Origin of the sequence: Paenibacillus sp. FSL H8-0537 (assembly GCF_038051995.1) — a bacterium.
Taxonomy (GTDB): domain Bacteria; phylum Bacillota; class Bacilli; order Paenibacillales; family Paenibacillaceae; genus Pristimantibacillus.
The window spans coordinates 1508596-1566266 of sequence record NZ_CP150290.1 but is presented as its reverse complement, the minus strand read 5'-3'; the positions used below and the strand labels follow the sequence as shown (position 1 = coordinate 1566266).

General features: G+C 48.2%; 53 protein-coding genes and 1 CRISPR repeat array (2 of these 54 only partly in view). Of the genes, 24 read left to right on the top strand and 29 right to left on the bottom strand.

Features of this window, described 5'->3' with window-relative positions; all coding sequences use genetic code 11:
• The 6 genes from nadE to MHB80_RS06345 all read right to left on the bottom strand — a co-directional run.
• Positions 1-582, bottom strand: partial view of an ammonia-dependent NAD(+) synthetase gene (gene nadE, locus MHB80_RS06370; protein ID WP_341281383.1) — the 5' portion only. 228 nt of this gene lie to the left of the window's left edge; only the first 582 of its 810 coding nucleotides appear in the window; its start codon is at positions 580-582; the stop codon falls past the left edge of the window.
• A gap of 14 nt (positions 583-596) precedes the next feature.
• Positions 597-1031 (bottom strand): BrxA/BrxB family bacilliredoxin, encoded by a 435-nt coding sequence (locus MHB80_RS06365; RefSeq protein WP_046228930.1) that lies wholly within the window; start codon positions 1029-1031, stop codon positions 597-599.
• A 156-nt stretch (positions 1032-1187) separates the two neighbouring features.
• Positions 1188-1331 (bottom strand): hypothetical protein, encoded by a 144-nt coding sequence (locus MHB80_RS06360; protein ID WP_341281382.1) that lies wholly within the window; start codon positions 1329-1331, stop codon positions 1188-1190.
• Between the two features lie 96 nt (positions 1332-1427).
• Positions 1428-3098 (bottom strand): ATP-binding protein, encoded by a 1671-nt coding sequence (locus MHB80_RS06355; RefSeq protein WP_341281381.1) that lies wholly within the window; start codon positions 3096-3098, stop codon positions 1428-1430.
• 44 nt (positions 3099-3142) lie between these two features.
• Positions 3143-4203, bottom strand: a protein-coding gene (locus tag MHB80_RS06350) for an IS630 family transposase (RefSeq protein WP_341282878.1) whose coding sequence is annotated in 2 segments (ribosomal slippage) — positions 3143-3703 and positions 3706-4203 — 1059 coding nt in all. Because the reading frame shifts where the segments join, the coding sequence is not laid out codon by codon here.
• A gap of 85 nt (positions 4204-4288) precedes the next feature.
• Positions 4289-5149: a lysophospholipase gene (locus MHB80_RS06345; protein ID WP_341281380.1), complete on the bottom strand. Its 861-nt coding sequence runs from the start codon at positions 5147-5149 to the stop codon at positions 4289-4291.
• 100 nt (positions 5150-5249) lie between these two features.
• On the opposite strand from MHB80_RS06345, the gene MHB80_RS06340 reads away from it, so the two are divergent.
• Entirely contained in the window at positions 5250-6632 is a 1383-nt protein-coding gene (locus MHB80_RS06340) for an NAD(P)/FAD-dependent oxidoreductase (protein WP_341282877.1), read from the top strand.
• A gap of 31 nt (positions 6633-6663) precedes the next feature.
• Here MHB80_RS06340 and MHB80_RS06335 read toward each other — a convergent pair whose 3' ends face one another.
• The gene (locus MHB80_RS06335) at positions 6664-6954 is read right to left on the bottom strand and encodes a hypothetical protein (protein WP_341281379.1); all 291 of its coding nucleotides are present in this window, start codon (positions 6952-6954) and stop codon (positions 6664-6666) included.
• Between the two features lie 195 nt (positions 6955-7149).
• Here MHB80_RS06335 and MHB80_RS06330 point away from each other — a divergent pair, with 195 nt between their 5' ends.
• Entirely contained in the window at positions 7150-8040 is an 891-nt protein-coding gene (locus MHB80_RS06330; RefSeq protein WP_341281378.1) for a helix-turn-helix domain-containing protein, read from the top strand.
• Between the two features lie 76 nt (positions 8041-8116).
• On the opposite strand, the gene MHB80_RS06325 is transcribed toward MHB80_RS06330, so the two are convergent.
• The 4 genes from MHB80_RS06325 to xylA form a co-directional block, all read right to left on the bottom strand.
• Positions 8117-9292 carry an MFS transporter gene (locus MHB80_RS06325; RefSeq protein ID WP_341281377.1) on the bottom strand — a complete coding sequence of 392 codons (1176 nt, stop codon included), beginning with the start codon at positions 9290-9292 and terminating at the stop codon, positions 8117-8119.
• A gap of 21 nt (positions 9293-9313) precedes the next feature.
• Complete coding sequence (locus MHB80_RS06320; RefSeq protein WP_341281376.1) at positions 9314-10132, bottom strand: helix-turn-helix domain-containing protein; 819 nt, start codon at positions 10130-10132, stop codon at positions 9314-9316.
• Between the two features lie 234 nt (positions 10133-10366).
• Positions 10367-11866 (bottom strand): xylulokinase, encoded by a 1500-nt coding sequence (gene xylB / locus MHB80_RS06315; protein WP_341281375.1) that lies wholly within the window; start codon positions 11864-11866, stop codon positions 10367-10369.
• 18 nt (positions 11867-11884) lie between these two features.
• Positions 11885-13198: a xylose isomerase gene (gene xylA, locus MHB80_RS06310; protein ID WP_341281374.1), complete on the bottom strand. Its 1314-nt coding sequence runs from the start codon at positions 13196-13198 to the stop codon at positions 11885-11887.
• A 196-nt stretch (positions 13199-13394) separates the two neighbouring features.
• Here xylA and MHB80_RS06305 point away from each other — a divergent pair, with 196 nt between their 5' ends.
• The 13 genes from MHB80_RS06305 to MHB80_RS06245 all read left to right on the top strand — a co-directional run bounded on the left by MHB80_RS06305 (position 13395) and on the right by MHB80_RS06245 (position 27565).
• Positions 13395-14567: an ROK family transcriptional regulator gene (locus MHB80_RS06305; protein ID WP_341281373.1), complete on the top strand. Its 1173-nt coding sequence runs from the start codon at positions 13395-13397 to the stop codon at positions 14565-14567.
• Between the two features lie 267 nt (positions 14568-14834).
• Positions 14835-15287, top strand: a complete 453-nt coding sequence (locus MHB80_RS06300; RefSeq protein ID WP_341281372.1) for a hypothetical protein — start codon at positions 14835-14837, stop codon at positions 15285-15287.
• Between the two features lie 452 nt (positions 15288-15739).
• Positions 15740-17329, top strand: coding sequence for an AraC family transcriptional regulator (locus MHB80_RS06295; protein WP_341281371.1), 1590 nt, complete (start codon positions 15740-15742; stop codon positions 17327-17329).
• 119 nt (positions 17330-17448) lie between these two features.
• The gene (locus tag MHB80_RS06290; protein ID WP_341281370.1) at positions 17449-18480 is read left to right on the top strand and encodes an ABC transporter substrate-binding protein; all 1032 of its coding nucleotides are present in this window, start codon (positions 17449-17451) and stop codon (positions 18478-18480) included.
• Positions 18481-18499: 19 nt separating this feature from the next.
• Positions 18500-19063, top strand: coding sequence for a nitroreductase (locus tag MHB80_RS06285; RefSeq protein ID WP_341281369.1), 564 nt, complete (start codon positions 18500-18502; stop codon positions 19061-19063).
• A 210-nt stretch (positions 19064-19273) separates the two neighbouring features.
• Positions 19274-19717 carry an SDR family oxidoreductase gene (locus tag MHB80_RS06280; protein WP_341282876.1) on the top strand — a complete coding sequence of 148 codons (444 nt, stop codon included), beginning with the start codon at positions 19274-19276 and terminating at the stop codon, positions 19715-19717.
• A 189-nt stretch (positions 19718-19906) separates the two neighbouring features.
• On the top strand, positions 19907-20200 hold the full coding sequence (locus MHB80_RS06275) for an AbrB/MazE/SpoVT family DNA-binding domain-containing protein (protein WP_341281368.1): 294 nt from the start codon (positions 19907-19909) through the stop codon (positions 20198-20200).
• Between the two features lies 1 nt (position 20201).
• Complete coding sequence (locus MHB80_RS06270) at positions 20202-20594, top strand: type II toxin-antitoxin system death-on-curing family toxin (RefSeq protein ID WP_341281367.1); 393 nt, start codon at positions 20202-20204, stop codon at positions 20592-20594.
• Positions 20595-20843: 249 nt separating this feature from the next.
• On the top strand, positions 20844-21179 hold the full coding sequence (locus tag MHB80_RS06265) for a helix-turn-helix transcriptional regulator (protein ID WP_341281366.1): 336 nt from the start codon (positions 20844-20846) through the stop codon (positions 21177-21179).
• Positions 21179-21910 (top strand): ImmA/IrrE family metallo-endopeptidase, encoded by a 732-nt coding sequence (locus MHB80_RS06260; protein ID WP_341281365.1) that lies wholly within the window; start codon positions 21179-21181, stop codon positions 21908-21910. Before MHB80_RS06265 ends, MHB80_RS06260 begins: the two co-directional genes overlap by 1 nt.
• On the top strand, positions 21903-22523 hold the full coding sequence (locus MHB80_RS06255; protein WP_341281364.1) for a hypothetical protein: 621 nt from the start codon (positions 21903-21905) through the stop codon (positions 22521-22523). The genes MHB80_RS06260 and MHB80_RS06255 overlap by 8 nt, the downstream gene beginning before the upstream one ends.
• Before the next feature lie 408 nt (positions 22524-22931).
• Positions 22932-26657 carry an S-layer homology domain-containing protein gene (locus MHB80_RS06250; protein ID WP_341281363.1) on the top strand — a complete coding sequence of 1242 codons (3726 nt, stop codon included), beginning with the start codon at positions 22932-22934 and terminating at the stop codon, positions 26655-26657.
• A 272-nt stretch (positions 26658-26929) separates the two neighbouring features.
• A complete protein-coding gene (locus MHB80_RS06245; RefSeq protein WP_341281362.1) occupies positions 26930-27565 on the top strand; it encodes an FMN-dependent NADH-azoreductase in 636 nt (211 codons plus the stop codon).
• A 208-nt stretch (positions 27566-27773) separates the two neighbouring features.
• Here MHB80_RS06245 and MHB80_RS06240 read toward each other — a convergent pair whose 3' ends face one another.
• The 5 genes from MHB80_RS06240 to MHB80_RS06220 all read right to left on the bottom strand — a co-directional run bounded on the left by MHB80_RS06240 (position 27774) and on the right by MHB80_RS06220 (position 33134).
• Entirely contained in the window at positions 27774-28967 is a 1194-nt protein-coding gene (locus MHB80_RS06240; RefSeq protein ID WP_341281361.1) for an MFS transporter, read from the bottom strand.
• Positions 28968-29301: 334 nt separating this feature from the next.
• Entirely contained in the window at positions 29302-29718 is a 417-nt protein-coding gene (locus MHB80_RS06235) for a GIY-YIG nuclease family protein (RefSeq protein ID WP_341281360.1), read from the bottom strand.
• A gap of 58 nt (positions 29719-29776) precedes the next feature.
• Positions 29777-30550, bottom strand: coding sequence for a DUF2087 domain-containing protein (locus MHB80_RS06230; RefSeq protein ID WP_341281359.1), 774 nt, complete (start codon positions 30548-30550; stop codon positions 29777-29779).
• A 232-nt stretch (positions 30551-30782) separates the two neighbouring features.
• Entirely contained in the window at positions 30783-32018 is a 1236-nt protein-coding gene (locus tag MHB80_RS06225; protein WP_341281358.1) for an MFS transporter, read from the bottom strand.
• A gap of 33 nt (positions 32019-32051) precedes the next feature.
• A complete protein-coding gene (locus MHB80_RS06220) occupies positions 32052-33134 on the bottom strand; it encodes a lactonase family protein (RefSeq protein WP_341281357.1) in 1083 nt (360 codons plus the stop codon).
• Positions 33135-33321: 187 nt separating this feature from the next.
• Here MHB80_RS06220 and MHB80_RS06215 point away from each other — a divergent pair, with 187 nt between their 5' ends.
• Entirely contained in the window at positions 33322-33660 is a 339-nt protein-coding gene (locus tag MHB80_RS06215) for a LytTR family transcriptional regulator DNA-binding domain-containing protein (RefSeq protein WP_341281356.1), read from the top strand.
• 187 nt (positions 33661-33847) lie between these two features.
• Positions 33848-34855, top strand: a complete 1008-nt coding sequence (locus MHB80_RS06210) for an aldose 1-epimerase (protein WP_341281355.1) — start codon at positions 33848-33850, stop codon at positions 34853-34855.
• 193 nt (positions 34856-35048) lie between these two features.
• Here the strand turns inward: MHB80_RS06210 and MHB80_RS06205 are convergent, their stop codons facing one another.
• The 5 genes from MHB80_RS06205 to MHB80_RS06185 form a co-directional block, all read right to left on the bottom strand.
• A complete protein-coding gene (locus MHB80_RS06205) occupies positions 35049-35507 on the bottom strand; it encodes a RidA family protein (RefSeq protein WP_341281354.1) in 459 nt (152 codons plus the stop codon).
• A 32-nt stretch (positions 35508-35539) separates the two neighbouring features.
• Complete coding sequence (locus MHB80_RS06200) at positions 35540-36301, bottom strand: SDR family oxidoreductase (protein WP_341282875.1); 762 nt, start codon at positions 36299-36301, stop codon at positions 35540-35542.
• Between the two features lie 170 nt (positions 36302-36471).
• Complete coding sequence (locus MHB80_RS06195; RefSeq protein WP_341282874.1) at positions 36472-37206, bottom strand: ABC transporter permease; 735 nt, start codon at positions 37204-37206, stop codon at positions 36472-36474.
• Positions 37207-37215: 9 nt separating this feature from the next.
• Positions 37216-37974 (bottom strand): ABC transporter permease, encoded by a 759-nt coding sequence (locus tag MHB80_RS06190; RefSeq protein ID WP_341281353.1) that lies wholly within the window; start codon positions 37972-37974, stop codon positions 37216-37218.
• Positions 37971-38888, bottom strand: coding sequence for an ABC transporter ATP-binding protein (locus MHB80_RS06185; protein ID WP_341281352.1), 918 nt, complete (start codon positions 38886-38888; stop codon positions 37971-37973). Before MHB80_RS06185 ends, MHB80_RS06190 begins: the two co-directional genes overlap by 4 nt.
• Positions 38889-39043: 155 nt before the next feature.
• On the opposite strand from MHB80_RS06185, the gene MHB80_RS06180 reads away from it, so the two are divergent.
• The 4 genes from MHB80_RS06180 to MHB80_RS06165 all read left to right on the top strand — a co-directional run bounded on the left by MHB80_RS06180 (position 39044) and on the right by MHB80_RS06165 (position 42993).
• Positions 39044-39757, top strand: coding sequence for a response regulator transcription factor (locus MHB80_RS06180; protein WP_341281351.1), 714 nt, complete (start codon positions 39044-39046; stop codon positions 39755-39757).
• Positions 39757-41145, top strand: coding sequence for a HAMP domain-containing sensor histidine kinase (locus MHB80_RS06175; RefSeq protein ID WP_341281350.1), 1389 nt, complete (start codon positions 39757-39759; stop codon positions 41143-41145). The genes MHB80_RS06180 and MHB80_RS06175 overlap by 1 nt, the downstream gene beginning before the upstream one ends.
• Before the next feature lie 681 nt (positions 41146-41826).
• The gene (locus MHB80_RS06170; protein ID WP_341281349.1) at positions 41827-42300 is read left to right on the top strand and encodes a hypothetical protein; all 474 of its coding nucleotides are present in this window, start codon (positions 41827-41829) and stop codon (positions 42298-42300) included.
• 3 nt (positions 42301-42303) lie between these two features.
• Positions 42304-42993, top strand: a complete 690-nt coding sequence (locus tag MHB80_RS06165; protein WP_338554803.1) for an AIM24 family protein — start codon at positions 42304-42306, stop codon at positions 42991-42993.
• A 171-nt stretch (positions 42994-43164) separates the two neighbouring features.
• Positions 43165-44211: a CRISPR direct-repeat array (repeat unit 33 nt; unit sequence GTTTCAATCCACGCACTCCATACGGAGTGCGAC).
• 196 nt (positions 44212-44407) lie between these two features.
• On the opposite strand, the gene MHB80_RS06160 is transcribed toward MHB80_RS06165, so the two are convergent.
• From MHB80_RS06160 to MHB80_RS06125, 8 genes are all read right to left on the bottom strand, one after another.
• Positions 44408-45997 carry a methyl-accepting chemotaxis protein gene (locus MHB80_RS06160; RefSeq protein ID WP_341281348.1) on the bottom strand — a complete coding sequence of 530 codons (1590 nt, stop codon included), beginning with the start codon at positions 45995-45997 and terminating at the stop codon, positions 44408-44410.
• Positions 45998-46400: 403 nt separating this feature from the next.
• Positions 46401-47696: an IS110 family transposase gene (locus MHB80_RS06155; RefSeq protein WP_341279604.1), complete on the bottom strand. Its 1296-nt coding sequence runs from the start codon at positions 47694-47696 to the stop codon at positions 46401-46403.
• 172 nt (positions 47697-47868) lie between these two features.
• The gene (locus tag MHB80_RS06150; RefSeq protein ID WP_341281347.1) at positions 47869-49920 is read right to left on the bottom strand and encodes a chemotaxis protein CheA; all 2052 of its coding nucleotides are present in this window, start codon (positions 49918-49920) and stop codon (positions 47869-47871) included.
• 72 nt (positions 49921-49992) lie between these two features.
• Positions 49993-50421, bottom strand: a complete 429-nt coding sequence (locus MHB80_RS06145) for a chemotaxis protein CheW (RefSeq protein ID WP_338554800.1) — start codon at positions 50419-50421, stop codon at positions 49993-49995.
• 14 nt (positions 50422-50435) lie between these two features.
• A complete protein-coding gene (locus MHB80_RS06140) occupies positions 50436-51506 on the bottom strand; it encodes a chemotaxis response regulator protein-glutamate methylesterase (protein ID WP_341281346.1) in 1071 nt (356 codons plus the stop codon).
• A gap of 212 nt (positions 51507-51718) precedes the next feature.
• Complete coding sequence (locus MHB80_RS06135; RefSeq protein WP_341281345.1) at positions 51719-52843, bottom strand: response regulator; 1125 nt, start codon at positions 52841-52843, stop codon at positions 51719-51721.
• 1 nt (position 52844) lies between these two features.
• Positions 52845-53870 carry a histidine kinase gene (locus MHB80_RS06130; protein WP_341281344.1) on the bottom strand — a complete coding sequence of 342 codons (1026 nt, stop codon included), beginning with the start codon at positions 53868-53870 and terminating at the stop codon, positions 52845-52847.
• A gap of 180 nt (positions 53871-54050) precedes the next feature.
• Entirely contained in the window at positions 54051-54608 is a 558-nt protein-coding gene (locus MHB80_RS06125; RefSeq protein ID WP_341281343.1) for a GbsR/MarR family transcriptional regulator, read from the bottom strand.
• Between the two features lie 298 nt (positions 54609-54906).
• On the opposite strand from MHB80_RS06125, the gene MHB80_RS06120 reads away from it, so the two are divergent.
• The 3 genes from MHB80_RS06120 to MHB80_RS06110 all read left to right on the top strand — a co-directional run.
• Positions 54907-56106: a glycine betaine/L-proline ABC transporter ATP-binding protein gene (locus MHB80_RS06120; RefSeq protein WP_341281342.1), complete on the top strand. Its 1200-nt coding sequence runs from the start codon at positions 54907-54909 to the stop codon at positions 56104-56106.
• On the top strand, positions 56103-56939 hold the full coding sequence (locus MHB80_RS06115) for a proline/glycine betaine ABC transporter permease (RefSeq protein WP_341281341.1): 837 nt from the start codon (positions 56103-56105) through the stop codon (positions 56937-56939). Before MHB80_RS06120 ends, MHB80_RS06115 begins: the two co-directional genes overlap by 4 nt.
• An 87-nt stretch (positions 56940-57026) precedes the next feature.
• Positions 57027-57671: the 5' portion of a glycine betaine ABC transporter substrate-binding protein gene (locus MHB80_RS06110; RefSeq protein ID WP_341282873.1), read on the top strand. It continues 201 nt past the right edge of the window; the window shows 645 of its 846 coding nt (coding positions 1-645); its start codon is at positions 57027-57029; its stop codon lies beyond the right edge, outside the window.

The window sequence follows — 57671 nt, the reverse complement described above, 5'->3', positions numbered from 1 at the left end:
ACGTTTGTTCAGTGAGCTGAGCGGCGTAATATCAACGGCCCCGTCGCCCCATTTTGTATAAAAGCCTGTTATGGCTTCGGATGCATGATCCGTACCAACAACGAGCAAATTGAGGTCAAAGGCAAGCGCATATTGGACAACCATACGCGTTCTTGCCTTCACATTGCCTTTGCCGCCGCGGCTAATATGACGATGGATACCGATACTCTTCAAGCCGTGCTCCGTCTCTATGGCGATTTCGTCTACCGCTTCGCCAATGTTCGTTTCTACGGTTTTCGTAATACCGAATGCCTCAGATACCGCGTAGCTGTCGGAAATATCCGACTGCTCGCTGTAAGGCTGGTAAACGCCAAGCGTCATATAGTCGCGACCGGTTTCAGCTGTCAGCTCATCGGTCGCTTTTTTGCAAAGGCCCGCTGCTACTGCGCTGTCGATGCCGCCGCTAATGGCGATCAACAGGCCTGTCGTATGAGAGTCCAATACATATTTTTTGAGGAAATCAACGCGGGTGCGGATTTCCTGTTCTACATCAATGACTGGCTTAACGCCAAGTCTTTTTATAATATCTGCTTGTAAGCTCATAGTTCCTCCTGCCCTTAGCGGCAGAACCGATCGAACGCATCAGCCAGATCGGCTGCAATATCCGACGCGGAACGGTTCTCGATTTGATGACGCTCAATGAAATGAACAAGCTCTCCGTCCTTCATTAGCGCAATGGATGGAGAAGAAGGCGGGTACGGCGCAAAGTATTCGCGAGCTTTAGCCGTTGCTTCTTTATCCTGTCCAGCAAATACTGTAAACAAATGATCTGGTGTAATATCATGCTGCAGCGCTTCCGCTACACCTGGGCGGCACTGGCCTGCTGCACAGCCGCAAACGGAGTTTACGACTACAAGCGCTGTACCTTTGGATTCAGGAAGATTTTGCTCCACATCCTCGGGTGTGCGAAGCTCTTGAATGCCAAGACGCGTCAAATCATCACGCATCGGTTGAACCATATCGAGCATGTATCTCTCAAATGACATGGACACTGAAATACACTCCTTTTTGATAACATAAATTTAGTTACTATTATAACGCTGGTTAGGAAAATAAAGCAACAGCCGTCCATGTCACAGCTGCTGCTCTAAGATTCCGCACTCCTTCTGCTCCCAGCTGCCGGCGAGCAGCCTTCGCCGCTTGCCTCGTTAGACAGACGGGCGATTCGGGCCGTCCAGCTTCTTGTCGAAACCGGCTTCGGCCTGAGAAGTCCCTTTGCGCTTTTTGGCATTTTCAGCATCTTGCTGCTCCTGCTGCAGGGATTGTTCAGACTTCGCATGATTGCGCTCCATGTATTCTCCTCCTTCATCCGTCTTTTATGACTGACAGGCAAAGGTAGTATGTGCAGGTTTAGTTTCCATTATGTTATTAGAGCATTAGAACGCTAACTAAATATCCGTTTCTCCCAGCATAAAGGTTAAAAGGAACGTCGTTCCTTCCCCTTCCTCGGACTCCACCTCCAGCTTGCCATTATGCCTTTCAGCAATGCTGAGGCAAAGCGGCAGCCCAAGTCCCGTTCCTTTGGACTTCGTCGTATAAAAAGGCTTAAACAGCTGGCTCATCTGATCTGCTGGAATACCTACGCCATTATCACGAATCCGAAGCACCACTTTATTTTCCAGAGGGAGATAGCAAGTAAATATGTGCAGAACGCCCTTTTCCTCCATCGCCTCCATGCCGTTGCGCACTAGATTTATAAGCAGCTGCTTCATTTCCTTGTCAGACATAAGAAAGGCGGGCAAATCATCGGCAAGCTCCGTTTGCACAACCTGTCCTCTAAGATTGGCGTCCGCCTCAAGCAGCGGCAATATTTCCATGATTATCGTCTGCAAGGAATGCTTCTGCATCGGGACGGAACGATTTTGCGCCAATGATAAGAAGTCGCTAATGATCGTATTCGCCCGGTCCAGCTCCTCCATAACGATCTGGTAATACTGCTGCTCATTCAGCCGGCTCCGCTCCCGCATCAGCTGCATAAATCCCCGTATTACCGCCATCGGATTGCGGATCTCATGGGTAATGCTTGCAGCCATTTGTCCAATCAGACTAAGGCGCTCCATTCGTCCCAGCTCATCGCGCAGCAGCGTAAGCTCCGTTACATCTTGGACAATAAGGGCAGCTCCCACAATGGAATGATCCTCCTGCCTCCGGATGGCGAATGCTGTCTTGAGCAGCGTTTTGCCCTCTTCCGTGTGTGGTCCTTTACTGCTCTTGGCTCCAGCGAGCGCATCCTCAAGCAGCTTGATATAGGAACCGTCCTCTTTTGCAGCAAAAAAGGTGTCCATACGTACGTTTCCTGAAAATAAATCTCCGCTTGCCTCAAGCTGCCGCTGGAACAGCTCCTTGCCCTTCGCATTCAAATGCGTGATGACGCCACGCTCATCTGTGAATAAAATCGCCAGCAGCATTTCATCGATGAACTGCTGCTGTTTTTCTACTTCCAGCCGATAGCTGGACGAAACATTTTTGAGCTCCAGCTGCAGCTGTGAGTTTTCAACAAATTTCTCCACAATAAAAATAGACAACCAAATGGCAACGATTGAGCCAATTAACAATAAACCGAATACCGCAACAAGCTCAGTTGACCAGTAAAAGCCCTCATTCATCATAAACATGACAAATATTAAGGATATGTAGACGGAGATTGGCGCTATCGATTTAACGCCTATGAGCCGCTTTCGATGCAAGGGCTTCTTGCTGAATCGCTTGGCAAAGAACAATATAATAGGTACGTGAACAAACATGAAAAAGACAAAAACCATTTTTTCCGCATCGGTGTCAAGCGCTGGCACTCTAAGGATAATATAAAGCAGATCAAGAATAAGGGCACCATATACCCCTCCGTATAAAGAGCCCAAAATAAACGGAACGAAGCGGAAATTCAGCTCATATCCATTAAAATCCGTCGAAACCGCCATGCACGCAACCATTGCGATTGCACTTGCAGCCGTTATAAACACTCGAATATGGTTTTCCTTGCGCTGCTTATAATGCCAGAGCTGAAAGGAAAATACGGGAATAAGTGAGATTACGAATTGTAACAGCAATTCTTTCAACACGAACGACAGGTCTCCCCCCCTAATCGCTTACTATATAAGTTGAACTAGATATATTCAGTGAGTTGATCGTCTTCTAAACGAAGACAAAGACGATCAATAATCGTCTGAGTATCGAGAGCTATGTTTTGCATAAACGCAGCAACTTTTTTGCGGATCTCTGAGACGGTATGGAAAAACACGTTGTTAATAACATCCGATTTCAGCCATTTCCAAAGTCCCTCCACCAGGTTCAATTGCGGACTATACGGTGGTAAGAAAACCAATTCAAGACGCTCTTTGTGATCTTCCAGAAAGGGTTGAAGCAATTTCGCATGATGAATGCGAGCATTGTCCAGTACCATAACCATCTTTCCTTTGGGATACGCTTCGACCACCATTTGTAGAAACGATAGAAATGTCTCTGCGTTATACTGCTCATCTTCTTTCCAGAGAATTTGACCCGTCGTATAATCCAGTACAGCCAACAATTTGACGCCGCGATGTTTGCCTGTGGTCTGGATGTTGCGTTGCTTGCCTTTGAGAAACCATGTATGCTGAAGCGCTTGGTAATCCCGGATCATGGACTCGTCTTCGAAGAGTAAATGAGCAATGTCTTCGTTCATTAGTCTTTTTTCAAAGCAGGAAACGTCTCTTCTGTAAAGACCTGTTGCTTGGCTTCATCCGCAGCAGCTAACGTATACGTGGGTTTGGTGTAGCTGAGCCCAAGGCGGTGTGCCATTTTGGAAATGCCACGAAGCGAATAGGACGGACCGAACTCCCGCTTGATATATTGGCCAATAAGGTAGAGCGTCCAGCTGTATTTACTTTCAAAGCCTACTTCGTGTGGAACCGAGGAGACGATCGTCGCTTTCAGTTGCTCCTGTTGTTCTTTGGTCAGCCGCTCTGGCGCTCCTGTTGAATAGTGGATTTGCAGTCCAGTTACACCTGCTTCGCGGTACGCACGCATATATTTATAGACCGTTCGTTCCGTTCTGCCTATGATCTCTGCGATTTCTTTTGCATTCTTCCCTTTCAAATACAGAACAATAGCTTGATAACGCTCAAACATTCGTCGCTCTTTTTCTTTTTTCATTAAGGATTCAATTTCAGTTAACGCTTGTGTCATTTCCATGATTTCACCATCGCTTTTAAGTTATGTTTCTTATATTCGACAGTGTGGAAATGAATTCCTTTAGTTCAACTTATATAGATTAAATTGCGTGATCCTTATTTTCATCTGTATGCCTATCCAGCCAGTTCGTCACCACTTCAATAAAACGCTGTGCTTCCAAATCATTATGAAGTTCATGATAGCCGTCAGACCAAGAAACAAAAGTACATGCCTCGCCAAGCCGCTGCGCCACTTTCTCGCTTGCTTCATGTGAGGTGATCTTGTCAGCTGCGCCGTGTATGAGCAGCAGCGGCACTTGGAGCTGCCTGCAATTGGCTATTGCCCATTCACCTGAATCATGGAGATTCAGAAAGGTTTTAACCGTAATGCGGGAATGGCACAGCGGGTCTCCTTCCATATGCACGGCCTCCTCATAACCTCGGCGGTACAACTCCCCGCTCTTAAGTCCCGTCGATTGCGGCAGCCCTGGCCAAATGGCCGCGAGCCGCTTCCCCAGCCAAAGCTGGGCACGTGGTGGCGTAAAGGCCAGCCTTAGCCACGGACTGGACAGCACGAGCGCCTTCACTGCAGGCTGGAGCCGCAGTGCGCAATTCATCGCGATGTTGCCGCCCATGCTGTGCCCGTAAAGAAAGAGTGGCAGCCCTGGATGGCGCTCCGCAGCCTGCTCCACCAGCATGGCGGCGTAGGCTGCCGCATCATCTACAGAAGGCAAATGCCCCCTTGGCCCAGAAGAACGGCCATGGCCCTGCTGATCAAGAGCGATTACAGCATATTGAGCTGCTACGAGCCTCGCCGCATATGAACGATAACGTTCACCATGCTCTCCCATCCCATGTATGAGACATAAAACGCCCTTTGGACGCTCCTTTTCTGGCTTCCATTCTCTTACGTATAGTTCGGTATCCCCATAACCCTGAAACGTCCATTCCATACGAATCATCCAAGGCACCTCCAGCTGATGAATTATGTTCTATTATAACTCAATATTTCGTCCGAAGAATGGTACAATAAACAAGATTGCAGAAAGAAAGGCTGAGTGAATCATGTACGATATTATAATTGTTGGCGGAGGTCCCTCCGGTCTAATGGCAGCGGTAGCTGCAAGCGCGCACGGAGCCTCTGTTCTTCTCGTTGATAAAGGAGACAAGCTTGGGCGCAAGCTCGGCATTTCCGGAGGCGGACGCTGTAATGTGACGAATGCAAAAGAGATGGATCAGCTCATCCAACATATACCTGGAAACGGAAAGTTTTTATTCAGTGCGCTAAATGCGTTTGGCAATCGCGATATTATCGCTTTTTTCGAAGGGATGGGCATTGCCTTGAAGGAGGAAGACCGAGGCCGAATGTTTCCGGTTTCTGACAAAGCCAAAACGGTCGTCGATGCGCTCATCCGCAAAGTTCGGGAGCAAGGGGTGGACATTCGAACAAATACACCCGTGCGTGAGGTCCTTTACGCGGACGGTGCCGTACAAGGACTGTTGCTGCAAAATGGTGAAAAGCTCGCGGCGAAAGCCATCATCATCGCTACGGGCGGCAAATCCGTCCCCCATACCGGCTCCACTGGAGACGGCTATCCTTGGGCTATCAGCGGCGGGCATACCATTACTGAGCTGTATCCGACAGAAGTGCCTCTCACCTCCTCCGAGCCTTGGATACGCAGCAAAACGCTACAGGGCATTTCACTGCGCGAGGTAGAGCTAACGGTGTGGAATGCGAAAGGCAAAAAATTGATCACCCATGAGGGTGACATGATCTTCACCCACTTCGGCTTATCCGGCCCAACCGCCCTTAGATGCAGCCAATTCGTCGTCAAAGCGCTCAAACAGGCGGCAAGCAAAGAGCAGCGCGCTTCTGGCGCCGCTCAAGGCATCAGCGCAGCAAATGGCAGAATAGGGGGCACAGACGCTTTAGATGCGGCAGAGCACTTAGGAAGCGAAGCTAGGGAAGCTGCAACCGTACTTCTCACAATCGACCTGCTGCCGGGGCGCTCCGAAGCCGACGTTTATGAGGAAATGATGCAAATGGCGAAGCTGGAGTCTAAAAAAGCGATTAAAAATGTGCTTCGCGGCTATTTGCAGGAACGGCTGCTGGATTTTCTGCTTCAGCAAAATGGCATCAACGGCGATATTACGTACGACAATCTTCCCAAGGGGCCGTTTCTTGCGCTCGCCAAGCAAATCAAAGCTTTCCCCGTTAAGGTGAACGGGACGCTATCCATTGAGGAAGCTTTCGTCACCGGCGGCGGAGTCCATTTGAAGGAAATCGATCCGAAGACGATGGGCTCCAAGCAAAGCTCCGGCCTGTATTTTTGCGGCGAGGTGCTCGATATTCATGGCTACACAGGTGGCTACAACATTACTGCGGCCTTCTCAACAGGCTACAATGCAGGAAAAAACGCGGCAATGGCTGTCTCAGACAGCTAAAGCCGCGCTTTTCTTTTGCCAAAAATGCTGGCTACAGCTCCTCGTTCCAATCCTCATTAACAATATGCGCGGGAATGGTGATGCCGTCAAGCGAATAGGCAGTATCCGTGTAAGCGTTCGCATCAATGGCAGCTTCCTGAATAAGCCGGCCGCCATGCATCTGCATAATCTCAAGCGCAGAAATGAGATCGTTACCCTCCATATGAATATGCAGCCTTCCTCCTTCATGCAGAACTGGATCATAGCCAAGCTGCTCCAGCGTGTCAAAGGCCATCCCCGCGCTCGTCATATCTCCGAAATCAAACAATAATGCCGAATTCATCGGTTTTTTCTCCTTTCGGGCGTTGACTCTATCTTTAGTCTGCCCCAATTTGTTAACGAAGTATGACTAAAGGGTGTTGTCATTTCGAGTTTTTTTCTGCATAATTTAAAATACGAGATATGTCATATTTAATAACCCTTAATGTAATCTAACTTAACTCTAGATATACCACCGATTGAAGGAGGCATTATTAGCATGCATACGATCTTTTACCAGCTAGCCGACCCGATGATGATTGTGGAATATGATTTTAACCGCTGGTATATTCGCGATATTAACAAAGCCTTTACTGGGCTGTCCGGCTATCGAAAGCATGAGCTTCTAGAGGTCAACCCGGAGGATTTCGTAAAGGATTCGCAGCCTTTCGGGCAGCTGATGGCGAAGCTTATTGAGGATGATCAGCTGACGTTCGACTGTGAGCTGACGACGCGCTCTACGATGACGGCGACCGTTCGGCTGAGCTGCCGTAAATTTCAAATGGAGGAGCAAACGTATTATATGCTCGTCTGCAAGGATGTGTCTGCCGAGCGTTGGGGCGATGAATTCGCTGTCGATCATAAAATCATGATGGCCATCGGCATCTCGGAACAATTCCGCATTTTTTCGCTGAAGCGTTATTTCGCTCCGCTTGCCCAAGGCTCGGCCAGCTTTTTGAATCGCAGCATTTTTGATTTGGTTGCCGAGCAGCACCGCGCACCACTGCGCCGCATCATGGAAAGGGCCAAAAGCATCGGCAAAATTGAGCATTTGGAGCTGCATATGCAGATCGGAGATGGCAAGGATACCGCAAAAGCATTGATTAAGCCTTTTTATTCGGGCAACAAGGCGTTTCATAGCTATTTGATCATGCTCACAGAGCTAAACCAGCAAGCCCAAGAGGAGGACCCTTCCTACAAGCTGAGAATGCTGATGCTAAGCAAAAATATTTCCGCTACATCGCTTTCCCGCTCCACGCTCATTTCCTTGACGACCATTTCCAAAATTCGCAACGGCAAAATAAAAAAGCCCCAGCGACTCACAGCCGAGCTTATCGCCGGAGAGCTGGGAGTAAAGCCGGAGGCGATTTGGAGCAGCTTTAAGCAGTGATTGGGGCGATATGTTGGAGTTCAGAAATAAAATCGTATGAATGAAATCGATCGTACTATTTTGTTCATTTGCATATTTATTTAGTAATAATAGGAATTCCAGTCCTACTGCTAATTTTTTTAAATAGTAAGATGGCGAGAAGTAAAGCTATGCTGACAGCGGCAAAACCCAGCCAATTCAAATACAGGACAGATGTACGACTGATGACAAGCCCGCCTAATCCAGATCCCAGTGCAAAACCAAATTGGATGAAGGAAGTATTTACGCTTAAGGCAATGTCCGGATTTCGAGGTAACAGAGTAACCAGATACAGCTGCTGAGCAGGGGATATACTCCAAGTTGCTAACATAAAGATCATTAAAACCAAAATCAATACAAAGAGATTGACACCGGCTAGAGTGAATAAAAGAATAGTTGCTCCTTGTAACAGGAGTCCAAGACAAATTGTGAATTTCGATCCCTTTGCATCTGCCAATTGTCCGCCCACTTGTGATCCGACAAAGCTGCAAATTCCTGCTAGGAATAGAACACCGCTAATTTCGGTTATGGAAAGAGAGGATGTGGCTTGTAAGAAAGGCGTAATATAAGTGAATAAAGTAGAGTATCCGCCGATATAAAATAAAGTAATAACCAAGGCAGTTAGAATTTTTGTATCTTTTAAAATGGAGAGCTGCATCCTAAGGGTAACGGCTTCTTCTTCTTTAATTGAAGGAACCTTTTTATAGATGATAATCAATGGAAGAACGCTTAATAAGCCGATCGTAATGAATAAAACTCTCCATCCAAATATCTCACTAAAGAATGTGCCGATTGGAACACCAAGCACAAGTGAACTGCTGAGCCCCATCAAAATAGTACCGATGGCACTGCCCCTTTTTTCTTTTTCAACGAGTCGTGTCGCTACTGCCATGGCTACTACAGTAGCGATCCCTCCACTAGCACCTTGAATAATTCGTAACCATAGTACGGTTTCGTAAGATAGGTTTATAAACATTAGTCCATTGCTGGCAATAAACACACTGAGAGTAGCCATGAGCAGCTTCTTGCGCTCCATATTTATCGTTAAAGCAATCAGAATCGGAGCGATAATGGCCGCTGCGAGAGCAAATACAGTCACCAATAGCCCAGCTTCAGAAATAGATACTTTCAAGTCCACCGCCATCATTTCAATGACTCCAGTAATAATATATTCAATGGTTCCGATCAGAAAAACAGCAAGTGCCAGGACATAGATGATCCGTTTGTTTTTCAATTCTATCCGCTCCTCCTCCAGTTATCTATTTATAATTGGAATTTGTATTTCTATGAATTGTGCATCTTGTTTTGGAGATAAAGGTAAATATATTTCCCTGCCAGACTCGTTTTCCTTGATCTGATAGTTATTTTTCTCTATCCATCTAGCTAAATGAACACAGGCTGTACAAGCAAAGTTAGAATTCGAACGAAAAGCCATTGTGGCCATCATCGGCTCAGGAGGAAGAGTCCGTAGCTGGAAAGGGTCTGGAGATAATAGCAGCTCACAGGTTAAAAAATAACCGACTTCAAACTCAAACTCATCCTCTTTTCCGTCTATTTCTTTCCACAAAACAACCTGCGGACCTTGAGTCAATTGGCGAATCTCCTTTGATAATAACTGATTAAATTTACGAAACAACTCTGGAATGTCCTCTTCTCTCCCATATGCTGTCTGAAAAAGAAACTGCCTGGCACCTTCTGCTTTGATTCTGATTTCTTGCCCTGTTTCGACTTGCCCCTCTTTTTCTATAAGCTGCATACGCTCCTCAATCCTGACGAGTTTGGCTTGTTCCGTATCGAGGATTTGCTGGATTTCGCTTCTTTTCAGCTTAAACATCCCTTGAATATTCTCCAATGTAATATCCTCCTGAAGCAATTGTGTAATTTGTGGCAATGTGAAACCCAATTCCTTATAGAATAAGATTCGGTTGAGCTCAAGAAGCTGATCTGCGGAATAGTAACGGTAGCCAGTATCGCAATCCACCTTTCTCGGCTTTAGTATGCCAATCTGGTCATAATAGCGCAGTGTTTTTAGAGAGACCTTGCTGAGCCTGGAAAACGCACTGATTTTAAACAAAATATCGCCTCCAATCTATACATAATGGGATTATACAGTTTCCCCTGCAGGGGAAAGTCAAGGATGTGCATATTTCTCCTTTTTATAAATTTCTCTCATGCCGATTGTAGCACTAGCTATGGCTAAACTGTCCTTTGGATAACTAATTCATGTCTATTTCATTCCATAAAAAAAGCCGCTTCTCCTGAAAAACAGAAGAAGCGGCAGCCATATGTGTTCTTGCGGGTAACCTCGCTAACCGCGGTATGCGGCTAACGCTTCGTTCAAACTGCGCGTTTGCGTGTAAACCTGCTGATAGATACGGAACAGCCCTTTATACGCTTCAACAGCTTCAGGCTGCGGCAAATATTGCTCGGCATGCTTCACAAACTTCGCTGCACAAGCCTCCAGGCTTTCAAACCAGCCACTGCCGTATGCAGCAAGCATCGCTGCGCCGAGGCCAGGGCCCTGCTCGTTTTCGAGCGCTACTACCTTCGCGTCAAAAATGTCAGCCTGCATTTGCAGCCAAACCGGATTTTGCGCTCCCCCGCCAATCGATACAATCGTATCGACCGTTTTGCCAGCCGCACGGAACATATCGACCGATTCATGCAGTGAGAACGTAATGCCCTCCATCACGGCACGGGCAAAATGAACCCGCTCATGCGAGCCATCCACGCCGATAAAGCTGGCACGAATAAGGGAATCCGGATGCGGCGTACGCTCGCCTACGAGATAAGGCGTAAACAACAGACCGCCTGCTCCCGGCTTCACTTCCCCGATGCCTGCAAGCAGCTCATCAAAGGATTCACTCGGCGCGAACGTCTTCTTGAACCAGCTCAGGCTGTAGCCTGCCGCAAGCGTCACGCCCATTGCGTAGAAGGAATCTTCCTTGCCGTGATTGAAGAAATGTACTTTGCCGGCAAAATCCTTATTTTTGTCATTTTCATAGGACAAAATAACGCCGGATGTTCCTATGCTGCATAGCGTCAAGCCTTCGCTCAAAATGCCAGCGCCGATTGCGCCGCAAGCATTGTCGGCTCCGCCAGCGAACACCTTTACCGTAGCTGGCAGTCCTGTGCGCTGTGCCCATTCAGCAAGCAGCGTACCCGTCTGACCATGCGACTCAGCGAGTGGCGGGCAGAAGCTTGCCGGCAGCTCAAATGCAGCCAGCACCTCTTCGCTCCAGCGCTTCGCTGCTACATCCAGCAGCAGCGTGCCTGCTGCATCGGAGTAATCCATATGCTGCTCGCCTGTCAGGCGATAGCGTACATAATCCTTAGGCAGCAGGAACAGCTCTGCCTGTTCGAAAGCAGCAAGCTCATGCTCGCGCACCCATAGGATTTTCGGCAGCGTGAAACCTTCCAGCGCCGGATTGCGCGTAATGCCGAGCAGCTTGTCGCCAAGCGTACGCTCGATTTCGCGGCATTGCGCCGTTGTGCGAGTGTCATTCCAGAGAATGGCATTGCGCACCGGATTGCCTGCACCATTCAGCAGAACAAGACCGTGCATCTGGCCGGAGAAGCTGATGCCCTCGATTTGCGCGCTTGCTTCTGGCCCAATTGCAGCGGCAAGCTCGCCAAGCGCCTCGAGCGTTGCATCTACCCAATCATCAGGCTTCTGCTCGCTCCAGCCCGTGTGCTCATGATAAAGCGGGTAGCTGCGGGAAGCTTCGCCTGCAACCGTGCCTTCTTTATTAATGAGGAGCGCCTTGACGGCGCTCGTACCTAAATCTATTCCAATGACATAGCTCATAGCCGAAGTCCTCCCGACTTAAACGCTGAAAATAACTTCGCTCAGTTGCAGTCTAATGCGCTCTTGACGACCGGACTCTAGACGGATCGGATTGTTTTGCAGCGCGTATTGCTCAAGCGAAGCCAAAGTTGCTTTACCGGAAACGATGTCAGCGCCGATGCCTTCTTTGAACGTACGGTAACGGTTGTCTACGATGCCATCAAGAATTTTTTCTTCCGTCAGCTTCGCAGCAGCTTTCAGACCCCATGCAAAGCTGTCCATACCCGCAATGTGACCGAGGAACAGGTCATCCGCTTCGAATGATGCACGACGAACCTTCGCGTCAAAGTTAACGCCGCCACGGCCGATGCCGCCAGCTTTCAGCACTTCAAACATAGTCAATGTAGTGGAATAAAGGTCAGTCGGGAATTCATCTGTATCCCAGCCCAGCAGCAGATCGCCTTGGTTCGCATCAAGGGAACCGAGCATGCCGTTGATAGCTGCCGTGCGGATCTCGTGCTCGAACGTATGACCAGCAAGCGTTGCATGGTTCGCTTCAAGGTTCAGCTTGAAATCGTTGTGCAGGTTGTATTTGCGCAGGAACGAAATCGTTGTCGCTGCATCAAAGTCATATTGGTGCTTCGTTGGCTCTTTCGGTTTTGGCTCGATCAGGAATTGCGCGTCGAAGCCGATTTCTTTCGCATATGCAAGCGCCATTTCGTACAGGCGTGCCAGGTTATCCAGTTCGAGGCCCATATCGGTGTTAAGCAAGGTCTCGTAGCCTTCGCGGCCGCCCCAGAAAACATAGTTTTCAGCGCCAAGCTCTTTGCCGACTTCAAGGCCTTTTTTCAGCTGTGCACCAGCATAGGCATAAACGTCAGCGTTGCAAGTTGTGCCAGCGCCATGAACGAAGCGTGGGTGCGAGAACATGTTAACCGTGTTCCAAAGCAATTTTTTGCCGGAAGTTTTCATGTTTTCCTTCAATAGGCCTACGATTACATCAAGGTTTTTGTTCGTTTCTTGCAGCGTAGCGCCTTCTGGAGCGATGTCCACATCATGGAAGCAGTAGAACGGAATGTTCAGCTTATCCATGAATTCAAAGTTAGCTTCTACGCGTGCTTTCGCACGGTCAAGGCCGTCTAGCTTATCCCACTCGCGGAACATCGTTGCTGAACCGAAAGGATCTGTGCCGTTAGCGTTAAAAGTGTGCCAGTAAGCAACAGCGAAGCGCAGGTGCTCTTCCATCGTTTTGCCAAGAATGACTTGCTCCGGGTTATAGTGTTTGAATGCAAACGGATTGTCCGAACCTTTGCCCTCAAATTGAATTTTGCCAATGTTAGAAAAATAGCTCATTTTTATAAAACCTCCTGATAGGGTATGGGATAAATGCTTTGTTGCATATCTCATGATGTAAACGCTCCCCAACAGCATAACATGATCAAACTTAGTTTGTCTATTGACTAAACTAAGTTTTTTTGTGCTAAAATAGTCCTATTCATCTGTGATACAATACACTACATGGATTTTTAGATGGACGGAGGCAATCTAGTTGAAACTGAAGACGACCGGCGACTTGGCGCTTATCAAAAAAATGAATACCGCGATTGTGCTGGAGGCCGTTATTAAGCATGCCCCTCTCTCTCGCGCTCAAATATCTGAACGGACCGGACTTAATAAAGCGACCGTTTCCAGCCTTGTACAGGATCTGATCGACAATCATCTCGTTTTTGAAAATGGTCCCGGCGAATCGAGCGGCGGACGCAAGCCCGTCATGCTGCTGTTTAATGGACAAGCCGGACATGCCATCGGCATTGATCTTGGCGTCAACTATATGCGCGGCGTGTTAACCGACCTCCAAGGGACTGTCATTAGCGAGCGGCAGCTTACCTTCAAAAAGCGCGAGCAGGATTTTGCCCTGAACCAGCTCATCGCCTTTATTGAGGAGCTGGCGTCGCAAGCTCCGAGCAGCCATTATGGCCTAATCGGCATCGGCGTTGGAGCGCCAGGCATCGTCGATGACAAAGGCGCGATCCTGTTTGCGCCGAACCTTGAATGGCAGCAGGTTGAGCTTCAGCAAATGCTGGAGGAACGCTTCGGGCTGCCTGTGACCATCGACAATGAAGCCAACGCTGGAGCTCAGGGCGAGCAAAAATACGGCGCGGGCCGCGGTATCGCTAACCAGATATACGTCAGTGTCGGCATCGGCATCGGGACGGGCATTATTTTAAACAAGGAGCTGTACAAAGGGGCTTCCGGCTTTTCCGGCGAGCTGGGGCATTTGTCGATCGAATATGGCGGCAAGCCGTGCCGCTGCGGCAATCAGGGATGTTGGGAGCTTTACGCTTCGGAGAATGCGCTGCTGGAGCAAGCAGAGCCGCTTGGCTTTGAGACGCTGGAGGAGCTTATTGCTGCCGCAGAGGCAGGAAACAGCGAGGTACAGGCCTTATTTTATGCCATTGGCGAATATTTGGGCGTTGGCATTTCCAACATTGTTAATGTGTTTAATCCAAACGTCGTGATCATCGGAAACCGCATGAGCCGCGCACAAGCTTGGCTGGAGGATGCGATTCACGCCTCCATCGCCCGTCGCACACTCAGCTATCACCGCGAGAAGCTGCAAATTTTGTTTGCCGAATTGCAGGATCAGTCCGCCGTCCGCGGCGCCGCTTATTATGCGATTAGCGCTTTTTTCGCGAAGGTTAAGAGCGGGCAGCCGGTATAACGAAATAGGAAACAACTTACATCTATAGGCCATTACTCAGTTATAAACCTTATAGAAAGAAGCAACTATCCCCGAAAAAGGTCAACATAATCGATTCAAGCAGCATATTGCTTCTGTCGATTATGCTGACCTTTTTTTCAAACAGCCCCCTAAAAAGTTATGAGAGTTGTAACTTAGTCAATAAATAACTTTACTTTAGGCGAACTTATTGTTACAATCCTTTTAAAGAACCATGAACAAAATCAAAATAAAATCGTAAAGGGAGTGTTGTTTATAAATTCATCCGACTATGTCAAGTTCATTGCCAACCTAGAAACTTATGAACTAAATAAAGAACTAAATGAACTAAATAAAAGAATTGAATTAGTAAAATCTGTAATTTCTATCAAGCAAACTGAAGATGTAAAAATTGTTTCTGAACAATCGTTGACAAGTGAGGCTATTATTACAGAAAATGACTTGAAGTATGGCCTGTTGCGCTTTTCGAGCAATTCAAATATTGCTGAAGCTTTAATTAAAGGCAGTAAGTTAACGCTTGAGTACAAGGGATTGACTTTTGAATGTAGTGTGCCACAGCTCGAAAACTACCCAAACCAAAAAGGAAGAATTAACGGTCTAAAAAAAGTATATAGTCAATTCAATGATTTCGCAGAAAATAAAACAGTATTAGCTGATTTTAATCAATCTCTGAATAAAATTACGATTATTGAAGTCAAGTAAACATCAATTTTAAAACTCTACTTCGGCCCTTCTGTCTATAAAGATAATCAACTAAAAAATAAAACCCGACCACTAAGGTCGAGTTTTATTTTTCGTTACAACTATCATGCATTATTGCCATCAACTATAAAAATATAGCGATGCTTTACCATATCGAACTAAAGCTTCTCTCATCGTAATAATTAGGGTTTTCCCGAATTTATATATATTACACCCCGTCTTTATTAAATCGTTATACGGTTCACCTCTGTCTTACAATGAAGAACCGACACAAGCAGTCGGTTTTTGAAAGAACCTCGTTCTGCTACAACCAAACCATGACTCATGGAGGCGCTCCCTCCGTTAAATTCTTTACAACAACAATCCATGGTACTTCCTCTGCAAATGGGTGTAAAATATGAGTAATTATTGTTTGACATCGTACTCGCCGCGGAAGGAGCAAACTAACCCAAATGAAGGAACCCGACAGATTATATATGCTCATTGATGCTCAAAGCGTCAGTACAGTTCTGACTGAACCGGAACTTCACCAATCCGATCACCATACTCTTCTCATCATTACAAAAGGCAGCGGGGAAGGAAAATGGAACGGGCAATCGCTTATTCTTCCTCCTTCACATGCCCTTCTTCTCTCACCGGATATAAGCTGGACGTTAGGAGCTCGGGGCCACTCTCCACTTGAATATGAACGAATTTCGTTCGATGTCTATATAGAAGGATCAGATGGCGCACTTCACCGTCAGAAGGCTGAGCCAAACTTCCAGCAAGCTGTGTCATTATCAGAAGCGCCGCAGCTGGCTAGGGAAATAAGCACAGCATGGAAAGCAGGCAACAGATGGGATCGCATGGAAGCGAGCATTCGCTTTCAAGAGCTTCTGCTGGTAGTCCTTAGGCATGCTGAGACGGAGCCTGAGCTGCTTCATAACCATGTCCGTGAGCTGATGCAGCAGTCGAAAGTTTATATCGATACCTCTTTTCACCACAGCCTCACACGTGAAATGCTGGCAGCGATGGCAGGTATGAGCGTGGCGCATTACTCTAGGCTTTTCAAAAGGGAATTTGGCCGGGGGCCTATGGAATATTTAAATGAAGTCCGCATCGCACAAGCAGGCAACCTGCTGATTGGTTCTGAACATACCATTCGCGAGACGGCACATCGGGTCGGTTACCAGGATGAGTTTTATTTCAGCCGCAAATTTAAAGCGGCAACGGGTACTTCGCCAACCGTTTTCATCAAAAAATACCGCAACTCAGCGCGAGTCGCTTCTGTAGCGATCCCTTACACGGGCCATTTGCTGGCGCTTGGCATGCAGCCCTATGCCGCAATGGTCAACCCCTCGCAAGAACCCCTTGCCGAGCTGCGTGACACTCTGACAGTAGGAAATGCTCAGCCTGATCTAGACAAGCTTCTGCATGCCAGACCCGAGCTCATCATTGGATTTGAGCGCACAGATTATGAAGAACCAGACAAGGCCGATCTCTTTCGGCATATTGCCCCTACCTGCACGGTGCCCTTCCATGGGGAATGGCGCGACCATCTTCGCATAATTAGCCGGGCAGTGAATCGGACCGAGGCGGCTGATTTATGGCTGGAGCAGTATGAAACATCGGCTGAACGCTCGCGTAGCGCTATCCAACACCAAATCGAAGATCAGACTGTTGCCGTGGCCCAATTTGAAAATGGTCGTTTTCAACTGTTTGGAAGCCGTAATCTGGGTACGGTCCTGTATCGCGATTTAGGGTTTGCGATGCCGAGAGAACTGGCGAATGTCTCCCATTCTCAAATGCTTACGATTGAGGAGCTAGCAGCCTATAATATCGATCATTTGATTTTGTTCACCGGCGGGGATCATCGAAAAAGTGAGGCATTCAGACATTCGATCGAATCAAATGCAGCTTGGCGTGAACTTAAAGCGACGCGTAGCGGACATATTTATGATCTCGGAGCTTCCCGGAGCTATTCCTGCTACACCTCTCTATCCCATGCCTTGTTTCTACGCCGGACAACCGAATTATTCATGAGCCAAACGTCCATGCAGTGAGCAGGATCGTCCATGGCTTTAAAACATACGCCTGCCTATAATAAATAACGATAATGATTATCAAAATCATAAAGGAAGGCGTGTGGCAAGTTTTGTTTAAAATAAGTGTGTTCTCTCAAATGATGAAGCGAGGTACTCTTCTTCTCTCGCTCCTGCTTCTTATCGGCTTGTTAGCCGCCTGCGGCCAAAGCAGCAGCACCGGAAATGCAGCGGCAAGCGGATCACCCTCTGAGCAGGCGGAATCCTCAAGCACGGAGTCCCCTAGCGCCGAGTCTCCATCAGCTTCGCCAGCGGCATCCGAGGCTGAAACCCGGACTATTTCTACGGTTAAAGGCGATGTTGTCGTTCCTGCTCATCCGAAAAAGGTAGCTGGCATGCTGTATGTTTTTGCCGACCATCTGCTGGCACTCGGCATAGAGCCTCATGCAATGGTTACTTACAACGATCTTGGTTTTCCCGCGTACATGGCTGACCAAATGAAGGATACGATTGAGATCGGCTCAGGCGAAGCGCCAAATTACGAAGCACTGCTTGAAGCAGCGCCGGATCTTATTCTGGCGTCGAATACGCTCAGTGAAGCCAACTACGACCAGCTGTCCAAAATCGCTCCAACCATTCTTTTTGACAACGAGAATGAAGGAGACTGGGAAAGATTCCATGAAACCGCTGCTGTGTTCGGTTTGGAAGCTGAAGCAGAACGCATTCAGGCGGAATACGATAAGAAAGTGGCCGATGCGCATGACAAGCTGGCTGCCGAAGCACCGAATGAAACGGTTGCTTTTATGAGGGTTCAGGACAAGCAATTACAGCTGATTCAGCCTAACGATAACTTCATCATTTTTGGAGCATTAGGCTTAACACCAGCATCCGTAGAAGCTGTCGATTTTAAAGATTCATGGAATGTGCCGATTTCAGCAGAAGTTCTCCCTGAGCTGAACCCTGACCGCATGTTCATTATTCTTCGACCTGGTGACGTCAACAAGGTGGCGCTGGATACGATTATGAGTACCTCCATCTGGTCGAATTTAAACGCAGTTAAAAATAATCGCGTCTACATCGGAGATGCAAACTTGTGGTTTGCAGGCTACGGTCCAATCGGGCTTAGCAAAATTATCGACGAAATTACGAATGCTTTTGCATTGAATTCCTAATGGCTATTGAGGCATCAGAATGATGAATAATATTGCAGATATCATTCGAGAACGACGGACGATTCAGGATTTCAATGGTGTGCCAATTCCAAAAGAAGTGCTTCATACGATTCTGGAGGATGCTGTATGGGCGCCGTTCCATTCGAAGAAAGAGCCTTGGCGGTTCATTCTTTTCATCGGTGAGGGAAGGCGCAGATTTGCAGAGGCTGTGCTTCATACGAGGCCAGCGGAGTTTGTTGCGAAGTATGGTGAACAAATTTATGAGACCTATTGCAGCCAGACACCCGCTCATCTTATTGTCGTGATGAAGGCTGACTTGCCTCAGAAAGCTTGGGAAGAGGCTTTTGCAGCCACATCGGCGCTCATTCAAAACATTCAACTGCTGGCTTGGGAGAAGACAATCGGCTGCGTGTGGAAAACAAGTCCTTACAATGAGCATGCTGATTTTCTAGCAGCGGTTGGTGTCACGGCGGCGGAGAAAATCGTCGGTACTCTGCATCTGGGCTATTTTAACCCCGAGGCGCATCCTGCGCCGAAGCCTCGTACGCCTGTGGCGGAGCTTTTAACATGGATTGAGCATTAGATAGATAGCATTGGATAAGTGATATTCCCCTGCTCGCCCTATTCCATCAACATCATGAAAAACCCGACCAAATGCGGTCGGGTTTTTGCTATGTCGTTCAATGTTTTGCATGATGCTGCTTGACGTAAATTTGCGTCGTATTAAACTTCAAAATTTGGATAAGCTGCTCGCTCATGTAGTCTATAGAAAGCTCAAAGTCGCTGTCGATCCATTCCAAAATTAAGTGGCGTTAATCTGAACGGGCAGTTTTACGCTTGTCGTTCAGCAATTAAAGTATTTAATACACAAGCGAGCGGCGGCACGATCGTAAATGTAGCCTCCATCGCCGGTTATTTGGGCGCGCGCGGCGGCGCGGCATACACAATGTCTAAGCATGCGGTCATCGGCCTGACGAAAAACATCGCAGCTTTCTATGGCCGCGAAAACGGCAAAATCCGTGCGAACGTAATCGCACCAGGTTCCATCGCAACCGGCATGACGGCTAATCTGGGCACGCTTGATCCACTTGGCACTCTTACATTTGGCGACCTTGGCCCTTTCAATGGCGGCGAAGCAGACGATATCGCCAATACGGCTCTATTCCTCGCGTCAGACGAGTCGAAGTTCATCAACGGCGATGTCATTACAGTTGACGGCGCTTGGACGTCTCGATAAGATCGGCGAAGTGTGGTTTAGACAACCACACTTGCCTCAAACGTATTGAACACCATCCATCTGAGGATGGTGTTTTTGCTTTATATTTGAAGTAAATTTGCTATTATGTACATACGTTATAAAAGTTACTACAGTAATAAGGTATAACAAATTGTTCATAGATTATACTTATAGATGAGGAAAATTTTAATGAATGGTGTGGTCAAAGTGACAAATGAAAAATCAAATGTTACGCGTTATTCCCGCAAAATAGGGCGAATGGGCAATAGTCTTGGAGTAAGTCTGCCAAAAAGCTTGGCTGAAAAGTTAAATATCTCACAAGGCGATGAAATCGAATTTGTGGAAAATGATCGCGGTGAAGTTGTTTTGATAAAGGTTCGGCAAGCTCAACTCCCCGATAATGTAAGGCCAGAAGTTCTTGAAGCCTTCTTTGACGTATTTGAAGAAGATGAAGGTATTCTTGAAGACTTAAGGGACCGATGAAATGATAATATTCCTAACCAAAGAAGAGGTTATTTCAGCCCACTATTACATGATGCGAAAAATGAACGACGCAGACCAAGCAGGAGTGAAGAATCACGGCCTGCTGGAATCTGCGGTACATAGACCTGAGCAAAGTATCTTTGAAGAAGATGCTTATCCCCATTTATTTGACAAGGCCGCGGCCCTGCTAGAGTCTCTTGTGAAGAATCCTTGTTTCCACAATGGTAATAAACGGACAGCCTATTTGATTACCAAATCATTTCTTATGATTAATGGCAAACATTTAAGAATGGAACGTAAATACGCTGTGGAGTTTATTGTAGATATTGCAAAAGGCATTCATTCGTTGGAGTATACCGCACATATTTTAAAGGAACATTCTATAGATAAATAATTCAAAAACGTCTACTCAGGTGATATTAACTTTGCGACTATACCTATCAAGCAAACATAGCATGAACTTCGGACAGGGGTTCGACTCCCCTCGCCTCCACCATATAAATCCACTACAGCATGAGGCAGTGGATTTATATGGTGGAGGCGAGGTATCCTTTCTCAACATTTTGCGTAAGATAATAAAAAGTGTTTGTATACGTCTACAAATTTTTGTATATTATTTGTATACAACAAAGGTGGTGTATGTATGAATACCCAAGAGATTGTAGTTAAAAAGGTTAAAGCTTGGTTAGAAGCAGAAGGGAAAGCTTATCAATGGCTAGCTGATGAATTGGGATTAAGTAAAAGTATGGTAGGTCATTTATTATCAGGAACTCGCGTTTTGCAACCTCTTTATGTTGAGCGAATAGCGAAATTAATGGGTACCCAAGTAGTGGATCTCCTTAGGGAGGAATCGGGGGAAAAAGGATTGTTGACAGTTCGTTTGCGAGGAACGATTTCTAGCCGTCGGTCTAAAAGAGAACTTGATTCATTATTATATGCAATTGAAGATTATGTCGGTCTTAATGATCAGGTGAACTGATGAATCGCAGAGAAAAAGCTGAGAAAGTTGCTGAGGTATACGCAGCGAGTTTTTTGCAAGACGCAATAGGTCAGGATATATACATTGGTTCACATATTGAACGTTTACTTGCTGATAAAGTTAATTTGATTTATCAATATGTAGAAGACGAAAATTACTTTGGCGCAGCAATTCAACATCAGAATGGTAAACAGTTCGTTGTCTTGAATACTTTTCATTCCTTAAGAGCACGATATTTTACAGCTGCCCATGAGCTGTGGCATTTATCAGAAGGAAGTCTTATGCAGGATGAAGATTTTGACCACGAACGAGCAGCGGACCGATTTGCGGCAGCAATAATGTTACCTAAAGAACTCACTAAACAATTATGGAATAAGTTTAAAAAGCAAGATGACGAGATAGCTATTTTGAAAATTGCAGATCTTGCTGACGTTCCATATGTAGCGGTAGTACGGAGATTAAGGGAACTTGGTGAAAATGTACCATCTAAAAAAATTACCGAAATAGAATGGCTGAAAAAAAGATCTGTATTAGGTTTTCCAATCTCGGTTTCAGATGATTCAAGTAAGGAAACAAGATTTGTCGCGTATGAGCATGCAGTAAGAGAAAATGTAGAGAAAAACGGTTTAGATATTCTTACAGCAGCAAATAAACTGTCGAAGTTTGCCCCCAGGCTTGCAGAGCATTATCAATCGACTGCTCTTTCAAGGGGGCATGAAGTAGATGCGTAATGGAAAAGTGTTTGTTGATGCTAACATAATTATTCATGCCGCTACATTTAAATCTGCTGATGTCTTTTCATGGATTGATTCATTGTATGAGGATATCTATGTCCATCAAGTAGTATTAGATGAATTATTAATATCAGATGTTAGGAATAAAGTGCAGAGTTATATTGATCAAGGAAAGTGGAAGCTTTTTGATCCTGATGATGAACAGGCATTGACAGAAGATGATTACGCGATCTATGAAAGTTATTTAAAGGATATACGTCAAGCTTTTACAAAGTTAAATGAGAAGAAAATAAAAGAAGGGCGTCCCTTGAAAAATACTAATGATCTTGGAGAAATTCATAGTCTAGCAGCGGTACTTATACTAGGGGCGTCAATTATTTGTAGTAATGACTACGATATAAAGGAAGTAATTCAAGATACCCCAATTTATGCGACGAATGGCCAGGCTATTACGAACATGTTAATCGAACAAGATACACTGGTCGATCTTTGCTATCTTACGATTAGGGAAAGTATTGAGAAGCCAAAGGTTGTCCGCAGATTTTTGGGTGTGGTTGCTTCTGACAGATCAACGGAGTTAGAGGGACTTTTAACAGAAGTTGAAGTATAGCGTTCTTCTGGGTCGCCATAATACATATGTTATCGCTAAGATAAATTCAAAATAGTATACACATACTGTATTTCTAATTAATTGCTTTGCAGCGAATTGTGGTTTTACAAAGCCACCTCTCCTCCACCATATAAATCCACAACCATTTCGGTTGTGGTTTTTTTGCATTTCATGCAGCCACTGTCCCATCGCTGGGCTCAATTACAATTGTCATGTCAGTATCTGACGTCGTCACCTCCATCATGTAAAAGCTGATCCATACATATTCAGGTTCTACTTATCAAAAGAATTATTATTTTTTCAACTTTAATTAATATAATTTCTTAATAGTTAATGAGTTTTAAATTTACAATGCACTGTTATATTACTAGTTGGACAATCATCTTATTAAGGAGAGTAGGACAAGTAATGAAAATCAGAGTATTGCGCAAGGCAGTAGTAACCTTATCATTGATAACGTTGCTGGCAGGAGGATTAAATCCAGGCTTTGGGCAAAATAATCAAGTCTATGCAGCAGGTATGGTGGCCCCCTCCGTTATGGTTGAGGATTTTGAAGATGGCATCTCAGATGTGAAATTTAATCCTAAACGGATGTATGAGGCTACGCTGCACCTGGAGGATAACAAGAAGCACGTAAGGAATGGACAATATTCGGCTAGAATTGATTACGATATGATTGGGATAGTGGATAACCCTTCTCAAATCGAAGTAGGTTATAAAACAGGGAGCATCCCCGTAACAGGTTACCCTACTAAAGTAGGCATGTGGGTTTATGGGAACAATGAAGGACACTTGCTAACGACAAAATTTAGAGATCAAGGCGGCTCCTCTTTCCAAGCAGAGTTTTATGACGCAGGTCAAACGGGCATCAACTGGTCTGGTTGGAAATATATTGAGGCCGCTGTTCCACAGGGCAAATCAAGTCCGATAGTCCTTGAATTGTTTTTCCAATTGAAACAATCGAATATGAGCAAAAAAAATAAAGGCTCGATTTGGGTAGATGATATTACCTTTATCTATGAGGATTTGGATGAGGATAAAGACGTACCTAACATTAAACCTATAGCCCCTGTCGAGAATGACGTATTAAACGCTCCGCTTGATGAATTAAAGGTTGAGCTAACCGATAACGGAGCAGGTCTAGATTTAGATACGTTATCGGTTCTTTTGGATGGAACGGATATTACAGATAGAGCAAACTATTCTTCTGACACTGGTTTATTAACCTATCCAGGAGCATCTGTGGATGGCGGTTATCATGAGCTTGTTATTGACGTGTTGGATATGGTCGGCAACCCAGCAAGCAAAACATATGCTTTCACAATAAATGCAGGTGAACGTTTGTTCATGACTGCTGAAGAAGAAGCCGTCAGTAATGAAATCTACCCTGTTCAAGTTAGCCTCAAAGACTACTTGAATGCAGACTCGGTAAAATTCGCATTAAATTATGATGCAAACGCTCTTCAAGTTGAAAGCATTACTCAGGCGACTGGAGTTGCCCTAGACTCAAATATCGACAATGATCAAGGAATGGTTCAGGTAGCACTTGATAACGTAACAGCCGCAACCCATGATGTCGTTACGGTTAACTTTAGAGTAAGCCCTCATGCCGTGTTAAAGCGTGGTGAAAATTACAAAACCATAAGCATGAGTAATCCTAATCTTACAGCGGGCGGAGCTCAGACTAGTTCACCGCTAGCTTCCCCCATCCACTATACAATTGCATTTCCATATCAGCTGGAAATGACGGGAGTGAGTTTGGGCACATCGTCTACTTTTACCGTATTAGACCGTGAAGGTACACCGTATGAAGGTGCAGATATTGTTTTCACTGGTTTATTAAAGCAAAGCTCAGTCGTTACGGTTGAATCTGTAACGTCTAATGTTTATGGCGATGATGATATGTCTTCTGACGTGATAGTGGTTGCACAAGCTGGAGAACGCTTCTATGCTTCAGCTGAAGCTGATGATGGTTTATTCGAGGTTATTCTCCCAGATGGCCAAACAACAGGCTATATTTCTGAAGCTGATGTCAGCAGTAAGTTATTGAACAGCAGTCTTGGCCAAACAGATGCTAAAGGTCAATTAACGACAGATTTAACTACGTTGGCACTTGGAACCTATCAGGTTCAAGCTGTCATCGGTGATCAGAACAGTAAGGTTGTCCATTACGAAGTTGTGGAGCAGTACGGAACGGATGAACCGCAATATGTTCAGACCTATGTAACAGAGGATATGTCCTCACAAATGAGCGCTGCGTGGCAAACAAATCCGGAGCAAGCCTTTACTTCTATTCAATACCTCGAAGCTAGTGAATGGGGAACTGAAGAAAGCCCTGATTTCAACCATGTAAAGCAACAGCAAGCGGAAAGCGAGCTTCAGGTGCTGAGTATGAAGGAGAATGGATCGAAGGGTGAGATCCGCTTTCATAATGTCCTGATTGAAGGCTTGAAAGCAAATACTGCTTACAAATATCGTGTAGGCCATGAGGGCAATTGGTCGGAGTGGCATGAATATTCTACTATAGACCAGAACAAGTCGACACCAACCTCATTCCTGTTTATTACGGATTCGCATACGAATCAATTAAAAGGCATGCAAACTTATCAAGAACTAATGACTAGCGCTTTGACACAATATCCATCAACGCAGTTTATTATGCATGGCGGAGATATGGTTGACGTAGGAGGCGCATTTGAAGAATGGCAGAAGTTCTGGCAAGCTTCCTCGGTCTATGCAGCAACACTTCCAACAGCTCTAACCTTGGGTAATCATGATGTGAAGAGTGAAGGTAAGGAAGTATTTACTAAAGGGGCGAATTTTCCAAAGAATGGACCCGCATCCCAATTGCAATATGCTTATTCTTATGAGGTCGATGATACTCATTTCGTCGTATTGAACTCAGAAGGCACAGAGGAACAAATGATTGAACAAGCAGCATGGTTGAAAGAAGACTTGGATCAAAATGATAAAAAATGGACGGTCGCTATGTTCCATCGTCCTGCCTACCATACGGAAAATGGTCGCGAATCCCTTGTGGAGTATACCCAAACGTATTTTGCCCCTATTTTGGAAGAAAAGAAAGTTGATTTAGTTCTAGTGGGTCACGATCATGTGTATGCTCGCACCTATCCAATGCAGGAGGGCAAGCCGAATAAAGCCACAAATGAAGGTACTGTATACCTTGATGGCGGTGCTTCGGGCTGGAAATTCTATGATGGCACCCAGTATAATTATTTGAATTTTATCTTTGATGAAGACATTCCTGTTTATTCCGCTATTGAAATTACCGATGATAAGATTCATGTGGAAGCACGTACGAGTGCAGGTAATATCCTAGATGAGTTTTCCGTTGTGAAACCAACGAACAATGGGCCGTCGACACCTACACCTACACCTACACCAACGCCGACTCCAACACCAACACCAACACCGGCGCCGACGTCGCCATCTACATCGACACCAGTAACAACACCAGCGCCAACACCGACGTCGACACCTGTACCAACGCCAGCACAGACACCAACGCCTTCGACGCTGGTCTTTAACGACAAGGTAGATGTAGACGTAGTTAAGGCTATAGTAGAAAAAGGGCAAGCTGCTCCTACTGTAAGCTTTACGGACGTTCCAGCAGCTTTATGGAGTGCAACAGTAGTCGAGCGTGCCGCTAAGATGGGTATTGTAACAGGCTACAGTGATGGCTCTTATCATCCCAATGAAAAGGTAACTCGCGCGGAGTTCGCCACAATGCTTGCGAAAGCTTTTGGTCTTGGGAATGCTAGCGGCTCTTCCTTCACAGATACACAAGGGCATTGGGCCTCTGAAGCGATCGCAGCCTTACAAGGTAAAGGGATAATCACGGGTTACAGTGATGGCTCCTTCCATCCTAATCAAGAAATCTCGCGCGCTGAGATCGTTGCCATGCTTGCCCGGTTGACCAATTATGCTCCTAATACATCCAATCCATTCTCGGATGCAGCTGCCAATTGGGCCTCTGAACCAATCAGCGCTTTTGCAGCCGCGGGTATCGTAAGTGGCAAAGGCAACGGATTGTTCAAACCGAATGAATCTGCTTCCCGTGCGGAGTCCGTTGCAATGATCATTCGCTTGTTGGATAAATTGCTCGCAAAGTAAGTACAAAATGATTACTTTCAAGTAGCGGAATCCAAAACCATAGTCGTAACGAGGCTGTGGTTTTGGCGTTTCTGCTGTCCATCATAAGCTTGTCATCAAGCTGAATTTGCATAAATAAATAACTCCACACAGGGGAAGACTGACTTAAGTCCGTAAACGTTCCCAATCCAAAAAATACTCTAACATTAAAATTAACAAATTACTTATTGAAATTAACTAAAAAAAAGTTATAATGGATAAGTACCATTTAAACTCGAAGGGAAGTTATAATTATGTCAACTGTATTGTACATTACTGCACACCCGCATGATCACTCCACATCTTTCAGCCTTGCTGTAGGTGAAGAATTCGTTAACGCTTATCGTGAAGCTAATCCTTCTGATGAAATCGTTCATCTTGACCTGTTCAATCTTGATATCCCTGCTATCGATGCTGACGTATTCAGCGGTTGGGGCAAGCTTCAATCCGGCACTGCATTCGACCAGCTTTCTGCTGCTGAGCAAGCAAAAGTTGCACGCCTTGGCGAACTCGTAGATCAGTTCATTGCAGCTGATAAATATGTTTTCGTTTCCCCAATGTGGAACTTCTCGTTCCCTCCAGTTATGAAAGCATACATTGATGCGGTTTCCGTTGCTGGAAAAACGTTCAAATACACTGCTGAAGGTCCTGTAGGCCTTCTTACTGATAAAAAAGGCTTGCACATCCAAGCTAGCGGCGGCGTTTATTCCGAAGGCCCTGCAGCTGCAATGGAAAGCGGCTTTAGCTACCTGAAAAAAATCTCGCTGTTCTACGGAATTCCTTCCTTCGAGCCGCTGTTTGTTGAAGGTATGGCAGTATCGCAAGATCAAGGTCAAGCGATTAAAGCACAAGCGATCGTTAAAGCGAAAGAAATTGCAGCTAGCTTCTAATCTTTCACTGCGATTTTTTCACTGCTTTAACAACAAAAACGACCGAGATCCGATCTCGGCCGTTTTTTTGTCGTTGGTTGATGCTAGAATCAATGCTTTACCGCATACTTGTTCAATTTCCACGATTGTAAAACTCCAAGCTTACGCTAGCATTATTGGGCAATTCCGGATGGCGCCAAAAAGAAATGCTGTTGCCCACCCCATTTAATTAGCCCCTAGCTTCAATTGTCGTTTTGTCATGACTTGCCTCCCTTATTCCCCATGCTGCTCCCAGCAAAGTAATACCTGTTAATAAAAACACAAATGGGATACCGGCCCACCCGCCAATAAAACCGCCAAGCAGTGGGCCGACTACAATACCAAATTGACTGGCGGTTTGGCTCAGGCTAACTGCTCTCCCCCGAAAGTCCTTATCCGCATATTGGATAACGAGCGCATTCAGCGCTGGATACACTGCGGCGAAAAATAAACCATAGCCAAAGCGCAAAATCCCAAAGCCGACCAGATGCTGCATAGTCAACTGAAGCAAATTGCCAATGCCGCCACCAATCAGCCCAATAAGCAGCACCTTGCCATAACCAATTCGTCCGCCAAGCCTCCCCCAATAAGGGCCCATAATGACGGTTGCAACCCCTATCGCCGAAAATACAATACCCGAGCTAAGCTTAGCGTTGCTTATGCTGCCACCAATTTGCACAACATAGAGCGTAACCAGCGGCTCCAAAATCATGACCGAGGTGGACACCAGCAAAATCAGGCCATAGATGCGAATTAACTTGGAATTCCGGGCTGCCTGCTTCAAATCCTGAAGCACACTCGGCCGTGCCTCGGTGCGGCGCTCACGTACTTCTTTTACACCTAAAACGACGGCCGCAGAAATCAGCGTAATGATGCCTGACGCAATGAAGCATTCACGCAGTCCAATCCACTGGCTCAGCACGCCTCCGACAAGCGGACCTATAATGCCGCCAGCAGCGGTCGATGTGGAGATGACGCCGAGTGCGTATCCGACATGCTTTTCCGGTGTGTTCGTCCCGACCAAAGCGAGCGAGGCGGGCGTAAAACCTGCCATCAGCCCTTGAAAAATCCTCACAATGATAAACGTATATGGATCATGGACAAAATAGTTCGCCACATGCGCGGCCCCAAGGCCAACGCCTGAACGTACAAGCATCAGCTTGCTGCCATATTTATCAGCAAGCGAGCCCCAGAAGGGCGCACATAAACCGCTGATCAGAAAACTAATCGCAATGGAAACGCCAGACCAAGCCTCCAGCCCCTTGTCGACACCGAGATCATGCTGCAAAAACAATGGAAAAAAAGGCACCGAGAGCGTATATGCCATATGATTGAAAAACAGCCCAAACCATAAAATATAAAGATTACGCTTCCAGTGAAGCACTGTGCTGCTCCTCCATTCATTCCCGAACTTCACCTCTCGTTCAAATCCCGATAAAACTTATTAATTTAATTGGTTTTGTGATTAACACCACTCTATCACCTCCCTTCTCTTACCGTCAATTTACTTGCTAATAGAAATTGTCTATGGACCGATACAGTTTATCGATTGGGCGAGAACCCTGGCGGCGTGCAGCATGCTGCATAGGGGCAAGCTGAATAGCGGCAAGCGTACAAAAAAGGACCACCCGTCCCCTTCAGGCGGATAGTCCTGTTCTCTTGTTTTCATGCTGCTTTATGCCGCTTGAATTATGCTCGTTCTCTCAATCTGCCGCGACCTATTCCGGCTCGTTATAACAATCGGCGCCCTCGGCCAGCAGCTTCTCCAGCCACTTCTGTTCCAGCTCCTCGGCCGCTTTTTTATATTTGCGCATTTGCTCGGCCGATGTGCCTCCCTGCTCCGCCGGGTTTACATCCTTATAATCGAACTGCACCTTCTCTTCGAGCTTCATTTTTTCCAAAATATCAAATTCGAACTGCGCCGCTCCCTGCTCATTCCAGTCCATTTGCAGCTCATCATTTTTGTGCGTGCCAAAGTCCAGCTCAAACCGCACCCGGTTCAGCGCCCCATCCATATTCGAGGTCGAGCCAATAAACCTGCGTCCGCTTGCCGTATTCGTAATTTGATAGACGCCCATCACCCGTTCCTGCTCCATATACTGTGCCGTCAACTGCTTGCGCTCTTCTTTATTCATCGTTATTCCTCCTCAAATTCGTCTATTCACTTTCAGCCAGCAAGCTGCCCTTGCCGAGTCAGCCTTTAACCCAATATTCGCTGCAATCATCCGTACGGTCGAGAAAGCCATATTCGATCAAATAGCGGCGCAGCGTCACATAGTCGGCTTCCCAGTAACGTTTAAGCAGGTCATTTACTTCCTTCTCCGTATACTTACGCGAAGCTTCAAAGTCTGCTGAAATATGGCGCAAAATCGCCACCTTGCGCTTCTCCTTACGTGGGAACGAAGCAAGCGGACCATTCGGCCCATGCGGAAAATATTGCTGCATAATCGACTCGTATTCATCCTCCGTAATCGCATACCGTTCATCAACCTGCATCGCTGTGCGGTGAATCGGCATAAAACGCGGCGTATCTGCGGACACTCCGCTCTCCATCAGCTCAATGGCGGCCAGCAGGAGCTTCGCCTGCTTCGCTTTCTCCTTCAGCACAAACCGGTGGTTGCGAATGGTCGAGGCGCTGCCGCCTCCCGAGCTTTTGACGATTTCCACATCGGACATGCCCGAGGCAAACTGACGGATGAGCTGCTTTTGCAAATCGGTCAGACCGCTCGCCTTCTTATCCAGACCAAGCAAATAATCGAGCATCGAGCCATGGCTATGCTGAACATGATAGGCCGCATATTTGCGGGCATCATACCATTTATCGCGATCAGGAACACGGAATACTTCTCCATCCTCGAAGGCAGCCCCGCATACGAGACAGCTGTATCGCCCCTCGTCTTGAACGAACACAAAGCCTTTCTTCAAGTCGGTAAGCTCCGCTGACCAGAATAAATCATTTTGCGACAAAACAAACACCACCTATTCAAAACAATATATTTTATAGACATAATAACATTATGTTTGGTTATTCACAATATCCACTTTGAAAAATCAAATTATAAAAGGCAGGGAAAGCTCTCCCTGCCCTTACAATGATTTATGATAAATTCAGAATAAATCCCATTGAACTTCAGGTGACAGGAACACGCCTTTAAACTCTTGTTCCTGCCCATTAATCTTTTCCTGGGATGGAGGTTTTTTAATCCCGCCGATCCTTCGGCAGCAAGATGCCGAACAAGCCGAGCAGCGGCAGCACGCTAGAGGCATACATCACCTGCGCGATGCTGTAATGGTCAGCTGCTGTGCCGAGCACTATGGCTCCCAAGCCGCCCATACCGAAGGCGAGTCCGGTAATAAGCCCCGATGCCATGCCGACTTTACCTGGCATTAGCTCCTGCGCATAGACGACGCTGACCGAGAAGCTCGACTGAAGGATAAGGCCGAGCAATGTAATGACCGGATACACCCAGAAAATCGGCAAATGCGGCAAAATGACGGTCAGCGGCGCAGCCCCCGCAATCGAGAACAGCAGCATCCGCTTGCGCCCGAAGCGATCGGATAGCGTGCCGCCGAAGAAAGTTCCAGCAACACCTGCCGCCATGAACAGAAAGAGCGGCACCTGCGCCGCGCCAATCGACAGCCCATAATCCCGCTGCAAATAAAATTGATAAAAGCTTGTAATCCCAGCTGCATACCAAGAGCGGGCAAACACCATGACAAGCAGCAGTCCCAGCGCAATAGCTACCGCTTTCGTGCTAAGTGCATCCGCATTTGCTGCGGCTGTACCGCTCTGCTTCGCCTTGCGATCCGCAAGCCCTTTCGCGGCAAGCTCCGCTGCGTACCAAGGCACGATGCGCAGCAGCAGCATAATGCCTGCGAGCGCCAGCAGCGTCCCCCATACGGCACCGCGCTGCCCAAGCGGGACGAATATAAAAATCGTCATGAGCGGCGCTAGCGCTTGTCCAAAATTGCCGCCGACCTGATAGATCGACTGCGCGAGTCCGCGCCTGCCGCCCGCAGCAAAATAAACAACCCGTGAGCCTTCGGGATGGAATACCGCTGACCCAAAGCCGACGAACACAACCGCGAGCAGCAGCGTCCAGAAGTTCGGCGCAAAGCCAAGTCCCGCCATCCCTGCCATGCTGCAGCACATGCCGGCAATGAGCATCCATGGCGCAGGCTTTTTATCCGATAAAATGCCAATAACCGGCTGCAATACGGATGAGGTCATATACAAAGTGAACGTAATCCAGCCGATCTGGCCGAACGTTAGACCGAGCGATTGTTCAAAAATCGGGAAAAGGGCGGCGACGACCGACTGCATCGAATCATTCAGCAGATGGACGCCGCTTATAGCGAATAATATGCCAAATAACGCTTTATTTTTCGAATCAACTGTTTTAGTAGGCTTGCTTAATGGATGTGCCTTGGACATGCCGCGCGCCTTCTCTCACTGTTTCTGCTGTGCTTAACCGATCCAGACGAACACAGGGCTTGAAATTTGTAACAGCTCTCCTTCAGACGTCAGCAAGCCGCTGCCTGCATCGACCCGATAGCTCAAAAGATGATTGGTCTTCTGGTTCGCCACAAGCAGCCTGCTGCCATCCGGAGCAAGTGTAAAATTGCGCGGGCCTTCCCCGCCGCAGGAAATATGCTGCAAAAGCGTTAGGCTGCCGTCAGCCGCATTCACTGCGAATACCGCAAGGCTGTTATGGCCGCGATTGGAGCTGTACAAAAACTTGCCGGACGGTGCCAGCGCAATATGCGCCGCATCGTTGTACGCGTTAAACCCTTCAGGCAGCGCGCTAATGGTCTGCACCAGCTCCAAGGAGCCTGCATCCTCCGCATTCTTTTTCAGCACCGAAACCGTCGAATCCAGCTCATTCATCACATAGACGATGGGAAGCTGCTCATGCAGCGCCAAATGCCGCGGTCCTGCTCCTGCATGCAGCTGGTAGGAGGACACTTGCTGAAGCGGCTCCGCGCCCTCTGGATTCTGGCGATAAATAAGGATGGAATCCGTGCCGAGATCCGTTATGTAAACATAAGGCGACGGACCGCCGAGCGGCAAAATCGCATGGGCATGCGGCGCATCCTGACGGCTCGCATTTGGCCCAAGCTCTCCCTTGCTGCCGACAATTGCCGCCGCCGGCTTCAAGGACCCATCCTCTGCAAGCGGCAGTATCGCTGCATTCCCGCCTGTATAATTGGCTACGAATACCGACTTGCCATCCGAGCTGACATAGCATGGATGCTCGCCATGGGTAGACTGGCGGTTTAGCTCCCTCAGCTTGCCGGTAGCTGGGTCAATCGCATAAGCAGCAACCTCGCCGCCCCGCACACCATTTGCTTCCGCCGTTTCACTGACCGCATACAGCCGGTCCCTTGCTTCATTCACGTTCAGAAATGACGCGTTTTCGATACCCGTTACCTGCTGAATGACCGTTAGCGAACCGTTTTCGCTATCCTGCTTCGCCACGTAAATACACGGCTCCGCTGCGCTGCCGTAGCAGCCGATATAGACGATTCCTGCAAGCTTGTTTGCTTTCAATCGTATTCATCCTCTCATACTCTCATTATGTAAGCGTAATTTTTATATTATAGTGACCATAGCACAATGAAAATAAGCATGACAACCGTTTTTGAAAAAACGCTTTCCAATGTCTTCTGCCCGTGATATAATGTAAGCGCTAACAATTTTCCGTTTCCATTCTCATTTCTTGAAGGGGGCTTATGGAATGATGAATACTGTATTGAACGGTGAACGTAATATTTACGAGGATTTTGAAATCGAGTCGGACGTCCTTTTTTTCAAGGTCGGCATGCCCGAGCTCGTCAGCTTCCACGGCAGAAACTACAATATAAAGAAAAGAATGACCGGGGACCAAATTCGCAAGCTGATTGACGACAGCCATTTTTATCAAGTCACCTCCAATTGCTACATTAACATTCGCAAAGTGAAGGCGATCACGGATGGCATTGCTTATTTCGGCACCGATGCATCCGACTCCAAGAACATCCCTATTCCTAGACGAAAGCAAACCGTCATCAAGCAGCTCGTAGGGCAAGCGCAATGATCGGTTAACAGACACATACCGCACACAACTTCCCTACGTCCATATGCTCACACATTCACCGTCCATTCACACACAACCGCCGTATACCGTAATTCACGGAATACGGCGGTTGTGTGTTTACATTGATCCTGTTATTCTAATCTGGAGCATGAATCGCCAAATATTCGCCAAATTTAAGGAGGCTATTATGAGCAAGCAAGGACAAGCACTTGAGCAAGCATTTCATGGAGAACCAGCCGTTTGGTTAAAATGGGGAGCCTACGAGGCAGCGGTTCTGCCCGCAGTAGGTGCTAACCTGATTGCGTTCCGCGATATAGAGAAGGGCTATCATTTTCTGCATGAGCCAGCTGAGGGAGAGATGGCAGCATTTAAAGCAAGACCTGGTACTCACGGCATTCCCGTGCTGTTCCCTCCGAACCGTTATCAGGATGGCACATTTACTATGAACGGCAAGACGTATACGTTCCCAATTAATGAGCCAAACACAGGAAACCATTTGCATGGCTTCGTACATACGGCTGCATGGAAAGTGCTGGACTACGGCACACTGAAAACCGAAAGCTACGTGCTGCTTCAAATCGCAGTGGATGAGCAGCATCCGATTTATACGTATTTGCCGCATCGTTTTGCTATTACGCTGCGCTATTCATTGAATGACCAAGGACTATTCCAGCATATTTCCGTACATAACCGCGGGAATGACGCAATGCCATGCCTGATCGGCTTCCATACGGCGATCAATGCGCCTTTTGCCCCGCAAAGCACTTCGGGCGACTACAGCTTCACGCTGACAGCGGGCAAACGCTGGGAGCTAGATGAGCGCATGCTGCCGACAGGTCAATTTCAGCCGCTTAGCAGCAATGAAGAGAAGCTGAAAACGACGGGCGCTTCTCCTTATTTTGAGCCACTGGACAATCACTATACGGTGGAGACGCGCAATGGCCGCAATCAGATGGAGCTGACGGATGCGCGCGAGCAAGTGACTTTGGTCTATGATGCGGGAACAGCCTATAAACAGTGGATGGTGTGGAACAGCAACGCCTCCGGACAGTTTTTCTGCCCTGAGCCGCAGCTTAATCTCGTTAATGCACCGAATGTCAATCTGCCAGCAGACGAAATCGGCCTGGTCAGCCTAGAGCCAAACGGCATCTGGGAAGAGACGAGCCGCCTGTATGTGAAGCCGGCTGCCAAGTAACCTGCAGCATACCCAAGCGTAAACGGCTTTGCCGTCCTTTGGCGGCGCGGCGCGTTTCAGTCCGAGAAATAGAGAGATAGGATGGAAACATCATATTCTTTCCTCTATTTTAAAAAAAGCCGAAGCCCCGCATACGAGCGGGTGCTCCGGCTTTCTTTCATTTAGAGAAATGAGGGATTTCCGTGTTGTTCCTCTATTCCTCTACTTCAAAAATCGAATCCACAATGATCGGGAGATTGTTTCTTACCGATACAGCACCGAGGACGGAGCGGGCATGGCTTCCTTTTTCCCCGAACACGTCCATCAATAAGTCTGAGCAGCCATTCAGCACCTTGTGATGCTCTTCGAATTCAGCTGTCGCATTAACGAAGCCTTGAATTTTCACGACCCGCTTTACTTTATCAAGGGAGCCCAGTGCATCCTGCAGCACGGCCAGCACCTCAAGCCCCGCCTGCCGGGCAAATTCATAACCTTCCTCAGTCGTGAAGTCTTTGCCCAGCTTGCCCTTCGGACCTCCCGATGGCCCCTTGCCTGAAACAAACAGCAGTCCATTCACATTTACACAGTTTGCGTATTTTGCCGCAGGCTCGCTCACCTTAGGCAGCACAATACCAAGCGCAACAAGTCGTTTACTAATCGTAGATTCGGACAAGAGAACACCTCCTATCAATTTATGCAGCTACATTAAATCGCCGGCATAACGTTTCCGCCATTGACCGGCACATACGCACCCGTAATGAAGCTGGACAGCTCGGACGCCAGAAATGCGACTGTGTTGGCAATTTCCTGATCGCTTCCCCGCCGCTTCAGCGGTACATTTTTCTCATAGCCTTCATTGCGCTCGCTGCCTGCAGCACGGTCCCGTTCGCTGATCGTCCAGCCCGGCGCCACTTGGTTGACCGTAATGCCGCTCTCGCCAACCTCTTTGGCAAGCACGCGGTACACGCCGTCCATTCCTCTTTTGCCTGCTACGTAGGCCGATTGGCCGGGCGCATTTTGCATCGCACATTCCGTGTTGATGCCGATAAAACGACCGCCGCCGCGCTCCACCATTGCGGGAACGAATGCTTTTGCCAAATAGACGCTCTGCATGACGCAGGATTCGAACTGGCTTTCATAATCCTCCACCGACTGCTTCAGCACGCTTTCCCACTGGTACTGAATGACGGCATTCGCCACGACAATATCCACATGCCCAAGGCCCGCCGCCGCTTCCGCTTGAAGCCGGTCTACATCGCCTTGCTTCGTAATATCTGCCTGAACCGTAATCGCGCGTCTGCCCAAAGCTTCTACCGCCTGCTTCAGCTCAAGCGCCTTACCCTCATTGCTCCGATAATGGATGACGACATCCGCCCCGCAGTCTGCGAGCGTTCTAACCATCACGCGTCCTAAATCTCCGGTTGCTCCGGTTACAAGCGCGATCCTTCCAGTCAAGTCGAGTTGCAGCATTAACGTTCAGCTCCTTTGTTTATTCATCATTCGTCGTTCATCATTGGTAACGCTTCCCTCCTAGGCTACCATATCCTTGTACCGTGCGTATATTCAAAATTTCAATATTATGCTTATTTTGACGAAGGATGCTTAATGCTGTTCCTGTGTCCGAGGATGATGCGGCTTTATGCCGAAACGTCGGCCGTTCGCAGCTGGTAAATGGCAGCGGCGCTAAATGCAGCCGTATAGAGCAAATTCACAACAACGACCGTCAGCTGCTGCTGAACAGGCAAACTCTCCGGGCTCAGCACGCCCATGCCAATCGTCAACAGCGAATGCGGAAAAAACAGCCCCGACTTCGCTACATACATGCCCAGCCCCAGAAAGGTTGCCCCTAGCCCGATTCCTACAGGGACGGCAAAGCTGCGTATCCGCAAGGACAGCAGCAATTGAAAGCTGCAAATCGTAACAGCAGCCAGCCAGCCCCGCACGAGCCAGCCGAATAATTCTCCTGGCAATTCGGAGAGGCTTAATCCAACCATTGTTCCCCCTATCATATAGAGCAGGACAAACACCAATTGCACAAAGCCCGTCAGTATACTGGCCGTATAGAGCTTGGCCCAAAAAATGCTGGCAACCGGAATCGGAGCTGTCATCATCATATTCCAGTTTTTACCTGCATGCTCTAATCTGCAAAGATAGGCACAGCAAATAGCGATCAGCGTGGGAAAGAAAAACTCGCCATAAAACAGCCCGACTTGCGACCATAAGCTATACCAGCCATTTTGCAATACACCCTGATTCATATAAAAATTACCGCAGCCCATCAGGACGCTGACAATCGGCAGCGCAAGCAATACGATCCATAGATGCGAATGGCGCAGCTTCAGCCATTCAGCGGGAACTACCCTTTTCAGCATAAGCATACTCTACACCTCCTGTCTGGATACATGCCATCGGCCTGCCCCATAGATCAACAACCCCAGGAATAGCAGCAGTCCCAGCATGGGAAGCCCTGCTCCTAAATCCCGCGCTATAAATTCAAGCTGATTATCCGTATAGCTCTGGGCAACCGGACTAAGACCCGAGTAATACGACCAGATGAACAATGGCCTTATTGCACTCGGGAACAAATCAGCAGCCATGCCAATGAACCCGCCAAGCATGCCGAGACATAGCGCGAATGCCTGATTTTTAAGCGCCATGGATAACCACTGCTGCAGGGCAATGACGGCCAGATGGGCAGCCATCGTTCCAGCAAGCAAGCGTCCGAGCAGCATAATCGGCACCTCTTCCTCAAAACCGTTCATTTTGCCGAAGCCAATCAGCGCTAATATTTGCACAAAACAGGCAAACAGCAAAATAAGGGCCACACAGCCATATTTGGCAGCATATAAGCTCTCCCGCTTGACAGACATGGAAAGCAGCAGCTTCCACGTATTGCCCTTATGCTCCATATCACAAATACGCGATACGCAGATCGCTGCGAGAATAGGGGCAAACAGACCGTTCAAGGATGCCGTCATCGCAATAAGCGGCTCCCAGCTTGCCTGATCAGGATTACGGGCGATGGACATGCTTGTTGCCAGAAACGCCCACCCCATTTCTACCCCAATCATCAGCAGTACCGTCATCCCGACGTATCTTCGGCGCAGCTTGTAGCATTCCAGCCAAATCGAGCGGATCATAAGCTGCGCTCCTTCCCTGTCAATTCGAGAAACAGGCTCTCCAAGCTTTTTTTATGCTCTTCTATGCGCAGCACATCAATATCTGCTGCAAGCAGTTCCCTGTTGATTCGCGCTACCTGAGCATCTGTCAGATGGCTTAATCGCAGGAAGCCATCCTGTAAAATCGGTGTAAAGCCTTGGGCAGCGAGCAGCGAATGCGCCATCGGATTTTGGCTCGTCTTAAAGGCAATTGTCGGCCGGCTTTCATTTCGCAGCTGATCCAGCTTGCCTTGGAACAGCATTTTGCCTTGATGGATAATGCCTACTGAGGTGGCGATCTGTTCGATTTCCGACAATAGATGGCTGGATATTAGCACCGTCATTCCGAGGCGCTGCGGCAAAGATTTAATCAGCTCGCGAATTTCCCCGATACCTGCCGGATCAAGACCATTCGTCGGCTCATCCAGCACCAGCAGCTTAGGCGAGGCCAACAGCGCCATCGCTATCCCTAAACGCTGCTTCATGCCCAAGGAGTACTGCGATACCTTTTTATGCTGCTGCTCCTCCAGCCGGACAATTCTTAGCGCTTCCCGCACATGGCTGCCGGGCACATTCCGCAGCCTCTGCACGACGCGCATGTTCTCCAAGCCGCTCAGATGGCCGTAGTAGGAGGGCGATTCAATCAGAGAGCCCGTCTGGCTTAAAATAAGACGGCGGTGCTTGGCCAGCTCCTTGCCGAATACGGATACGCTGCCCTCCGTCGGCTGAGCGAGCCCTAGAATCATTTTTAAAGTCGTCGATTTCCCGGCTCCATTCGGTCCAAGAAAGCCATAAATCTCTCCCTCTTCCACCAATAAATCGAGCTTTTCGACCGAATAGCTGCTGCCGTATCGTTTGGACAGGCCGCGGGTACATACAATCGCCTGCATCGTCATTCACTCCAATCTTGATATTGTCAATCAAGCATAACGATGCCGCCTTGCTGTAAACTGAAGCTAACCTTACGTCAGCCTTAAATCGAGCCGATGACGGCCTGTCACGCTCCAAAACCAGCAAAAGCAAGGTATACTGAAAATGGGTGATTAATAATATGGAAGACTTAAAACATAAAAAACTGCTCATCGTCGATGATGAGAGCGATTTAAGGGAAATGGTCGAAGGTTTTTTACGCAAAGAAGGCTTTACCCGCATTTTTCAGGCGGCTACCTGCGCAGAGGCACTACGTAACATAAGGGCGGCTAAGCCGGACCTCGTCCTATTGGATATTATGCTGCCTGACGGGGACGGGTTCTCTCTGCTCAAGTCGCTGCGGCAGTTCTCAAGCGTTCCTGTGCTTTTTCTGTCCGCCAGAGGAGAGGATGAGGATCGCTTGCTTGGTCTTGGGCTAGGCGCCGACGATTATATGGTGAAGCCTTTTTTGCCGCGCGAGCTGCTGCTGCGCTTGAGCGCGATTTTACGGCGAGTATATGCACCATTCCGTCAGGAGCAGCGCCCTATTTTTCAACTGGGCCCCCGTGTTATTGATTTGGAAAGCGGCATTGTGCGGACGTCCAGCGAGGATGTTTCTTTAACCGCTAAGGAGCTTGTCCTGCTAACCAAGTTTTATGAAAACCGGAACCGGATTGTAACCAATGATGCCCTTTGCCAAGCAGCCTGGAGCGATGATTATTATGGTTATGAAAATACATTAATGGTCCATATTCGCCGCATTCGCGAGAAAATAGAAGAGCTGCCCTCCAATCCCGAGCATCTGCTGACCGTTCGCGGCTTAGGGTACAAGCTGCTGGTCAAGGGGGATGAATAATGGGAGGCACCCTACGTATTTTAAAGCGTTTTATTGGGGCGACGATGCTCATCTCGCTCTCTTTGCTTTTGCTTAACTTTTTGCTGCTGCTCATCTGGGTTAGTACAGGGACGGTCGAGGGGAAATCGCCAGCTGCGGTTGTGCGGCATACGGCCGAAGGGCTGCAGACTGCGAATAATGGGTATGTTCTTGAGGCCGAAACGGCGGCACTGCTGGAAGACCAGCAGGTGTGGGCGATGTTAATTAGCTCGGCGGGGCTGGTCACGTGGGGGCAAAGCTTGCCCGAAGAGCTCCCTGCCCACTATAGCTTGACGGACGTCGCCAAGCTTTCCATGAGCTACCTGATGGATTATCCCGTATTTGTGTGGGAGCATGCAGAAGGACTTATCGTAATCGGTTATCCGAAGGACAGCCTAGTCAAATACCAGCATATACTGCCGACCGACTGGGTCAAAAATTTGCCGCTGCGCGCCCTGCTCCTTCTCATCGGGAACCTTGTGCTGGTGCTGATTGTCGCCCTGCTGATCGGTTCCCGGCTCCTGCTTTCCATCCGTCCGCTGACGCAGGGCATACAGAAGCTTGCCGCGGATCAGGAAGTACAGCTTGAGCCCAAGGGAATGCTCGCTGACCTTGCCCAATCTGTCAACCATACCTCGTCGCTGCTGCATCAGAAAAATGCTTCGCTCAAAAGCAGGGATGAAGCGCGATCCAACTGGATCGCCGGCATTTCCCATGATATTCGCACCCCGCTTTCCATGGTGCTCGGCTATGCCAGCGAGCTGGAGGAGCATCAAGGTATTCCTCCGTTGCAGCGAAAGCACGCAGGTATTATCCGCTATCAAGCAGAGAAGCTTCGCACCTTAGTAAGTGACTTGAATCTCGTGTCCATGCTGGAATATGAAATGCAGCCGCTCACTCCGAAGGCTTTGCGGCTGGCAGCACTGACTCGCCAGGTGGCATCCGATATTATTAATGCCGGACTTGAGCCCAGCTTTACGCTCGAAATGGACGACATAAACGAAACCGCCCAAATATACGGGGACGAGCGCCTGCTGCTGCGTGCCATGACCAATCTCGTCCACAATGCGATCCGCCATAATCCACAGGGATGCGATATCAGGCTGGGAGTAGAGCTTGCAGGCGACAAGCATACGTGCCGCTTCATCGTATTAGACAATGGACGAGGCATCGCGCCGGAAGAGCTGGCCGATGTGCTGGAGCTGCCTTTTTCCGCAAATCGAAAATATGCCAGACCTTCCGGACATGGTCTCGGGCTGCCAATGGCTTTCCGAATAGCCAAAGCCCATCACGGACGGCTGGCGTTAACTAACGGGCCTGGAGCCGGACTTACCGCCGAGCTTGAGCTGCCTTGCTTGGAAGCGCGATAATCGGTTGTGTGTTAGGGAGACCTTTGAAAGAAAGAGAGAAAGTGTGTGTGTGTGTGCGTGCGTGCGTGTATGTGTATGCTTGTATGTAGAAGTAGATGAGAGCCAACTCCTGATCGAATTTAGCATCTAACTTTTGCGTCTAACGTATGCGCTCTTCTACTGTATACACTCTTCTACTGGGATGTCATCCCTCATGAATGTGAAATCCCTGCAAATGGATCGACTTGGCGGACACAGTAGCAGCTATTTTAGCAAAATCATGGGTTATGGCATCTTATGCGGACTCAGGAGCAGCTAATGCGCTGCTTTTCGTCATATTGATGGGATAATGGGGGCAATAGCGGATTTCCTGTCCGCTTCGTGCTTGAAATAGAATTAAAAGCCAAAATAGCGGAACCTCAGTCCGCAAGAAAGGAATGAGCATCCCGACCAATTGGAGCTAAGCAAGGCGCAACTGGCCGAAACCAATCTGCATACACATCCTAGTAAAATTGCAATTCTATTATTTTCTACCGTTACCAATCCTCATTTAATGTCGTATAACTCTTTAGGTTGCTTTGCTGCCCGCATAGATGCTGTCGAAAAAAATCATTCTTTCGATAAACATGTCCAGCCAATCTAGCAAATGGGCAAAAAAGAAGCTACACTAAAGCTATCGCATTATCAGAGGAGGGATCAACGTTGCCAAAAGCGCCATTCCTTGTTTCTACTCTATTATTCATGTCCTTGCTATTTCTGCTATTTCCGCATCAGGTTGCCGAAGCAGGCATGTGGAGCAACATAAAGGGCATTTTCTCGGCCCCCGAAAAAATCGACGCGCTGGAGCAGCAATATATCGATGCCAAGCAGCAGCTTGATGCACAGAAGGAGCAGCTCACCGAGTCGCTGCAAAACGCAGAGCAATACGCAGCCAGGCAAGAGGAGCTCATGCAGCAGAACGAGCAGTTCCGCAAAACCAATGAGCAGCTAATGGAACAGAACAACGCGCTTATTCAAGAAATGGAGCAAATCAAGCAGAAGCAAGCCAGCTTTACGCAAAAGCTCATCAATACAGCACTCATCATTATGAGTTTGATTTTCGTCTATATTCTTTCCCTGCGCGTATGGCGCTATCTCGTTTGGCGCAAGCAGAAGCATGCTGGCAGAGGAGTGTAGTCGATGAAAGCAACCTCCCCCGCTCCGATTGGACATGTGAAGGTGACGCTTCAGGATGCGGACAAGCTCCATGTGCTCCATCCGGGAGCAATTATTGCTTACCAAGGCGCACCGCAGCAGCGCGAGGATCGTTTTATGAATTTGGCAGGCGTTTATCGCAAAAAGAAATGGGTGCGCGCTGTGCTAAGCGGCCCCTCCGAATTTATAATCGGCTTGCCGCCAGGCTGCTCGCTGGAGACGATCACGATTGGACCCGAAAGCGATTTGCTGTTCGACTACCGCCACGTGCTCTATTTCACAGACGGCATGCAGCTCAAAAGCGTCATTCAGAAAATGAAAAATGTATGGATTACCCGCGAGCTGGTGCGGATGCGCTTCTCCGGCCCCGGCGAGCTTGGCGTCATCACAAGCGGCGACATTGCGGTGCTGCAATTGGACAAGGAGCGCCCGCTTTTTGTAAATACCAGCTCGCTTGTCGCTTATCCCGCGAATGCGACCATCCAGCTTGCCGTGTACGGCAATCAGCTGGCGAGCCAGAACATGAATGTACAGTGGAAAATAACCGGTAGCGGTCCTGTCCTCATTCAGACCGGCTCGCATGGAAAAGATTTGGAGCATCCGCTGCAAAACGACGGCTTTTTCAAGCGATTGCTTCGTGAAGTGCTGCCGTTCGGCAGCGTGTATATTAAGTAGTAAATAGGCATGGCAAAAACACTCGAAATCGCTGTTTTGGCGGATTTTCGGGTGTTTTTGGTGTTAAGGTGCTCCGTTTTTTCAAGAGAGGTAGGAGCGTAAGGTTCTGATTAATATAATTGGAAGAAAATGAAAAAAGAAAATAATCATACTTTTTGCATACTATATGCGGTTTTAATCTACGCACTCCATGTGGGGTGCGACATAACTCTGTTAAACGCGTAACGAATCGTTCATCGCTGTTTCAATCCACGCACTCCATACGGAGTGCGACATCATATTCCAACCAAGCAAAATTCGGCTGCCATGTTTCAATCCACGCACTCCATACGGAGTGCGACAATCTGCCGACAGCTCAGATCATCAAACTGCGTGTTTCAATCCACGCACTCCATACGGAGTGCGACTCCAGCGGCTGGTAAGCAGCAACGCCAAAAGCAGCAGTTTCAATCCACGCACTCCATACGGAGTGCGACCTCTCGGGAATTATGGTAGCTATACCGACATTGGAGTTTCAATCCACGCACTCCATACGGAGTGCGACTCAATTGCACTAGTGCAAGATTCTGTTAGACACTTGTTTCAATCCACGCACTCCATACGGAGTGCGACGGTTTAATAACACCTTACAGGTAATGAAAAATCGTTTCAATCCACGCACTCCATACGGAGTGCGACCATTTTAGGGTGAGAGACCTATATTATCAGGTCAGTTTCAATCCACGCACTCCATACGGAGTGCGACGATGTAGGCCAGCGTAGCAGGCTTTAAATAGCGGTGTTTCAATCCACGCACTCCATACGGAGTGCGACAAAGAAAGCTCCGACATGCAAATAAGGATCTATGTTTCAATCCACGCACTCCATACGGAGTGCGACGACGCCCCAGGGTTCGTCGATTTATCCATAGCAGAGTTTCAATCCACGCACTCCATACGGAGTGCGACAGCGTTGGAACGTGTTTTGTCTATTAAAGAAAAAGTTTCAATCCACGCACTCCATACGGAGTGCGACCGAGGTAGAGCGAGACAAGTGACTTTGTTGCAAGGTTTCAATCCACGCACTCCATACGGAGTGCGACATCATGCCTGCCGCGATCATCTCGCGTGCGATCACTGTTTCAATCCACGCACTCCATACGGAGTGCGACATAGAGTTTGTCAGCGCGGACGCTGATGTAACCGTGTTTCAATCCACGCACTCCATACGGAGTGCGACAGCGAAAAAACAAGAGATTGATACCATAATGGCATCAATCTCTCTATTTTTCAATACATCTAATTCCAAAAAAATCTAAGACAAACCTTGACTTTTCTTGAAACTACTCTAATTCGACACCGTTCTACAATTTCTGAGGTGCGAATCCCCTAGGGTTTTTATGTGAGCTTCACATTCGCACCTGTTCCATCAATCATTATGCCGTTTTAAAGATCGCCACCGTATGCTGGAGATCATCCGCGAGCTGGGCCAGCGATTGCGCGGTCGCAGCGGATTCTTCACTGCTAGCTGCTGACTCCTCGGCAGCAGCGGAAACATTTTCAACCGTTGCTAATACGTTTGCCGCTTGAGCTGCCTGCTCTTCGCTTGCTGCCGCAATTTCGGATACGCGGTGGCCTGTATCGTTGACCATCTTCGTAATGCGCTCGAATGCTTCTCCCGTTTTCTCCGACAGCGTTGCGCTTTCCTCGACTGCATTTACGCTGCGCTTTGTATTTTGCTGCATGCCTTGAATGATGACCGTAATTTTCTTCGTCGCTTCGCCACTCCGCTCCGCCAGCTTGCGCACCTCATCGGCAACGACCGCAAAGCCTCGACCTTGCTCGCCTGCACGTGCCGCTTCAATAGCAGCATTCAGCGCCAGCAAATTCGTTTGATCGGCAATATCCTCAATGACCTCAATAATATCGCCAACCTGATGGGAATCCTGCTCCAGCTGGGACATTTGCTCGCGCACGCCATTCATGCTTTTCACCGAGTTGTCGATAATCGTACGGCCTTCTCTAGCAATTTTCATTGCGGAATCGGACAGCTCCGAAGCCTGCTCCGTGCTTTGCGCAACCGATTGAATCGCCATCGTCAGCTCGCTGAACAGCTCATGAATCGTCTGTGCCGCCGATGCCTGCGCCGTGCTGCCACCTGCGATTTCCTGGGTCGCTGCCGAGATTTGCTCTGCTGCCGCGGCAACGCTGTGCGAGGATTCCACAATCCCACTAACCGTTCCGTTCAAACGATCAATCATATGGTTAAAGGAATTAGCAAGGTTTCCGACCTCGTCCTTCGTATGGATGTCCGCCTTCTCGCGCAAATCACCGTCCGCCACATTTCTTGCGAGTACAACGATACGACTAAGCGGCCTCGAAATCATGCGGGACAGCACAACTCCGAAAATAACGCTCAGTAAGAACGCTAGCACCACAATGACAATCGTAATCAACAGTGCGCTGTTGTATGTTTGCTCCCCTTGCTGGTTTGCTGCGTCCGCTTCACGAATCGAGAGCTCTATGCTATCCTCAAGCGTATTGAAAATAATATCACCCTGCGCTTTTAATTCGGTGCTGATCAAATTTTTAAACGCAGCTTCCTGACCAGCGACACTGAGCTCAATACCCCGGTTATAAATAGCCAAATAAGCTTTCCAATCCGTATCAAAGCTATCAAAGATCCTTTTAGCATCATCGCTCAAAACCGTTGCTTTATATTCTTCAACAGCCTGCTCGACAAGTGTTGTCGTTTCCCTAATTGTAGCAAGCTCTGTCTGCTTCTGCTGCTCCGTATCATGCATATCCAGGTTTCGGATTTGAACCCGCATGCGAGTATAGTTGACCTGTGCCTCATAAGCTTCTTTAACCGGAATCAAATTATTGAAATACATATCATCCTGGGACACATTCATTTTACCCAAATTGTAAATACCGAATAGCCCCACGACACCTAAAATAATCGCAACAATCAGAAATGCGGATATTAATTTGACGCTGATTTTCAAGTTGTAGAACCAATTCATATCATATATCCTCCCACTATAAATTAATAAATTCTCTTGTTTGCTCACTCATTCTTAGATTTTCAGCCATTGACAGATCGAGAGTTGGAGAAGTCATGTAAGGATGACAATATTTTCTGGCGGAGCCGGTGGCGGGAATAGAGATTGGGGATATTTGTCCCCAGCCATGGATTTTTCCGATGATCGCACCTTGGATATCCACACGTTCTCTTGACGGCTTACCCTCCCATGTCACGCGGGGTCGCTGCCCTTACATTCCTTCGTTCTGCCTCTCAAGAGGTGGATGCCGTTTCTTGCTCCTTTACGGGGTCGTTGCCCTTATGGTATTCGATCCTACGGCTACTCCGTGCTTCTTTTGTCTTTGGTCATTCCCGTTTGGTGAGAAACCTGAATTCGGTTTTTCTTAAGCTATCATCTGTAACTGAGCCTGACGTACTGGCCCTAACACGTGCTTTGCGTCATACGGCATTTGTTTGGTGCCCAGCGTATGCAGGACACGTATGAGTTTCCCACACAACGCCACAAGCGATTGTTTTTTCTTCAATGGATTCTGCGTTCGTTTGGTGAAGTACTGGTGCAAGGCCTTAAACTCCGCATTCTTTGCCACCATGGGCATGACCGCTCGAAACAACAGGGCCCTTAATCTTGCACGTCCACGTTTGGTAATACTGGATTTGCCTTTTTTCTTTCCTGAACTGTTCTCTTTGAGATTCAGTCCGGCTAGCCGAATAATCTGCTGTCCATGCTCGTAACCACTCAGATCTCCAACTTCCGCCAAGAATCCTGCTAAGGTGACCACCGCCACCCCCGGCACGGTGAGCATTTCCTTCGTTCCTGGGATTTGCCCAAGTAGACGTTCGACCTCGACTAGAATCTCTTCGAGCTGTCTGACAAACATGTCGTACTGCTCCAAAAGCGCTTTAATCTCGATTTGGGCTGCCGGAAGACCTTCCGTCAAACCGATCGAACTTCTCGCCGTTTCAACCAGCAGCTCGGCTCGCTTCGTTCCGATCGCTCGTTTCACGTCTTTCTTCCATCGCTGAACGATGACTTCTGCCCCGAGGGCTACGATCTCACTTGGCATCGGAAATTCCCTTAGTGTAAGGAGCGAGGCTTTCCCTTCCCAATCTTTAAATACCTCCGTATATTCGGGGAAAAAGCGATCTTGCCAGTTCTGTATTCGTCTCTGCACCTGTCCGAGATTCACCATGATCTTCTCGCGAAGATTCATGAGAATCCGCAGATCGGCGTAGACACGCGTCGGCAATTTCGGCTGGCTGTACTTCCCGTTTCGTACCAAGTCCGCAATGACTTTAGCATCTTTATAGTCGTTTTTCGTCGGTGAGTTGTCTTCCAGTTCTTTGCTCTTGTGTACGTGATGCGGATTGACAATAACCAAAGGAATACCTTGCTGGCTTAAATACTCCGCCAGGTTAAACCAGTAGTGTCCGGTAGGCTCAATGCCGAAGAGGACGTCGCTCTTGGCATGCTCCCGCTGCAGTTCCTTCATCCACTGAACCAGTTGCTCCAGTCCGGTACGGGTATTGGAAAAGACGCAGTCCTTTCCGAGTTCAATCCCCCGAAAGTCGATAGCGCGGGCCACGTGGGTTTCTTTCGCAATGTCTGCACCAACCACCAACGTTTTTTCCGAAATTCGTGTAATCCGTTGATTCTGTTTCTTCGATTGTTTATACTTCATAATGAGCGTCCTCCTTTTAATTCGGGCAGTGAATGACCACCATTCCATGACCCAGCATACAGGAGGCGCTTTTTTTGTTCAAACCTCAATTTAATTCATTACAGGAATGACTCCCTATTCTATCTAATATTTGCTGCTGCTTTGTATTCTTACCGATCTAGCTAACGCTGTTCTAGCTGATGCCACTCGCTTTTTTCATAAGGCCGCCTATTTCCAAAATCAACGCAATGCGCCCGTTGCCCAATATCGTTGCTCCTGAAATGCCATCCACCTTGCCCACGTAGGAGCCCAGCGTTTTGATAACGACCTCTTGATTGCCAAGCAGTTGATCGACTGCAATAGCCAGCCGCTGCTCCGCTCTGCCGATCATCACGACCGGAATTTTTTCAGAGCCGCCCTCCGTGCGTGAATAGCCGAACATTTCATGCAGCCATACGAACGGGACAATCTGATTGCGAATTTTAATAACCGGTGAGCCTTTAATCATTTTGAGTGTGCTTGTATCGACTCGAATAATTTCCACGACGGCGCTCATGGGTAAAATAAACGTCTGGTCGCTCGCCTTGACGAGCAAGCCGGTTGTAATGGCAAGCGTCAGCGGCAGCCTTATCGTGAACTTCGTTCCCACGCCGACGGTCGTATCAATATCAATAATTCCGCCAAGCCGCTCGATATCCGTCCGCACGATATCCATGCCCACGCCTCTGCCCGATACATCGCTAAGCTGGGAAGCGGTCGAGAAGCCCGGGTGAAAAATCAGACGCAGCGCCTTATGCTCATCGAGCAGTGCCGCCTCCTCAGCCGTAATGACCCCTTTAGCGACGGCGGATTTGCGCAGCTTGTTCGTATCAATACCCCCGCCATCATCCTCGACGACGACGACAACCTGATTATCCTCATGCGCCGCGCTGATGCGGACGATTCCCTGCTCGGGCTTGCCGCTCTTCTGCCGCTCCTCCGGCATTTCAATGCCGTGGTCCACCGCATTGCGGATCAAATGAATCATCGGATCGCCGACCTCTTCAATAAGCGTGCGGTCAAGCTCCGTATCGCCGCCAACCATTTGCAGATCAACGTTTTTGTTCAGTGTTTGTGCCAAATCACGCACCATCCGCGGGAAGCGGCTGAACAGCTGCTCAATCGGCAGCATCCGCACTTTCAGCACATTTTCCTGCAGGCTGCCAATCAGCCTCGATAGATGATCGCTAATTTCGCCGAGGTCATCCATCGTCTCCGAATATCCATGTGCTTGATGCAAGGTTTGAATGGCCTGCTTCAAGCGGGTTTGGTCGATGACCAGCTCTCCGAGCAAATCGAGTACATTTTCCAGCCGTTCCACGTTGACGCGAATCGTCTGCTGTTTCATTGAAGCTTTGGACTGCTGCGGCTTGTCTGCGGCTTCCTCCGCCGCGCCTCCAGCAAAACCGGGCAGCATGTCCGCATTGTCCTGCTCTTGCTCTAAAGCTGCCGCCGTCTCAGCTTCCGGTTGTGACGGCTGCATGGCCTCTACCCTTACGCTATGCACATCCATCAGCCCAGCTACCGCCTGCTCAAGAACAAGTGGCTCCACCTCTTGAGTGGCAATCAGCCACCGCACGGCATGAATATCCTGATCATCCTGCACCAGCTTCATATTGGGCTCATTCCACAGCACCTCGCCAAACGCCCGCAAGGAAATATCAATAATGCTAATGCGAGCCAGCTTCATCATGCAGTCTTCGGTGAGCTTGACGGTTACCCTATATACGGTTTGGCCGTTATGTATAAATTCTCGCAGCACCTGCTCCGCCTCTTCCGGCAAAGCATCACCTGCTGCTTCCTTTGCAGCAGCGACCGATTCCGTATTAGCTTTCGAGAACCGTTCCAGTTCCTTGATGACCGCTGAAGGGTCCGGCAGCAGTTCCTCGTGGATAATGCTGTTTTGCAAATCTTTTATAAAGTCGAGACATTGAAAAAATAAATTCGTCAATTCCCGTGACATCGCAAGCTCTTCATTACGCAGCATATCAAGCAGATGCTCCCATTCATGGGTCAGCTGCTTGAGCTCCATATAGCCCATTGCCGCAGAAGAGCCTTTAATCGTATGTGCCGCCCGAAAAAGCCGCTGAATGCCCTCAGAATGAGAGCCTTGCTTTTCCAAAGATAAAATCTCTTCTTCCATCGTCATGATCTGTTCCTCAAGCTCCTCGAGAAACACTTGCCTAAATTCCGAGTTATCGAACATATGCACCACCTCATAAGCGTTGACTTGAGAGCTGACTTGCTGCTTGAAATATGCCATGTGAAGCAAGAAGCATTAATCGCGCAGCAGCACCTCATCGATCTTTAATATGCCGACCAATTCTGACTCTGTAAGACCGATTCCTGTAAAATAGGCGCCGTTGATGCCGCCTACCCGCTCCGGTGGAGGCTGAATATCGTGAAACGTCGTTACCTTGTGCACTCGATCCACAATAATGCCGATCGACTCCTCCTGATGATGAACAACGACGATCCGCGTTGCTTTTGAATACACATCCTCATCCAGCGAAAATAACGCTCGCAGGCTAATAACCGGAATAATTTTGCCGCGTAAATTAATGACGCCCTTCACATAAAACTGGCAATTCGGTATTTCGGTAATTTCCTGCATACGTATAATTTCATGTACTTCAGCTATACGTATGCCATAGCTTTCTTCCCCTACGCCAAACTGCACATACTGCATTTGCTCTACCCCCTGCATGATTTCACCCCCTTTCATATTTTGCCTTTGGTAACGTCCAGCAGCTTTCTGCCAATCTGCTCAATGGGCAGCACATAATCGACGGCCCCTCGATCAACTGCCGCTTTCGGCATGCCGTAAACGATGCAGGTTTCCTTCGCTTCCGCTATCGTTGTTGCTGCTTGCCCCGCCTTCCTAGCTTGAAGCATTTGCTCTGCGCCATCGCTGCCCATGCCTGTCAGAAGCACGAGGTGACGCTTTAGCCGCTTAAGCTCCGCCACCGAGCGGAACAGCTCATCCACCGATGGGCGATGGAGCCCCGCAAGTGGCTTTTGATGAAGCTTAATGAAGTAACTGCCATCCTTCTCCTCCACATTCATATGGCTGTCTCCGGGGGCAATGAACACCGTTCCATTCACAAGCTGCTGCTTATCCTTCGCCTCAACGACCTTCACAGCGCTAACTCCGTCCAGTCTTTGAGCTAACGAAGCGGTAAAGGTCGCCGGCATATGCTGCACGATGACGATGGGATGCTCAAAAGCAGCGGGTAAGCTTTTGAGCAGCACGGTTAGTGCTTGCGGCCCCCCGGTAGAGGAGCCTATCGCTATGAGCTCACGGACGATAGATGCGGCCAAGGTTGTTTTTCTCAGCTGAGGATGAGGCGTAGGCAGCGCCTGCGGCACGCCCGCGAGCTTCAGAAGCCGCTGAATCGGCGCTCCGGCTGCATTTTTTATTTTTTCACACAATTCTGACTTTACTTTATAAATATCGGCTGATAATTCTCCCGACGGCTTGGCGACAAAATCAACCGCTCCGCGCTGAAGCGCCATAATGGTCTCTTCCCCGCCAAATTTATGTAAGGAGCTGAGTATAATAACGGGGGTCGGCACACGTCGCATAATTTCCGAAAGGGCTGTAAGCCCATCCATTCCGGGCATTTCCACATCCATTGTAATGACATCTGGACGCAGGCGTAGAGCTTCAGCAATAGCTTCCTCCCCATTTCTCGCTTCTCCTACGACTTTAAGTTTCGGATCTTCTTCAATATATCGCTTGATTAAATGCCGCATAAAAGAAGAGTCATCCACCACGAGTATTCGATGCATCTTCCGTCCTCCCGATTTGCTGTTTACTGCGTCTTATTTCCTATACAATAACAAACGGCTCTGAATCATAACTGAATCTTTTGTCGATTTTTAGTGAATTTTAACGAATTTAATTAAAATGGATGGAAACATCATAACCTTTCTCTATATTTTCAAAAACGCAAAAAAGCCACCTTTCTCTTAGGCAAAAGGCAGCTTCTTATGTTCTGTTATCAGGTTGCTTGCATGAGCGACTCATATCGGTCCACTAGCTCGGCATGCGGACAAGCTCCAAGCTCCCCAGCAGTACGCTTGCAAAACTGCTTAAATACCGTGCTCGCCTTAACCCGGTTGCCGCCTCTCATATAACAGCGGACGACGAGCCATAAAGCCGCCTCATCGTAAGGCTCCTTGTTTAAGTATTCGAGCGCATAATCCGTTGCTACAAGAATATCTCCTTGATTCAGCAGCTCCTCGATCAGCCGCTCCAAAACTAAGCATCCAATTAATCTATAGTGCTCACGCAGCCGATAAACCCAGACGCTATGAATATCCGTCAACACTTCCGCCATATATAAATTCACCGCCTGGCGGAGTAAAAATACGCTTCCCCTATCGACCGCTCGTTTTGCCAGCAGTTGAAATTCAAGAATATCGTTGGACATATGCTCAGCAGTCAAAATATACTTCTCCCGCAGCGATTTAATTCGAATCCGCCCGTCGAGCCCATTCCGCTTCAACAGCTGGCGGAGTTGATAAACGCAGGTATGAATGTATGCCCTTGCCTTCGCATCCTCCATTCCAGGGAACACATCATCTATAATTTTTTCCACGCGGCATTCTCGGTTCATCCATAAATACGCAAACAGCTCCTTCGTTTTCAGCACCTTCCATTTGACGGGACCTGCTGTCCCGTACAGATTCAGCTTGCCGAAGCATTGCACGTCGACTCTGTCTTTCTGCTGAACAGCCTCGGCGGCCATTTTATTCCTCCCGCTTCTACGTTGAAGCACGCGCTCCACCGTTCGCTGAAGCCGCTGCGGCGCTACTGGCTTCAAAATATAATCCTCCACATTAAGCTCATAAGCCTGCAGCGCATGAGTATCGAATGCCGTGACAAATACGGTAGCCGTCCCTGGGCAATTAGCGAGCATTTCCTCCGCGAATGTAAGACCAGAAATTTGCGGCATGTAAACGTCTACGAACACGACATCCGGCGGCTCGCGCTTGATAGCCGCAAGTCCCTCCACCGGATCATCATAAAGCTGAATGGAGCCGATTCCTTCACAGTTCGATAAATATTCCTTCATTTCCTCAAGTGCCCAATGCTCATCATCCACCACCGCAACATTCAACATGTTAATGCCCCCCCTGTGCTGGTATCAAAAAGGTAACGGTCGTGCCTCCACTTTCGCGGCGTCTAATATGCAGTTCCGAGCCAAAATGACGGAGCAGACGCTCGTTGGTATTCGCAAGCCCAATTCCATGACGCAGCTGCTGCCCACTTGGCAAACGCCTGCCTGGCGGCTGCTTTCTTATGCGCATAAAGCTTTCGAGCTGCTCCTCCGGAATACCGACTCCATCGTCCTTAATAATGACACGAATGCCCCCATGAACGTTGAGCGTAATAATGTCAACTCTGCCGCCAATGAGCTTGGCTGTAATGCCATGGCGAATGGCATTTTCCACCAGCGTCTGAATGATAAAGGGCGGCAGCTGAAACTGCGTCGCTCTGAGCTCGTAATTCACCTGCAGGCGACTGCCAAATCTCGCCTTCTCCAAGTCCAGATAGGCGTTAACGAGTGCAAGCTCAACCTTGAATGACACGGACTCCGCCTTATTCTCAAAATCAAAGCTGCTCCGCAAAAATTCACTTAGGCTGCGAAGCAGCCCTCTCGCTTCCTCCGCATTCCGCTTGCTGATGAAAATAATGGTTCCGATTGCATTAAATAAAAAATGCGGCTTAATCTTCGCGCGCAGCATCGCCAGCTCCGTCTCCACAAGCCCCGCCTCTGATTTTCTCAGCTGCAGGAGCATGCAGAGCTTTTGCGCAAGCTCTACAGCGGCGAAGGGCCGCAATAAATAATCATTCATTCCAGCTGTGTAGAGCCGCTCCAGTTGTTTTCTGGCTTGTATGTCCAGCAATAAAATTATGTATAGCTCCTTGCTGCCGCTTGCCTCACGAATCGCGCGGCACGCGGCTTCAGCATCCTCTGTCAGAGAAGCATCAATCAGACATAGATCCGCCTCGCCGCCTTGCTTGAACCAGAGCAAAGCATCCTCCAGCCTGCTCTGGGCCGAAATTTGTATATTTTGTTCCGTAAAACCAGTTGTAATAATCGCTCTTTCGATTACGCGGTCATGAACGAGAAGCGCATGAAGCACTGCAAATCCCCCATTCCAAATTATAGTAGATAAGAACGTCTAGTAACTATATCGGTTTTAGGTGCTTATCTTTACACTATGCCCTGCAGGGAGACGCAGAAAAGACCGGTTGCATTCAACCGGCCTTGCACGAAAGCTATGTTTTTTATACGAATGTTAGGTCGTGCGATATTCTGCTGCCTACTCTTCCTTCGGAATCAGCTTATAGATTTCTCCTGACTCAAAAGCATCAATGAGCCGTCCCAGCCATTTGTAATACGCGAGCGCTTCCTGAAGCTTCTGTCTGTCGCTTGCGAGCACATCAAGAAAGGCTTCGGAATGTCCCGGATTTACCTCCAGCTGTTCAATTTCCTTAAGAGAACGGGTTAGGGCAAGTACATTTTGCTCAGCAGCCTTCCTCCATTTAATAGAGAAAAAGTCTGTGAAGTTCTCATGCCAATCCGGCACCACCTCATACAAATCTTTGCGTGAGCCTTTGCCCCATACTTTATTGATCATTTTCAGATCGTATAATGTCCGCATTCCAGTGCTCATTGACGTTTTGCTCATTCCCATCGTAGCACTCATTTCGTCCAGCGTGACAGGCTCGCGGTTGAAATACATATTGCCATATAAATGCCCGATGGACAGCGTTATGCCATACAGATCCATGTTTTTGCCGATTGATTCAATGACGCGCCGGCGCGTCTTCAGCAGCTGCTGCTGCTGCTCTTCTGTTAATGCTGCAAGTTCATCCATGTCGTTCCTCCTGAGGAGTGGCGTGTCCCATTCATCCTACAACATGTATTGTAATCAAACGCCTAGGGTAATGTAAAGAAACATGTTGATATGAAAAAGGGAGTTATCAGGAGTATTCTGTACGAAAAGTTTGTAAAGTTATAACTGTACAAAGTATACAGGGGCTCACGCCTTTTGACCATTACATTGTTATCCAACTACACTTGTAAGCAGACGAACACTCGAAGCTTGGTGAAGGAGCGTTATGATAAAGCGTCCACCTCGCTTCCTGTGCCAAGGATCGTGGAGGGGGTACTACATGGCTATTATAGAAGCTAAAAAGCTGACCAAGATTTTCGGAGCGGACCCAAAAAAAGCAATACCGCTGCTGGATAAAGGCTGGTCAAAGGAAAAGATTCTAAAAGAAACGAAACTGACTGTCGGCGTGAATCAAGCCAATTTTTCGATAGAGGCCGGACAAATATTTGTCATTATGGGCTTATCGGGCAGCGGCAAATCGACGCTCGTTCGCTTATTGAATCGCTTAATTGAGCCTACGGGTGGACAAGTGCTGTTTAATGGCAAGGATGTGCTCAAAATGACGGCGGAGCAGCTCAGGCAGTTTCGGCGCAAGCATGTCGGGATGGTATTTCAGAAATTTGCGCTGTTCCCGCATCGCACGGTGCTGCAAAACATCGAATACGGCCTTGAAGTTCAGGGCATCAACAAGTCGAAGCGCCGGGAAATGGCGATTCAATCTTTAGAGCTTGTAGGCTTGAAAGGCTACGGCGACAGTTATCCCGAGCAGCTAAGCGGCGGGATGCAGCAGCGCGTAGGTCTTGCAAGAGGACTTGCCAGCGATCCCGAAGTGCTGCTGATGGATGAAGCGTTCAGTGCACTTGACCCGCTTATCCGCAAGGATATGCAGGATGAGCTGCTGGAGCTCCAATCGAAGATGAAAAAAACGATCGTCTTCATTACTCATGATTTGAATGAAGCGCTGCGCATTGGCGACCAAATTGCTCTAATGAAGGATGGCAGCATCGTGCAAATTGGCTCTCCGGAAGAAATTTTGATGCAGCCAGCCAATAAATATGTCGAGCGTTTCGTCGAAGACGTCGATTTGTCCAAGGTGCTCACCGCCTCCCATGTCATGGCGAAGGCCGAGACGATTACGAATGAGAGAGGACCGCGCGTTGCGCTCCAGCTCATGCGTGCCAGAAGCATTTCCAGCTTATATATGGTGGACAGGGAAATGCGCCTGCTTGGTGTCATTACGGCTGACGACGCTGCGAAGGCTTTGAAGGAAGGACTCTCGCTTGAATCGCTGACCCAGCGTGATGTTCCAACCGTATCGCCCGATACGCTGCTCAATGAACTGTTCGAGCTGATGGGCAATGCGAGATTGCCCGTTGCTGTCATCGGTGAAAATGGACGATTAAAGGGCATCGTTATTAAAGGCGCAGTGCTTGCCGCACTCGCAGGCAATACCGAAATAGAGGCAGGTGTTAAAGCATGAATATACCCAAAATCCCTTTAGCAGATTGGATCGGGGCGCTGGAAACATGGCTTGATACCCATCTCAGTCCGCTTTTCAAGCTTATTAAAGTGGTCGTTGGCGAAACGGTTGGCGGATTAAATACCGCACTCGACTTTTTCCCTGCGATTGTGCTGATTATTCTTTTTACCGCAGCAGCTTGGTTTCTCGGCAAATGGCGCATGGCGCTGTTTACGTTTGTCGGCCTGCTCATTATTGATAATCTCGGCTATTGGAGCCAGACGATGCAGACGCTGTCGCTCGTGCTGACCTCCGCCCTCATTTCAGTAGTGGTCGGTGTTCCAGTTGGCATTTTGTGTGCACGTAAAAATAGCATTCAAAATATTGTTACTCCGATTCTCGACTTCATGCAGACGATGCCGGCCTTCGTATACTTGCTGCCTGCCGTCTCCTTCTTCTCGCTTGGCGTCGTGCCTGGCGTCATCGCTTCAATTATTTTTGCGATTCCACCAACGATTCGGATGACCAATCTTGGCATTCGCCAGGTTCCGGAAGAGCTGACTGAAGCGGCTGATGCCTTCGGCTCTACACCGTCGCAGAAGCTGGTCAAGCTGCAATTGCCAATTGCGCTGCCAAGCATTATGGCGGGCATCAACCAGACGATTATGCTGTCGCTTTCGATGGTCGTTATCGCATCCATGATTGGCGCACAGGGCGTTGGCTCATACGTATACCGTGCGGTGACGCAGGGCAACACCGGCGTTGGCTTTGAGGCGGGGATCGCCATCGTTATATTGGCAATTATCCTCGACCGCTTGACTCAAAATGCGATTCGCCGCACGAAAAAGGCGTAAACCACTATATGTGCTCTCCGCCTTTAAGGCGGATTAGCTGTTAGATCAATCGAACTATTTTCAGAAGGAGTGTTATTGTTGAAAAAAATGAAAATGCTAGTTGCTGCCGTTATGCTCGCTGTTCTAATCGCCGGCTGTTCTTCCGCCGGAGGAAGCAAAGACATTACCCTGGCTTATGTCGCTTGGGATTCAGAAATTGCCAGCACCTATGTCGTAAAGGAAGTATTGGAGCAGAAGCTGGGCTATAAGGTTGAAATGCTGCAGGTTGATGCTGGACCGATGTGGGCTGGCATTTCCGACGGAAGCGCCGACGGAATCGTTGCCGCTTGGCTTCCAAGCACGCATGCCTCTTACGCTGACAAATACAAAGGGCAATATGAGGATCTAGGCGCTAATCTTGAAGGCACCAAAACCGGACTTGTCGTTCCCTCTTATATGGACATCAAAAGCATTGAGGACTTGAATGATACAACGGGTCCCGAGCTCGACTACAAAATTATCGGCATTGAGCCCGGTGCCGGACTTATGATGGCGTCGGAGAAAGTGATGGATGAATACGGTTTGCGTGACAAATGGACGCTGCTTGAAAGCTCGTCCGCTGCGATGTCGCAGGAGCTTCAGAAGGCGTATGACAATAAAGAGCCGATCGTTGTTACGGGCTGGACACCACACTGGATGTTCGCCAAGATGGATTTGAAATATTTGGATGATCCGAAAAATGTATACGGCGGA

What these genes read in the sequence shown, in the direction of transcription:
- MHB80_RS06345 (WP_341281380.1), bottom strand. Translation starts at nt 5,149, where the DNA reads ATGATTCGTATGGAATGGACGTTTCAGGGTTATGGGGATACCGAACTA.
- MHB80_RS06210 (WP_341281355.1), top strand. Translation starts at nt 33,848, where the DNA reads ATGAGCAAGCAAGGACAAGCACTTGAGCAAGCATTTCATGGAGAACCA.
- MHB80_RS06115 (WP_341281341.1), top strand. Translation starts at nt 56,103, where the DNA reads ATGAATATACCCAAAATCCCTTTAGCAGATTGGATCGGGGCGCTGGAA.
- MHB80_RS06335 (WP_341281379.1), bottom strand. Translation starts at nt 6,954, where the DNA reads ATGAATTCGGCATTATTGTTTGATTTCGGAGATATGACGAGCGCGGGG.
- MHB80_RS06285 (WP_341281369.1), top strand. Translation starts at nt 18,500, where the DNA reads ATGATGAATAATATTGCAGATATCATTCGAGAACGACGGACGATTCAG.
- MHB80_RS06190 (WP_341281353.1), bottom strand. Translation starts at nt 37,974, where the DNA reads ATGATCCGCTCGATTTGGCTGGAATGCTACAAGCTGCGCCGAAGATAC.
- MHB80_RS06155 (WP_341279604.1), bottom strand. Translation starts at nt 47,696, where the DNA reads ATGAAGTATAAACAATCGAAGAAACAGAATCAACGGATTACACGAATT.
- MHB80_RS06295 (WP_341281371.1), top strand. Translation starts at nt 15,740, where the DNA reads ATGAAGGAACCCGACAGATTATATATGCTCATTGATGCTCAAAGCGTC.
- MHB80_RS06135 (WP_341281345.1), bottom strand. Translation starts at nt 52,843, where the DNA reads ATGTTGAATGTTGCGGTGGTGGATGATGAGCATTGGGCACTTGAGGAA.
- MHB80_RS06265 (WP_341281366.1), top strand. Translation starts at nt 20,844, where the DNA reads ATGAATACCCAAGAGATTGTAGTTAAAAAGGTTAAAGCTTGGTTAGAA.
- xylB (WP_341281375.1), bottom strand. Translation starts at nt 11,866, where the DNA reads ATGAGCTATGTCATTGGAATAGATTTAGGTACGAGCGCCGTCAAGGCG.
- MHB80_RS06185 (WP_341281352.1), bottom strand. Translation starts at nt 38,888, where the DNA reads ATGACGATGCAGGCGATTGTATGTACCCGCGGCCTGTCCAAACGATAC.
- MHB80_RS06160 (WP_341281348.1), bottom strand. Translation starts at nt 45,997, where the DNA reads ATGAATTGGTTCTACAACTTGAAAATCAGCGTCAAATTAATATCCGCA.
- MHB80_RS06195 (WP_341282874.1), bottom strand. Translation starts at nt 37,206, where the DNA reads ATGCTGAAAAGGGTAGTTCCCGCTGAATGGCTGAAGCTGCGCCATTCG.
- MHB80_RS06245 (WP_341281362.1), top strand. Translation starts at nt 26,930, where the DNA reads ATGTCAACTGTATTGTACATTACTGCACACCCGCATGATCACTCCACA.
- MHB80_RS06140 (WP_341281346.1), bottom strand. Translation starts at nt 51,506, where the DNA reads ATGCATCGAATACTCGTGGTGGATGACTCTTCTTTTATGCGGCATTTA.
- MHB80_RS06215 (WP_341281356.1), top strand. Translation starts at nt 33,322, where the DNA reads ATGATGAATACTGTATTGAACGGTGAACGTAATATTTACGAGGATTTT.
- MHB80_RS06275 (WP_341281368.1), top strand. Translation starts at nt 19,907, where the DNA reads ATGAATGGTGTGGTCAAAGTGACAAATGAAAAATCAAATGTTACGCGT.
- MHB80_RS06330 (WP_341281378.1), top strand. Translation starts at nt 7,150, where the DNA reads ATGCATACGATCTTTTACCAGCTAGCCGACCCGATGATGATTGTGGAA.
- MHB80_RS06250 (WP_341281363.1), top strand. Translation starts at nt 22,932, where the DNA reads ATGAAAATCAGAGTATTGCGCAAGGCAGTAGTAACCTTATCATTGATA.
- MHB80_RS06180 (WP_341281351.1), top strand. Translation starts at nt 39,044, where the DNA reads ATGGAAGACTTAAAACATAAAAAACTGCTCATCGTCGATGATGAGAGC.
- xylA (WP_341281374.1), bottom strand. Translation starts at nt 13,198, where the DNA reads ATGAGCTATTTTTCTAACATTGGCAAAATTCAATTTGAGGGCAAAGGT.
- MHB80_RS06150 (WP_341281347.1), bottom strand. Translation starts at nt 49,920, where the DNA reads ATGTTCGATAACTCGGAATTTAGGCAAGTGTTTCTCGAGGAGCTTGAG.
- MHB80_RS06270 (WP_341281367.1), top strand. Translation starts at nt 20,202, where the DNA reads ATGATAATATTCCTAACCAAAGAAGAGGTTATTTCAGCCCACTATTAC.
- MHB80_RS06235 (WP_341281360.1), bottom strand. Translation starts at nt 29,718, where the DNA reads ATGAATAAAGAAGAGCGCAAGCAGTTGACGGCACAGTATATGGAGCAG.
- MHB80_RS06290 (WP_341281370.1), top strand. Translation starts at nt 17,449, where the DNA reads ATGATGAAGCGAGGTACTCTTCTTCTCTCGCTCCTGCTTCTTATCGGC.
- MHB80_RS06175 (WP_341281350.1), top strand. Translation starts at nt 39,757, where the DNA reads ATGGGAGGCACCCTACGTATTTTAAAGCGTTTTATTGGGGCGACGATG.
- MHB80_RS06125 (WP_341281343.1), bottom strand. Translation starts at nt 54,608, where the DNA reads ATGGATGAACTTGCAGCATTAACAGAAGAGCAGCAGCAGCAGCTGCTG.
- MHB80_RS06120 (WP_341281342.1), top strand. Translation starts at nt 54,907, where the DNA reads ATGGCTATTATAGAAGCTAAAAAGCTGACCAAGATTTTCGGAGCGGAC.
- MHB80_RS06360 (WP_341281382.1), bottom strand. Translation starts at nt 1,331, where the DNA reads ATGGAGCGCAATCATGCGAAGTCTGAACAATCCCTGCAGCAGGAGCAG.
- MHB80_RS06260 (WP_341281365.1), top strand. Translation starts at nt 21,179, where the DNA reads ATGAATCGCAGAGAAAAAGCTGAGAAAGTTGCTGAGGTATACGCAGCG.
- MHB80_RS06255 (WP_341281364.1), top strand. Translation starts at nt 21,903, where the DNA reads ATGCGTAATGGAAAAGTGTTTGTTGATGCTAACATAATTATTCATGCC.
- MHB80_RS06145 (WP_338554800.1), bottom strand. Translation starts at nt 50,421, where the DNA reads ATGCAGGGGGTAGAGCAAATGCAGTATGTGCAGTTTGGCGTAGGGGAA.
- MHB80_RS06165 (WP_338554803.1), top strand. Translation starts at nt 42,304, where the DNA reads ATGAAAGCAACCTCCCCCGCTCCGATTGGACATGTGAAGGTGACGCTT.
- MHB80_RS06225 (WP_341281358.1), bottom strand. Translation starts at nt 32,018, where the DNA reads ATGTCCAAGGCACATCCATTAAGCAAGCCTACTAAAACAGTTGATTCG.